This is a genomic window from Acinetobacter dispersus, from assembly GCF_009884975.1.
GTDB classification, from domain to species: domain Bacteria; phylum Pseudomonadota; class Gammaproteobacteria; order Pseudomonadales; family Moraxellaceae; genus Acinetobacter; species Acinetobacter dispersus.
Genome location: NZ_CP041970.1, coordinates 807,399 through 865,069, shown reverse-complemented (window position 1 = coordinate 865,069; position 57,671 = coordinate 807,399). Strand labels below are relative to the sequence as shown.

Annotated in this window: 57 protein-coding genes (3 of these 57 running past the window's edge); 31 read left to right on the top strand and 26 right to left on the bottom strand. The window is 41.0% G+C overall.

The annotated features are described in order from the left end of the window. Positions 1–28 carry the 3' end of a hypothetical protein gene (locus FPL17_RS03655; RefSeq protein ID WP_159883324.1) on the top strand. Its footprint begins 263 nt before the window's first position, so 28 of the gene's 291 nt are visible here — the last part of the coding sequence; the start codon falls outside the window, past its left edge; it ends in the stop codon at positions 26–28. Then, positions 1–750: the 3' portion of a hypothetical protein gene (locus FPL17_RS03650; protein ID WP_159883323.1), read on the top strand. Its footprint begins 3 nt before the window's first position; only the last 750 of its 753 coding nucleotides appear in the window; its start codon lies off the left edge, out of view; the stop codon is at positions 748–750. The genes FPL17_RS03655 and FPL17_RS03650 overlap by 31 nt, the downstream gene beginning before the upstream one ends. A gap of 18 nt (positions 751–768) precedes the next feature. Next, positions 769–1,578, top strand: coding sequence for a phage tail protein (locus FPL17_RS03645; RefSeq protein WP_159883322.1), 810 nt, complete (start codon positions 769–771; stop codon positions 1,576–1,578). A 123-nt stretch (positions 1,579–1,701) separates the two neighbouring features. Further along, positions 1,702–2,079: a hypothetical protein gene (locus tag FPL17_RS03640; RefSeq protein ID WP_032874696.1), complete on the top strand. Its 378-nt coding sequence runs from the start codon at positions 1,702–1,704 to the stop codon at positions 2,077–2,079. Between the two features lie 11 nt (positions 2,080–2,090). After that, positions 2,091–2,417 carry a hypothetical protein gene (locus FPL17_RS03635; protein WP_159883321.1) on the top strand — a complete coding sequence of 109 codons (327 nt, stop codon included), beginning with the start codon at positions 2,091–2,093 and terminating at the stop codon, positions 2,415–2,417. A 220-nt stretch (positions 2,418–2,637) separates the two neighbouring features. Further along, complete coding sequence (locus FPL17_RS03630) at positions 2,638–4,815, top strand: phage tail tape measure protein (RefSeq protein WP_159883320.1); 2,178 nt, start codon at positions 2,638–2,640, stop codon at positions 4,813–4,815. A 74-nt stretch (positions 4,816–4,889) separates the two neighbouring features. After that, positions 4,890–6,074 (top strand): DNA circularization N-terminal domain-containing protein, encoded by a 1,185-nt coding sequence (locus FPL17_RS03625; protein ID WP_159883319.1) that lies wholly within the window; start codon positions 4,890–4,892, stop codon positions 6,072–6,074. Continuing rightward, a complete protein-coding gene (locus FPL17_RS03620; RefSeq protein WP_032874576.1) occupies positions 6,064–7,158 on the top strand; it encodes a phage baseplate assembly protein in 1,095 nt (364 codons plus the stop codon). Before FPL17_RS03625 ends, FPL17_RS03620 begins: the two co-directional genes overlap by 11 nt. Next, complete coding sequence (locus tag FPL17_RS03615; RefSeq protein ID WP_159883317.1) at positions 7,155–7,637, top strand: phage baseplate assembly protein domain-containing protein; 483 nt, start codon at positions 7,155–7,157, stop codon at positions 7,635–7,637. The genes FPL17_RS03620 and FPL17_RS03615 overlap by 4 nt, the downstream gene beginning before the upstream one ends. A 3-nt stretch (positions 7,638–7,640) precedes the next feature. Continuing rightward, a complete protein-coding gene (locus FPL17_RS03610; RefSeq protein ID WP_159883315.1) occupies positions 7,641–8,003 on the top strand; it encodes a phage GP46 family protein in 363 nt (120 codons plus the stop codon). Position 8,004: 1 nt separating this feature from the next. After that, positions 8,005–9,051: a baseplate J/gp47 family protein gene (locus tag FPL17_RS03605; protein WP_159883313.1), complete on the top strand. Its 1,047-nt coding sequence runs from the start codon at positions 8,005–8,007 to the stop codon at positions 9,049–9,051. Next, the gene (locus FPL17_RS03600) at positions 9,048–9,581 is read left to right on the top strand and encodes a hypothetical protein (protein WP_159883311.1); all 534 of its coding nucleotides are present in this window, start codon (positions 9,048–9,050) and stop codon (positions 9,579–9,581) included. Before FPL17_RS03605 ends, FPL17_RS03600 begins: the two co-directional genes overlap by 4 nt. Beyond that, a complete protein-coding gene (locus FPL17_RS03595) occupies positions 9,581–10,285 on the top strand; it encodes a phage baseplate protein (protein ID WP_159883309.1) in 705 nt (234 codons plus the stop codon). The genes FPL17_RS03600 and FPL17_RS03595 overlap by 1 nt, the downstream gene beginning before the upstream one ends. After that, on the top strand, positions 10,282–10,605 hold the full coding sequence (locus FPL17_RS03590; protein ID WP_032874565.1) for a hypothetical protein: 324 nt from the start codon (positions 10,282–10,284) through the stop codon (positions 10,603–10,605). The genes FPL17_RS03595 and FPL17_RS03590 overlap by 4 nt, the downstream gene beginning before the upstream one ends. Beyond that, on the top strand, positions 10,605–11,774 hold the full coding sequence (locus FPL17_RS03585; protein ID WP_159883307.1) for a hypothetical protein: 1,170 nt from the start codon (positions 10,605–10,607) through the stop codon (positions 11,772–11,774). Before FPL17_RS03590 ends, FPL17_RS03585 begins: the two co-directional genes overlap by 1 nt. Before the next feature lie 301 nt (positions 11,775–12,075). Next, positions 12,076–13,296 (top strand): MFS transporter, encoded by a 1,221-nt coding sequence (locus FPL17_RS03580; RefSeq protein WP_159883305.1) that lies wholly within the window; start codon positions 12,076–12,078, stop codon positions 13,294–13,296. Between the two features lie 23 nt (positions 13,297–13,319). Here the strand turns inward: FPL17_RS03580 and FPL17_RS03575 are convergent, their stop codons facing one another. The 6 genes from FPL17_RS03575 to FPL17_RS03550 form a co-directional block, all read right to left on the bottom strand. Continuing rightward, the gene (locus tag FPL17_RS03575; protein WP_159883303.1) at positions 13,320–13,928 is read right to left on the bottom strand and encodes a DUF2238 domain-containing protein; all 609 of its coding nucleotides are present in this window, start codon (positions 13,926–13,928) and stop codon (positions 13,320–13,322) included. Positions 13,929–14,021: 93 nt separating this feature from the next. Then, positions 14,022–14,975 (bottom strand): siderophore ABC transporter substrate-binding protein, encoded by a 954-nt coding sequence (locus tag FPL17_RS03570; RefSeq protein ID WP_159883301.1) that lies wholly within the window; start codon positions 14,973–14,975, stop codon positions 14,022–14,024. A 9-nt stretch (positions 14,976–14,984) separates the two neighbouring features. Further along, positions 14,985–15,749: an iron ABC transporter ATP-binding protein gene (locus tag FPL17_RS03565; RefSeq protein ID WP_159883299.1), complete on the bottom strand. Its 765-nt coding sequence runs from the start codon at positions 15,747–15,749 to the stop codon at positions 14,985–14,987. Next, positions 15,740–16,696: an iron chelate uptake ABC transporter family permease subunit gene (locus tag FPL17_RS03560; RefSeq protein ID WP_159883297.1), complete on the bottom strand. Its 957-nt coding sequence runs from the start codon at positions 16,694–16,696 to the stop codon at positions 15,740–15,742. The genes FPL17_RS03565 and FPL17_RS03560 overlap by 10 nt, the downstream gene beginning before the upstream one ends. Then, the gene (locus FPL17_RS03555; protein WP_159883295.1) at positions 16,686–17,642 is read right to left on the bottom strand and encodes an ABC transporter permease; all 957 of its coding nucleotides are present in this window, start codon (positions 17,640–17,642) and stop codon (positions 16,686–16,688) included. The genes FPL17_RS03560 and FPL17_RS03555 overlap by 11 nt, the downstream gene beginning before the upstream one ends. Positions 17,643–17,934: 292 nt before the next feature. Then, positions 17,935–18,918 carry an ion transporter gene (locus FPL17_RS03550; protein ID WP_159883293.1) on the bottom strand — a complete coding sequence of 328 codons (984 nt, stop codon included), beginning with the start codon at positions 18,916–18,918 and terminating at the stop codon, positions 17,935–17,937. A 270-nt stretch (positions 18,919–19,188) separates the two neighbouring features. On the opposite strand from FPL17_RS03550, the gene FPL17_RS03545 reads away from it, so the two are divergent. Next, a complete protein-coding gene (locus FPL17_RS03545; protein ID WP_159883291.1) occupies positions 19,189–20,646 on the top strand; it encodes a DASS family sodium-coupled anion symporter in 1,458 nt (485 codons plus the stop codon). A gap of 84 nt (positions 20,647–20,730) precedes the next feature. Here the strand turns inward: FPL17_RS03545 and FPL17_RS03540 are convergent, their stop codons facing one another. The 8 genes from FPL17_RS03540 to FPL17_RS03505 form a co-directional block, all read right to left on the bottom strand. Continuing rightward, positions 20,731–20,952 (bottom strand): hypothetical protein, encoded by a 222-nt coding sequence (locus FPL17_RS03540; protein WP_159883289.1) that lies wholly within the window; start codon positions 20,950–20,952, stop codon positions 20,731–20,733. A 68-nt stretch (positions 20,953–21,020) separates the two neighbouring features. Continuing rightward, complete coding sequence (locus tag FPL17_RS03535; protein WP_159883287.1) at positions 21,021–22,145, bottom strand: putative phage abortive infection protein; 1,125 nt, start codon at positions 22,143–22,145, stop codon at positions 21,021–21,023. A 110-nt stretch (positions 22,146–22,255) separates the two neighbouring features. Next, positions 22,256–23,680, bottom strand: a complete 1,425-nt coding sequence (locus FPL17_RS03530; protein WP_159886779.1) for a formylglycine-generating enzyme family protein — start codon at positions 23,678–23,680, stop codon at positions 22,256–22,258. Between the two features lie 324 nt (positions 23,681–24,004). Beyond that, positions 24,005–26,644 carry a bifunctional aconitate hydratase 2/2-methylisocitrate dehydratase gene (locus FPL17_RS03525; protein WP_159883285.1) on the bottom strand — a complete coding sequence of 880 codons (2,640 nt, stop codon included), beginning with the start codon at positions 26,642–26,644 and terminating at the stop codon, positions 24,005–24,007. 259 nt (positions 26,645–26,903) lie between these two features. Continuing rightward, on the bottom strand, positions 26,904–27,263 hold the full coding sequence (locus tag FPL17_RS03520) for a hypothetical protein (RefSeq protein ID WP_005204329.1): 360 nt from the start codon (positions 27,261–27,263) through the stop codon (positions 26,904–26,906). A gap of 102 nt (positions 27,264–27,365) precedes the next feature. Continuing rightward, entirely contained in the window at positions 27,366–27,848 is a 483-nt protein-coding gene (locus tag FPL17_RS03515) for a DUF4124 domain-containing protein (protein WP_159883283.1), read from the bottom strand. 260 nt (positions 27,849–28,108) lie between these two features. Further along, positions 28,109–32,614 (bottom strand): translocation/assembly module TamB domain-containing protein, encoded by a 4,506-nt coding sequence (locus FPL17_RS03510; RefSeq protein WP_159883281.1) that lies wholly within the window; start codon positions 32,612–32,614, stop codon positions 28,109–28,111. Between the two features lie 51 nt (positions 32,615–32,665). Then, a complete protein-coding gene (locus tag FPL17_RS03505; protein WP_159883279.1) occupies positions 32,666–35,380 on the bottom strand; it encodes an autotransporter assembly complex protein TamA in 2,715 nt (904 codons plus the stop codon). Positions 35,381–35,542: 162 nt separating this feature from the next. Between FPL17_RS03505 and FPL17_RS03500 the strand changes: the two genes are divergently transcribed. Next, complete coding sequence (locus tag FPL17_RS03500; protein ID WP_159883277.1) at positions 35,543–36,862, top strand: MFS transporter; 1,320 nt, start codon at positions 35,543–35,545, stop codon at positions 36,860–36,862. Between the two features lie 3 nt (positions 36,863–36,865). Continuing rightward, a complete protein-coding gene (gene coq7 / locus FPL17_RS03495; RefSeq protein ID WP_159883275.1) occupies positions 36,866–37,501 on the top strand; it encodes a 2-polyprenyl-3-methyl-6-methoxy-1,4-benzoquinone monooxygenase in 636 nt (211 codons plus the stop codon). A 59-nt stretch (positions 37,502–37,560) separates the two neighbouring features. Here the strand turns inward: coq7 and FPL17_RS03490 are convergent, their stop codons facing one another. From FPL17_RS03490 to FPL17_RS03455, 8 genes are all read right to left on the bottom strand, one after another. Further along, on the bottom strand, positions 37,561–38,025 hold the full coding sequence (locus FPL17_RS03490; protein WP_159883273.1) for a hypothetical protein: 465 nt from the start codon (positions 38,023–38,025) through the stop codon (positions 37,561–37,563). A gap of 142 nt (positions 38,026–38,167) precedes the next feature. Then, positions 38,168–38,719 carry a DUF2799 domain-containing protein gene (locus FPL17_RS03485; protein ID WP_004806464.1) on the bottom strand — a complete coding sequence of 184 codons (552 nt, stop codon included), beginning with the start codon at positions 38,717–38,719 and terminating at the stop codon, positions 38,168–38,170. Positions 38,720–38,759: 40 nt separating this feature from the next. After that, on the bottom strand, positions 38,760–39,194 hold the full coding sequence (locus FPL17_RS03480) for a 2-amino-4-hydroxy-6-hydroxymethyldihydropteridine diphosphokinase (RefSeq protein WP_005187755.1): 435 nt from the start codon (positions 39,192–39,194) through the stop codon (positions 38,760–38,762). Continuing rightward, entirely contained in the window at positions 39,151–39,531 is a 381-nt protein-coding gene (gene folB / locus FPL17_RS03475) for a dihydroneopterin aldolase (protein ID WP_005212807.1), read from the bottom strand. The genes FPL17_RS03480 and folB overlap by 44 nt, the downstream gene beginning before the upstream one ends. A 26-nt stretch (positions 39,532–39,557) precedes the next feature. Beyond that, the gene (locus FPL17_RS03470; protein ID WP_004806458.1) at positions 39,558–40,856 is read right to left on the bottom strand and encodes an ABC1 kinase family protein; all 1,299 of its coding nucleotides are present in this window, start codon (positions 40,854–40,856) and stop codon (positions 39,558–39,560) included. Between the two features lie 56 nt (positions 40,857–40,912). After that, positions 40,913–41,641 (bottom strand): HesA/MoeB/ThiF family protein, encoded by a 729-nt coding sequence (locus tag FPL17_RS03465; RefSeq protein ID WP_420867267.1) that lies wholly within the window; start codon positions 41,639–41,641, stop codon positions 40,913–40,915. A gap of 243 nt (positions 41,642–41,884) precedes the next feature. Further along, positions 41,885–42,916: a lipase secretion chaperone gene (locus FPL17_RS03460; protein ID WP_159886769.1), complete on the bottom strand. Its 1,032-nt coding sequence runs from the start codon at positions 42,914–42,916 to the stop codon at positions 41,885–41,887. An 83-nt stretch (positions 42,917–42,999) separates the two neighbouring features. Further along, positions 43,000–44,016 carry a lipase family alpha/beta hydrolase gene (locus FPL17_RS03455; protein WP_151715279.1) on the bottom strand — a complete coding sequence of 339 codons (1,017 nt, stop codon included), beginning with the start codon at positions 44,014–44,016 and terminating at the stop codon, positions 43,000–43,002. Positions 44,017–44,295: 279 nt separating this feature from the next. Here FPL17_RS03455 and FPL17_RS03450 point away from each other — a divergent pair, with 279 nt between their 5' ends. Continuing rightward, positions 44,296–45,315, top strand: coding sequence for a helix-turn-helix domain-containing protein (locus FPL17_RS03450; RefSeq protein ID WP_159883269.1), 1,020 nt, complete (start codon positions 44,296–44,298; stop codon positions 45,313–45,315). Positions 45,316–45,371: 56 nt separating this feature from the next. Further along, a complete protein-coding gene (locus FPL17_RS03445) occupies positions 45,372–45,947 on the top strand; it encodes a flavin reductase family protein (protein WP_159883267.1) in 576 nt (191 codons plus the stop codon). Between the two features lie 39 nt (positions 45,948–45,986). On the opposite strand, the gene FPL17_RS03440 is transcribed toward FPL17_RS03445, so the two are convergent. After that, positions 45,987–46,556 (bottom strand): hypothetical protein, encoded by a 570-nt coding sequence (locus tag FPL17_RS03440; protein ID WP_159883265.1) that lies wholly within the window; start codon positions 46,554–46,556, stop codon positions 45,987–45,989. 150 nt (positions 46,557–46,706) lie between these two features. Continuing rightward, positions 46,707–47,477: a 3-hydroxyacyl-CoA dehydrogenase gene (locus FPL17_RS03435; protein WP_004806439.1), complete on the bottom strand. Its 771-nt coding sequence runs from the start codon at positions 47,475–47,477 to the stop codon at positions 46,707–46,709. A 143-nt stretch (positions 47,478–47,620) separates the two neighbouring features. On the opposite strand from FPL17_RS03435, the gene FPL17_RS03430 reads away from it, so the two are divergent. The 4 genes from FPL17_RS03430 (at position 47,621) to FPL17_RS03415 (ending at position 51,345) form a co-directional block, all read left to right on the top strand. Next, a complete protein-coding gene (locus FPL17_RS03430; protein WP_159883263.1) occupies positions 47,621–48,679 on the top strand; it encodes an AraC family transcriptional regulator in 1,059 nt (352 codons plus the stop codon). A 15-nt stretch (positions 48,680–48,694) separates the two neighbouring features. After that, positions 48,695–49,327, top strand: a complete 633-nt coding sequence (locus FPL17_RS03425; RefSeq protein ID WP_159883261.1) for an FMN-binding negative transcriptional regulator — start codon at positions 48,695–48,697, stop codon at positions 49,325–49,327. Positions 49,328–49,521: 194 nt separating this feature from the next. Beyond that, positions 49,522–50,496, top strand: a complete 975-nt coding sequence (locus FPL17_RS03420) for an aliphatic sulfonate ABC transporter substrate-binding protein (protein ID WP_159883259.1) — start codon at positions 49,522–49,524, stop codon at positions 50,494–50,496. 3 nt (positions 50,497–50,499) lie between these two features. After that, a complete protein-coding gene (locus tag FPL17_RS03415) occupies positions 50,500–51,345 on the top strand; it encodes an ABC transporter permease (protein WP_159883257.1) in 846 nt (281 codons plus the stop codon). Here FPL17_RS03415 and prmC read toward each other — a convergent pair. Both prmC and prfA read right to left on the bottom strand, forming a co-directional pair. Then, complete coding sequence (prmC, locus tag FPL17_RS03410) at positions 51,342–52,157, bottom strand: peptide chain release factor N(5)-glutamine methyltransferase (RefSeq protein ID WP_159883255.1); 816 nt, start codon at positions 52,155–52,157, stop codon at positions 51,342–51,344. The genes FPL17_RS03415 and prmC overlap by 4 nt on opposite strands. Further along, a complete protein-coding gene (prfA, locus tag FPL17_RS03405; protein WP_005204369.1) occupies positions 52,157–53,245 on the bottom strand; it encodes a peptide chain release factor 1 in 1,089 nt (362 codons plus the stop codon). Before prfA ends, prmC begins: the two co-directional genes overlap by 1 nt. 238 nt (positions 53,246–53,483) lie before the next feature. On the opposite strand from prfA, the gene yiaA reads away from it, so the two are divergent. The 6 genes from yiaA to FPL17_RS03375 form a co-directional block, all read left to right on the top strand. Beyond that, positions 53,484–53,951, top strand: a complete 468-nt coding sequence (gene yiaA / locus FPL17_RS03400; protein ID WP_005187715.1) for an inner membrane protein YiaA — start codon at positions 53,484–53,486, stop codon at positions 53,949–53,951. Between the two features lie 237 nt (positions 53,952–54,188). Beyond that, complete coding sequence (locus FPL17_RS03395) at positions 54,189–54,617, top strand: hypothetical protein (RefSeq protein WP_004806422.1); 429 nt, start codon at positions 54,189–54,191, stop codon at positions 54,615–54,617. A 145-nt stretch (positions 54,618–54,762) separates the two neighbouring features. Further along, complete coding sequence (gene trhP, locus FPL17_RS03390) at positions 54,763–56,133, top strand: prephenate-dependent tRNA uridine(34) hydroxylase TrhP (RefSeq protein ID WP_159883253.1); 1,371 nt, start codon at positions 54,763–54,765, stop codon at positions 56,131–56,133. A 1-nt stretch (position 56,134) separates the two neighbouring features. After that, positions 56,135–56,389, top strand: a complete 255-nt coding sequence (locus FPL17_RS03385) for a YfhL family 4Fe-4S dicluster ferredoxin (RefSeq protein WP_159883251.1) — start codon at positions 56,135–56,137, stop codon at positions 56,387–56,389. A 170-nt stretch (positions 56,390–56,559) separates the two neighbouring features. Continuing rightward, the gene (locus FPL17_RS03380; protein WP_159883249.1) at positions 56,560–57,495 is read left to right on the top strand and encodes an ABC transporter permease; all 936 of its coding nucleotides are present in this window, start codon (positions 56,560–56,562) and stop codon (positions 57,493–57,495) included. A gap of 2 nt (positions 57,496–57,497) precedes the next feature. After that, on the top strand, positions 57,498–57,671 hold the start of the coding sequence (locus tag FPL17_RS03375) for an ABC transporter ATP-binding protein (RefSeq protein WP_159883247.1). It continues 705 nt past the right edge of the window; the window shows 174 of its 879 coding nt (coding positions 1–174); the start codon lies at positions 57,498–57,500; its stop codon lies beyond the right edge, outside the window.

Genomic DNA, 57,671 nt, shown 5'->3' with positions numbered 1-57,671 from the left:
TTTGGGAAAGCCTCAATCGGAAGCGTAATTAGTTGTGCTGGGGCAACCTCAAGTCTTAAGTGGGCTTATGCTGTAAAAGACGAGACATCACAAGCAATTGCACTAATAACTTTAGTCGATGGAATCCAAGTCGATATTATTAACAATGCTCCAGTTTGGCTTTCTAAAGAGTTATTGAATGAGATGCCAACTGGCGAAGTTCCTGATGGCTTCTCAATAAGCAATGGTGTTTATAAGTTTACAAATAATGATTCCATGCCTCATCGAATAGAGTTTGTAATTCTTAACCCTGAATTCTTTAGATCAGTTGTAAGTGATAACCCAACAGAGCTTCAGATGACATCTATAGTTGGTGAGCGCATTGGTGCTTGTCTTTCACCACAGCAAAACCAATTTATTTGTACACCTGAAACCGCATCAACATCCGTTCAGTTGTTCAAAGCTCGAGACACGCTACCATTTTTGACGTTCGCCAATGTAGCTTTCAATATTTATGAAAATGGTACAAAGGTCGCGCATGAACAGAGCCTATTGAATGTTGCAGCAATGAGCAGTATTGGGCTTGAGGTGCTTTTTTTGGATGAAACAAACCGTCTTATTAATATCTCTAGTAAGGATGGATTTAATAGCCGTGCAATTGTCCTGCAACCAACAATGGCAATTATTAATGACATTGATATTTCACAAGGCGATGCCGCTGTAAAGAATGCGGACTCAATCTTTATGTGTCTTGCTAAGAAACCTACATAATTTAAGGATTAATCGTTTATGACTACCCAACAAATAATCGCCCCACTCGGGCACACCATTATCGCTTTATCTTCAGCTCCAGAAGATGAAGTAGGTGAAAATACAGTTCAAGCATGGATTGAACACTTAAACTCTGTAAGTGATGCAATCAACCAAAAACCAGCAATTTTAATTGTTCCATTTTCAGATATTGATCAGGCTGAACTTTTTGCTGCCAATTCGCAGATCGAAACGTCATATCGAGTTGTATGTGTTTGTTATCATGGTGCTCATGGTTTCGAGCCTGAGCTAGCTGGGGCTATGGCAGCTGCATTGGCAGATTCGAATGATCCAGCATTACCGTTTGACGGTGTCAATCTTGGTGGTATTCCTGCTGTTGGCGATGAATATAAACTCACATTTGAACGGATTGAAGCAGCACTCAATAAAGGTGTTTGTATGATCGATACTGGAGCGGATGGGCTACCTGAAATTGTTCGTGCCGTTTCTACTTATCGAGTCAATCCAGACTCTGGTGCAGATGATGACTTGATGCTCGATATTAATGGTGCATTGATTGTTGATTACACACGTAAAGTCATTCGTTCTGATTTGGCAAAGGAACGTCGTCGCAAGAACACTGCTGCCCAGCGTCGTAATGTACGTTCAATTATTCTGAGACGTTTAATTCAATTGGATGATGCGGAAATATTGCAAAACGTTCGTGCAAGAGCTGACCAGCTTATAGTTATTGAAGATGCGAATGATCGATATCGAGCAAATGCTAGAATCCCTGCGGATTGGGTGCGTGGCATGCATATTATTGATGGGACACTTGATATCTACTAGACCATTAAATTCCACTTTTGAAGGCTGCTTATGCAGCCTTTAATATTTATGGAAGTCTTTCCGCCTAATAAATAAAAATAGTTATATGCACAATAGCCTCATGATTTTATGAGGTCTATGAAAATGGCTGAAGAAGCAGTAAGTCTTATCATCATGAGTGTTGATGGTCAGGACTATGATTGTATTAAGTTTAATGTGTCAAAGACAAATGGTAGAAAGCGAATCCCTACAATGAATCGCAAACTACGAGCGAAATATAAGTCAGATGGGATCAAGCTCTATGACATCACATGTTCGGTAGTAATCCCTGATAGTAAAGATAAAGTTGATTGGGAAAATATTGAAGATGCACGTATCTCTATTGAGTCACCAAGCGGAGGTTTTCGCGAAACCTACATCGATTGTAGTGTGACATCATCAAGTGATTCTTATGATGTTAATGGTGAGACAATGCGTGATTTGACTATATTCGCAATGGATTGTTTAACAGAAACATTTTAAGTGAGTGAATCATGGAATTAAGTATTGTAGACACTCTGCCTGTTGCATTAACGGTAATGGTGAAAGGTAAGCCACTCAGTTCAAAACAGATTGAATTCGCTGATATTAACTCTTCTGATTTGTTAAAGGCTCGTACCAAAGCGGTGGCTGGTGATTTTTTACAGATTCATGAATATTGCGCCAAGATCAAACTCATTGATGGCAAAGGCAATAAACATGCTGTGCCTTATGATGTATTAGCATTTACCACAAGTGCTAACCTGAAAAAACTTGAAGAGCTTGATTTTGATTTATTGGTAAAGCTTCAAGCCGAGAGTTCAGAGACCCCATCAATTTAATAACTGCGCTTCATAATGTGGGCGTTGAATTATCAACTGCTGAACAAATGCCAGCGCACTATGCGTTGGCATTTTTGTCTGAAAAGTTGGAATCTCTAAAAAAACTCAGGCATGAGCGGCAAAACAGTACTCATGCAGCCACCACAGCAGAATCATCAAATATAAAATCTTATGTAGCGACTGAACGTAAACACTCAAAACCTAAGACTGGAGATAATGAATGAGCAATAATAACTCTACCGTTTCTTTGACGCTTCAGATCAAAGGTCAACAAGCTGGTCAGGAGATGAAGAAGTTCTCAGACCAGCAGATAGCTGCAACTAAACAAATCAATCAGCAATGGACACAGATCGGCAATGCTCAGGCGACTTCAGTAAGCAATTCTAAAAAGATTGCGGATGAGCTAACCAAGCAAGGTCAGGCTTTAGGCGGTCAAAAAAAAGAAGTTACCGCAATTGATCTAGCGCGTAAGTTAGGTATTAGAACAGAACAACAAATAAAAAATGAGATTAAGCAAACTCAGAGTACATATGCTCAGCTTGGTATTTTACAACGTCAAGGTTTGGCAACAACAAAAGATATGGAGCGTGCCTATGCTTCCATGAATAGCAAGGTTGCTCAATTAAACCGTGAACTTGGGAAAACGGTTGCAACCGAAAAGCAAATCCAGCAAATTCAAAAAAGTAATGGTGGTGGATACAGTGTTTTGCAAAGAGGCTCAGCTGCCGCAATGGGAGCTGTTGCTGGTGGTGCGATATTCTCCAATGCTTTGCAAAAACCCCGTGATTATGATCAGCAACTAACCTACATTGCTGCCACAGCTACAGGTGGTCAGAATATGGCTGTTGCGGATCGCTTGGCTGCACGTTCTCAATTGAATGATTACATTAAGTCTGCTGTTCGAGCTGGTGGCGGTACGCGAGAAGATGCAGCTGCTGCCGCAAACACGCTGATTGCTTCAGGTAAGTATGAACTGAGCAATGTTGCCCCTGCATTAAATGCAGCGGTAAAAACAGCATTTTCAACTGATGCTGCTGTAACAGATGCCGCAGCTCTGACCGTGCGAATGCAAGATTTTGGTGTAAATAATTTACAGCGTGGTCATGATATTGCTGTACGTGGTGGTCAGCTTGGTAGCTTTGAATATAAAGATCAAGCGAAATGGCTAGCGCAGCAAATGGCTGCTGCACGTGCGTCAGGTTATAGCGGTGAAAAAGGACTCATGGAGCTAGTCGCAATGAATCAAGTTGCGATGTCTACAGCTGGAACTGCGGATGAAGCTGGTAATAACTTGGTCAACTTATTGACCAAGCTCTCCAGTCGCGAATTTAGCAAGGCGATTGGTGATTCTGTTGTGCCTGTTGCTGGCGATCCAACAAAATCGGACGGCAAGAAAAAACCTAAGCAAGTTTTTGATTGGAGTACTTACTCAATCCAACAGCGCAACCAAGGCGTATATGGAGTTGAGGCATTTGTACAATTGCTTGACCGTCAGCTCGCTGGAGATAAGCAATATCAACGATTACAGGCTATGGCAAAAAAAGGCACTTCAGCAGAGCGTAAAGCTGCAATTGAGGATATGAGCAGCATTGCAATGGGTAGCCAGCTTGGTGAAATTATTGCAGATCGCCAAGCATTAATGGCTGCATTAAGTGTGGTTTATAAAAAGGATCAGTTAAATAGCATTCGCCAAGGTCTTACCACTGCTGGTGGTACAGTTGACGCTGACTCTGCAATGGTACGCCAAACGGAATGGGCAAAAGATATGGCAATGGAGCAAGAGAAACTTTTTGCTCAATCCAAAGCCTATGATGCAGTGTCTGATTCATTAAGTACTGCCAAGGATAAGATTGTTGAATGGTCGCAAGGTAATGAACAATTGGCTGCCACAACCTATGGTGCAACAGTTGCAATTGCTGGACTAGGTGCAGCAGCTGGCATTGCAGCATTGGCTGTTGGCGGTAAAGGTGTTCTAGGCGGTGCTGTTGGCGGTGCAGGTACTGTAGCTGGTGGAGCTGCGGCTGGTGGTGTAGCAAAAACTGCTGGAGTTGCAGCAGCTGGATACTTGGGATATGAGCTGTTTAAGCCATTAGATGACTTTTTCTATGGAAAAATTGCAGGCTTGTTTGGTGCTTCAGAGGATCGCCCTGATTTTATGCAAATGGCAATTGAAAAAAGCCAAGAGCAAAAAGCAGTACTTGAACAACAAAATCAGCTCATTGAGAAACAAACTCAAATGAGTGGTGATGTAGTCAATAAACTAAATACTTTGATTTCAGTTACTCAACAAAACAAGCCAATGATGATGGGTGGCGGTTTGATGGATCAAATCACACAACATGCCCAAGCAGAGCAAAAACGACATGGTCTTGATTTGTTGTCTTATGGGCAAAAATAAAAGGAAGCCTTTCCGCCTAATATAAAAGCCTTACTTTTCGCACAATAAACCTCACTAAAGTGAGGTTTATTGTTATGGGCTGGAAAGACGAATTACAGGATGCGAGTTTTCGTGGAGTGCATTTTGAATGTACGACAACCAATGAGTCTGGCTCAAAATCTTTAGCTATCAAGCAAGGACCTTATTCAAATAAAGCATCAATTGAGGATATGGGGAACAATCCTCTAAAAATCAGCATTGATGCTGTCTTTACTGGTGAAAACTACAAAGTTGAAATGGACGCTCTTTGGGCGGCTTTGGTAGCAACAGGCTCAGGCGAGCTAATTCATCCAATTCATGGTGTGATGCAGGTCAATGCAGAAAATTACAACATTGTTCATAAAGCTGAAGACGTAAATGCCTGCACAATAGCCATTGAATTTATTCAAGCTGAAGACAAAGAACGTCCTTTATTTATTCCAGTTGTAGCACCTACAGCCATTGATACCAAGGCAATCACCGATACACCAGCTCGTTCGCTTCAGGCTGCATTAAATAAGCTTGAAAATACTGATCCGAATAAGTTTTTTACTATCGTCAACAACATCCGTAATGGCGTGAATACTGCGTATCAATACCTTGGTATTGTTAAAAATGCAGTTGAGTCAGCACTTTCTCCTGCTGATGCCATTGTTGGTTTGGTCGATGATGTGACCAAGATTGCGGCATTCAATACCAATATTTCAGCGATTTCAAAATGGCGTGATTTATTCAAACGTGTACAGCGTTTTGAAAGGCTTTTTCAAGATGATGATTTGCCTGAAGTAAAGCAAACATGGCGAGCAACAAAAATTGCAAGCACCGTTGCAATTTCTCAAAACGTAGTCGTAGCTGTACGTAAAGAAATGGCTGAGAAAAAGCAACCAAGCTTTACGCCTGTTGATCTCGCGATCATTCGACAACAGACCAGAACTCAACTACAGCAAGCAATTAAAGCTGAACGCGAACAAGCAACCACTGCTTTAGACTTTGAAACTGTAAACCAAGTACAAGTCTTTAAAGAGGTTGCAGATCAGGTTCATTTGCAAATTCAAGAATTAATTGAAGTACGTCCCCCAATTACTAAAACTCAAATTGTTGTGCCATGTACGCTTCATTCGCTTGCTCACATGCTGTACGGGGACATGGATCGTGCTGAAGAAATTCGTCATTTAAATCCTGATTTATTTAATCCAGCAGTACTTCAAATCGGCATGGAGTTGACCGTCTATGCAAGATAATTCAGGTAAAGATATTCGGCTCATCATTGGTGATATAGAAATCAATGGTTGGGACAATGTGAGCTGTGACAGTCAAATTGATACTCCAGCAGATAGCTGGAATTTAACCTTGTTTCGTCATGATGGTCAGGCTCTGCCAGCAAGTGTGCAAGGTGCAGCAAAAATACAATTGCTTTACGGTGATGAAATTATCCTGACTGCAATTACTGACCGTATCTCTGAAGGCGTTAAACGTGAAGGTTATGGGCTTCAGATTTCAGGTCGTGATTTAGCAGGTCAACTGATCGATTGCTCTGTGCCTATTTTTAATGGTCGCCAAGTCACTTTGGGCGAGTTGATGGAACGCTTTGTTCTCGCTGGTGACTTTGCCTCAATCATCCATGATGTGCGTATTCAAAATGATAGCTGGCTGAAGAACAAAGTGTCGGTAGAGCCTAGTGAGGCACTTTGGGACTCAATTATTAAAGCAGCTCAGGTCACTGGCCAGCACGTGTGGTTTGATCCAGATGGCAGCTTAAATATTGGTGATCCGTTTGCTAATCCATATCAAGTGCAGCAGCCTTTACGGTTAATTAAGCCGCTGAATAATGAAAATAATGTGCTTAGCCTTCAGTACGACAATGATGTGTCCAGTGTTTTTACACAGCTTCAAATATTGAGCCAAAACTCTGATGCAAACAGCTTGCTTGCTCAAACCTTCGCTCAAACTCAATACAGTTTTAATCGTCTAAAAATAATCACTTTAAGCGATGTTGAAAGCCAAGCTGAAGCTGAAGCTGCATTGTTGAAAATCAAAAAAGACAATGATTTAGAGGCTTATAGCCTGACTGCAACAGTGGATGATTGGGTGATCGATGGCAAGGTGTGGCGAGCTGGTTGGTATGTCAATGTTGAAACCAATGCATTGAGCCATGCAACTGGCAAATGGGCTGTTATGGGACGCACTTTAATGCTGTCGCGTGCTGAAGGGAAAACCACACGTTTAAACCTCAAACGCCAAGGTGATTGGGCGCAACCCCTTATTTATAAAGAGCCGCAATCTACCAAGAAAAAAAGAAAAACCACCAAGGGAGCTAAAGCATGATCAGCATGGCTCAAGTAAAAAAAGCTATCGGAAAATTGCGATTTCCACTGTTTGGAATGGTCGCTCGTGGTGGCTCAAAAGCACTTCAAGTTACAGGCTTATCAAATGAAACATTGACTGATGTTGAGCTACTTCAGCAAATCGGCTTCAGCTCACATATTCCAGAAAATGCAAAAGTTGTACTTATTCCCCTTCAGGGAACTACAGCTAAATCAGTCGTTATTGCCACTAAGGGTGGCGCGATCTTAATCAATGTCGATGAAGGCGAAACCTGCGTTTATGACCAATTCGGGCATTCAGTCTGGCTTCAGGAAGACGGCACGCATGTTAAAGGCGGTGATCTGATTATTGATGACGGCAATGTACGCGTACTCAATGGCGATGTCTTTGATCAAACAAGCTCAATGCAAGCCATGCGTGATGTTTACAACGACCATAAGCATGGCAACAGTCCACCAGCTGCACCACCAATGGAGTAACTCATGGGAATTATTAATTTAGAAACAAAAGACTATGTTCTCACTAGTCTTGATGCTGCCTTTAATGACGATGTTGTTCAATCAGTTTGCTTACGATTGAACATTCAACGTGGAAAGTATTGGGCTGATCCTAATTTAGGTAGTCGTTTTTATCTATTACGTCGGTCAAAAGATGTACCACGTATGATCCAGACAGTTAAGCAATATGCTGAAGAAGCATTGGCAGACTTAATACCTTCACGTCTGGAGTCACTGGTTGTTTCAGCGACTCAAACAGTTAAAAGCCGTATAGACCTAAACATAGAGATCACTCGTTTAACTGGTGAAAAGCAGTCTATTCCTTACTTTGTCGCGGTAGGTGGTTGATATGGCTTATCAAATTAAAACCTTTGCACAAATCCGCAATCAAATTGCACAGGAAATCCGTAACTCAACTGGTTTATCCATTTCAGATGATAGCGACGCTGGTATTCGTGCTGATGGAACTGCGGCAACTGTAGAAGGTCTATATCACCATCAAATCTATATACAGAAGCAGCTTTTTGTTGCGACTGCTGATGAGCCTTTTCTTTATATTCATGCTGATGAGTTAGGTCGACCACGTCTTGGTGGTACTCAAGCCTCTGGTACAGTTTTGGCAAAATCCAATGTGAATTTGACCATACTTGCTGGTAGCAAATTAACAGATGGTAAAGGACATTACTGGACAGTAAGCAGTGATACAACTCTGGTTGCCAATATAGCCAAAGCTGTTGATGTGGTTGCTGATCGTGTAGGTGCTAGCTGGAATTTTACAGGTACTTTGCTTTGGGTGAGTCCATTGGCTGGTCTCAGTGGCACTGCAACGGATGTATCGATTGGTGGTGGTACTGATGAGGAAGAACTAGAAGATTGGCGTGCACGTCTATTAGAACAAAAACAGTTGGGGCAATCCCGATATCGGGCTGAAGATTTAGAAGCCTTGGTTCGGTCAGTTCCTAATGTGAAAGATGCTTATATTTACCCTAAACGTCGAGGTCTTGGTTCACTTGATGTAGCGATCACTGCGGTTGGTAATCCTCCAACATTACCAAGTGAGGCATTGATAGCAACAGTTCAAGCTGTGCTTGATGATTATGCTGGCTTCTGGGCGGATTGTAGAGCCTATTCACCGACTGAGCAGCTTGTGCCCGTCACAGCATTGATTTCAGGTACAGCAAATTTAAATGTTGTACGACAAGTTATCCGTGATTACTTTTCTGAAATTGCACCTGTTAAGCCTTATCAGGCAGCAATTTTAACTGCTCGCATTGTCGCTATTGCTGGAGTTACTGACTTAGTTTTAAGTCCTTCAGTGAATATTGTCCCGACAGTTAATCCATTCCATACCTATTGGCTACGCCTTGGCACATTAACAGTGAGTGCTGCGCCATGACTTTAGAAGAAACAACAAAATTGTATGAAATATTGCTGCGATCATTACTACCAGTTGGTGGTTATGATCAAGCACCAAACACCAATATTGCTGATGACATCTATGGTCATGCTAAAGCTTTGGCTCAAGCCGATCTTGACGCTAAACGACTGCTGAACGTACTCGATTCAATTCCACCTGAACTATTAGAAGAATATGAGCGTGAGTACGGTTTACCACTGAAATGTCAGACCAATGTGGGTCAAACCTTTGAAGAACGTTTGGCTGTAGTGAATTGGATCAGAAGTACACGCAATGTTTTAAATACTGCTTATCTGGAGCAGCTTCTCACGATTTTTAATGTGAATTTGATTGATTTGGTGACTTATAAGCCAATGCAATGTACAGCTCCATGCAACGCTCCAGTGAATACCGATTTGTTGAGATTCAAAGTCAAATTGAAACTACAAAGTCCCGTTAATGCAGATATGCAATGCATTATTCAAAACTATTTACCAGCTTTTCTGCGCTATGACATAGAGGTGATCTAATGGAACGTATCAATACTATAAATGCTCGACTTGATGTCAATGGAGTTGGAAAAGCAGGCTTTCATGATAATGCTGATATTTCAGGACAAGACGCAACTTATATCAGTCCTGAATGGTGTAATCATGTTCAGGAAGAAATTGCCAATGTAATTGAAGGATTTGGCGAGGCTTTAAATCCTGCACAAAAGAATCAAGTTTATATGGTTGTTAAAGGTATTAATGACCGTACTACAGCAATTGAGAACTTCATTGAAAATATTGTCGATTACTTTTATCCAGTTGGAGTAATTATTGATTTTGGTATCCCTGACTTTAATCCAAACGTCAAATACGTTGGGACAACGTGGGTTCGACATGGTGAAGGTAGAGCATCTGTAGGTTTGGCTACATACCCTGACGCTCCACCTTGGAAAGCGGTAGTTGGTAGTCTTTTTGGTAGTGATTTCCATACATTATCACTTGCTGAAATACCATCACATGCCCATAGTGAGCATCCATTTAATAAGTTTGTTGCGAAGGCTGCTGATATCGGTGGTGGAGATTGTACGCCTACAGACTATGATTACACGCCATCTGAGGTTGTAGTCGCCAATATTACGCCAGAACAATGGATTTCTGCTACTGAGAAGAGCGTTGGTGGCGGAGAACCCCATAACAACATGCAAGAATCTATCATTGATGCACGTTGGAGACGCACAGCATGAATCAAATAATTAAAACAAGTAACAGCTTTGAAATGGTCTTTATTGCTCGGAATGGCAAAACTCGTGAAGCATTATTCATCACTGAAAACATGCATTTCATTGCAAAAATCGTCGATTCAGCATCAAAAGTGATTGCTGAGTGCCAAGTGACTGTTTTAGATCAATCTCTATCTAAAGGCGGTGTGCTAATTGAGGTTGATAAGTCTATTACAGCGAATTGGAAAGCTGGTACAGCTCGAACCGATATCAAGCTTGAAATAGATGGGAAGGTAAAAAGTTCAAACACCTATTCCTTCACAATTGAAAAGAGTATTAGCTAATGATCGATATTGTTTTGGAAGTGCATTGGTCTAACAATCCAATGCCAATCAATGATTTGATTGAAAACCCTGAATTTGTTTTTGATTTGCCTTTAGGCTTCTTTACTGGCTTAGATGCACCAGTTACTTCAGTACAAGGTAAAACAGGTTCAGTTGAATTAGATGCTGAAGACGTAGGTGCAGAGCCTGCTGGATCGGTTGCACAGGCTATAGATGAATTACAGCCTCAGTTTGCCGATATCAATGATGATTTAAGCTCGATTCATCTTCAGATTGATAGCCTTAGTGATAACAAGCTTGATAAGGTTGATTATATCCAGCACTGGCGTGGTGTTCATGGAAGCTATGCTGAACTTGTTGCAGCTATACCCATTGGTAATGATGGTGATTACGCTCATATTGAAGCATCGCAAAACTTTGGGCGATTATCAGCAATATGGAGCGGTATTGCTGGTGTCTGGAATATTTCAGGAATCAATGTCGGCTCAAATACGGATGAAATGCCTGAAGGCAATTTGAATCTGTATTTTAAGACTGACCGTGTCTTGTCAACGTTGCTTGCAGGCTTTAGTCCTGTTAATAGCGTTATTAGTGCAGCTGATACGATTGCTCAAGGGTTTAGCAAAGCTCAAGGTCAGATCAGCAATATCATCAATACCTTTGCTGAGAATGTCAGAAATACATTGCTGTCAGGGATTGTTTTCACTGACAAAACTAAAGTTAAAGCAACGGATTCAGTTGAGAAAGCTGTTGGGAAGTTACAAGCGCAACTGGATGATTCTCCAGCAGCAGTCACTTGGTATAATGCAAAAACGATTGGTACTATCCATAGAGATATTGATAATGCTTGGACTAATATCGAGTTCGCCAAGATCAATGGCATGCTGTGGATACGTGGTCGTGTCTATGGTGCTATTTCGCCTTCTATCCCTTGGGTTACTATTGCAAATTCAAGTTGGTACTTGAATGCACCATTAACACCAACTTCTGGTAATTCGATACCCGTTTCATTTTTGGGCGTACAGCAAGCAACTGGTGGTCCATTGATACATCATCAATTCTATGGAGCGCAATCAACATTCTATGGTTTGTCTTTTACGATCACTTCGTCATTTACAGACAAATATGTTTTTATCAATGCAACTTGCTTGGGTCAGTTAGCAGTCTAGGACTAAGCATGCAGAACAATTTGTTTTGGATAATGTTTTAAAAGATAAAAAATTGAAATTTGTTTTCAACACATGAAACTGTTTAAATCGCCAATTATCTCAAAATTATGCCGAAATTATCTCGGCGCGCATCACTAAAAAATCTCTGCTTTGCATTATACATAAATGAAAACAATTATCATTCAATTAATCAATTTTTATGCTGCATCTCCAAATCAATTGATATAAAAATCGTGTTCTATTTCACCTTTTCCAAAGCGAGTCGAATATAATACGGCGGTACTTTTAGACCCGAGATATTATGTCCTCGCCAAGCTCTCCCTTGCACTCATCTCCCCCACACAACTATTCTTTATTTCTGGTTATTTTCTCCCTTGCGGTTGGTAGTTTTTGTATTGGTACTACTGAATTTGTGGCAATAGGATTGATTCAGGAAATCGCCACCGATTTAAATGTCAGTGTGCCGCATGCAGGCTATTTCATCAGTGCCTATGCACTCGGTGTTATGGTAGGTGCACCGATTATTGCGATCTTGGGGGCAAAAGTACCACGAAAGACGCTATTGCTCAGCTTGATGCTTTTTTATGGCTTGGCCAATGCAGCAACCGCGTTTGCAACTACACCTGAAGCCATGTTGCTGTCTCGCTTTATTGCTGGTTTTCCGCACGGTGCTTACTTTGGTGTAGCGGCATTGGTTGCGGCTGAACTGGCAGGCAAACAACGCCGTGCCACAGCGATTGCACAAGTGATGATGGGTTTAACAATTGCCAATGTCATTGGTGTGCCTATTGCCACATGGCTGGGTCAACAATTTGGCTGGAAAGCAGGCTTTGAGTTTTCTGCGGTAATTGCGTTTATTACCCTAATCGGTGTCAGCCTATTTGTTCCAAATATCCCATTGCAGAAAACCGCCAGTATCAAAGCGGAATTGGCAGGTTTAAAAAATATCAATATGTGGCTAACCCTTGCCGTTGGTGCAATTGGCTTTGGTGGTATGTTCTCGGTTTATAGCTATGTCTCACCAATTCTAACCGAATATACCCATGCCGATATTCGAGTGGTGCCTGTGGCCCTCGCAATTTGGGAGGTGGGTATGGTGATTGGTGGCTTGGTTGCTGGCTGGTTGGCAGATAAAAATCTATTTAAAACCATTATTGGCATTCTGATCAGTTCTGCACTCGCCTTTGTTGCAGCCAGTTTTATGATGTCCAACCTTTATACAGCAATTGCAGCCCTATTCTTGATTGGTTTTACCGTGATCGGTCTGGGCGGTGCTTTACAGACACATCTGATGGATATTGCAGGTGATGCGCAAACTTTGGCGGCCTCACTGAATCATTCAGCTTTCAACTTGGCCAATGCACTTGGTGCTTTCTTGGGTGGTTGGGTCCTCAGTCATAATATGGGCTGGTTAGCACCGATTTGGGTGGGTTTTGTATTAAGTTTAGGCGGTCTAGCGATTCTATTGATTGCTCTGGCTTATGCCAAATATTCACAAAAAAATGAATCTGCCGCGCCTTAACGGTAGATTCGTTGCTTTAAAAATTACGCCATTAACTTTGCAATTTGTCGATCATGCCATCGAGAGAATAACAATAAGGCTGTGATCGACCCAATCAAGGCAAAAAACATATCTGACTGTGTATCCCACTCATCCCCTTGTGTCCCCAAAAATTCTTCTGCCCCTTGCCCCAAAGACAATGCTGCCGCCCATTCAATCAATTCATAGCTGGCACTGATTGCCAATACAATACAGATCACAATGAAACTGAGCATTTTGCCTTTGCTTAAAATATGGTTGCGGATCAGGATTTCACGCGCAGCTATGGCAGGCACAAAGCCCTGCATAAAATGTCCAATTTTGTCATAAGGATTACGTTCTAAACCAAACCATTGTGCTATTTCAAAACCCAACGGCACACGTGCATAGCTATACGCCCCGCCCACAATCAGCACAATGGCATGTAAGAAAATAAGTCCATATAACAGAGGGCTGAGCGGAAAAGCTTTATAAGTGGCAAATAATAATGGGACCACGATCAATACAGGTATTACTTCAAGCCACCACGTGGTCCGATCGAAAGGTTGAATCCCAGAAATTAGCAGCAAAATGGCTAGAATCGCTGTGCCCAAATACAGTAAAGAAATACGCATGCTGTTATAAAGTCGTGTTTATTTTCCTTTATCATATAAAAAACCCAAAGGGAGTCCTTCGGGTTTTTGTTATAAAATTAGTAGATTAAGTTTTTATTTCACAGCATCTGTCACTTCTTTCAGCATCGCCTTCATGCCATCCAGTCCATTGTTCATTAAATACCAGTTACTTGAATCTAGATAAACAATATTGCCATTTTGCGCTGCTTTGGTCTGATTGATAATCTTATTATTCAAGACCTGTTTTGCTCCTTGCTGATTTTCAGTAATCGCTGCGCCACGGTCGATCACAAACAGATAGTCTGGATTTTTCTGAGCGATAAATTCATGCGAGATAGCCATGCCGTGCAAGCCCACTTTGATTGAAGGATCTGCAGGGGTAAAACCATATAAGTCATGAATATTACCGAAACGTGAGCCTGGGCCGTACGCTGCAATTTTGCTGTTATTCACCAAAATTACTAATGCTGTTTTACCTTTGGTTTTGGCTTTTAATGCGTTAATGTCTTTTTCTAGAGTTTGCAACTGCTGCTCAGCATCCTGTTTTTTTCCAACCATCTCTGCAATATTCAGGGTTTGCTGTTTAAAGGAATTAAACTGATCGTTATAGTCCACATCGACAAAATAAGTTGGCGCAATCTGTTTGATTGGATCAAGTAAATTTTCCATGCGTCCACTCATCAAGATCAGCTCAGGCTGACTAGCCGCAATTTTTTCCAGATTCGGCTCTTTAACTGTACCTACATCTAGATATTTACCCTCATTAAAATCTTGCAACACTTTCGGTAATGGTGTGCCTTTTGGCAAAGCAACCACTTTATCACTCGCACCCAAAGCATGAATGGTATTCAGGGCATTGGTATCCAGTACTGCAATACGAGACAAGTTTGCAGGAACCGTGATCTGACCAGCCTTGCTGTTAAAGCTCAAACTATCCTGTGTCGCAGCAGCATTTGCATCCTGTTTTGCCGAAGGTGCTTCGGAATTACTACATGCAGCCAAGACCACACTCAGCATCATGACTGGCAATGTTTTTTTGAAAAGCATAACGAACTCCTAACTAATAAAATACAAACCTAATTTGTGCTGTTGAACCTGTTGAATCGGGATATGAAAATCAAAAATATCGTTGAGAATGCGTTCATCCATCATCTGTTGTGGATGTCCTTGATAGACCAGTTGCCCCTCTTTCATGGCAATGATGTGGTCGGCATAAACTGAGGCAAAATTGATGTCATGAATCACCACAATGATCGACTTACCGTGATTCTCAGCTAAGTCTTTTAACACCTTCATAATCTGCGAAGAGTGTTTCATGTCTAGATTATTTAAGGGCTCATCCAGCAAGATATAATCAGTGTCTTGTGCCAGAATCATGGCGATATAAGCACGTTGACGCTGGCCACCCGATAATTCACTAATTTGACGATGGCGTAATGCCTCTAAATCCATATAGGCAATGGAACGGTCAATCACCTCACGATCTTCTGCGGTCAAGCGTCCTTGTGAATATGGGAAGCGACCAAATGCCACTAAATCCTCAATACTCAGTCGTAACTCGGTATGGTTGGACTGTTTTAAGATGGCCAGTTTTTTTGCAATCTCGGCACTTTTCATTTGGCGTAGATCCTGTCCATCCAGCAACACTTGACCTTGATCAGCCTCAATTAAACGACTCATGATCGAAAGCACGGTACTTTTACCCGCACCATTCGGGCCAATAAAAGCCGTAAACTGACCCTTGGCAATACTGAGTGAAAGCTCTTGTACCACCTGCTGTTGCTGATAGCTTTTGCTTAAATTCTTTAGCTCTATTGCCATTTTTTATTTTCCTTCAGTAATATCCAGAAGAAATAAATTCCACCGACAAAATTAATGATCACACTGAGCGTGGTTTTAAGATTCAATAGATGTAATACGATGAATTGCCCAATCATCAGACACAGGATGCTGACCAAAATAATGCCGAGTAATAAGATGTGATGTTGATGGGTCTTGAACAGCTCAAGGGTAATGTTGAGAACCAGTAAACCAAGGAACATCATCGGGCCTGCCAAGGCTGTCGCAGAAGCGAGTGCCAATACCACCAGAATCAATAGCAAGCGGCTAGTCTTGTCATAATCCAGACCCAAATTCAGAGCATGATCGCGTCCCAACGCCATCACATCCAACTTGTGATAGTGCTTTAAGCTGTAAAACAGAATCGGCACAATAGTCAGTAAAGACAGTCCCACCGTTTCCATTTTCACCACATTAAAACTGGCAAAACCTGCATAGGCTGCGATTTGAAATTCATCAGGATCAAGTAAGACCTGAAAGAAGGTGGTCATGTTGTCAAATAAGGTTGAGCAGATCAGCCCCACTAACAGCAGGAAGTAAATATTTTGCTGCGCAACTTTTTGGAAAATAAACCGATACAGCAGTAAGGCAAAAGTCACCATGAGCAGCAGACTAATCAGATAGTCTGTCACAAAGTTAAGTGACAATAAGGTCGTGGCACCAAAGAAGTAAATAATTGCCGTCTTAGACAATTCATATAATTTATCTAGCCCTAAAGCTTGTGGTGTCACGACCCGATTATTGACAATGGTATGGAAGACCAAGGTCGACACACCTACAGCAACGCCTGCGACGATGATCGCAGCAACAGTTTTCAAGCGTAGACCGAGTGCATATTGCCAAGCTACACCCAAATTCCAGCCCAAATACAAAGCAATGCTGAGGATGACTAAAAAGGTTAAAACAATGAGCTTGGTTTTATGTGGCATAACGATATCTCCTGAGTAATAACCACAGGAAAATTACACTTCCCACCACACCCATAATTAGACTCACCGACACCTCATAGGGATAAATCACCACTCGGCCAAATACATCACAGAGTAGAACCAACAAAGCGCCAAGTAATGCAGTATGTGATAAGGTTCGACGGATATTGTCACCTAGATATAAGCTAACCAAATTCGGTACGATCAGGCCAAGAAAAGGAATCGCGCCAACGGTCACAATCACCACACCAGTAATCACCGAGACCAATAACAAGCCAAGAAATAAGGTCTGTTTATAATTCAGTCCAAGATTGGTGGCAAAATCCTGTCCCAAGCCTGCCAAGACAAAACGATTGGCAAAGATATAGATCAGAATCAAGACAGGAACACTGAGATAGATCAGCTCATATTGGCCATTTAAAATGGTCGAAAAGTCTCCTTGCAACCACCCTGCCAAGTTCTGCAATAGATCCATTTGCAAGGCAATAAAAGTGGTAAAGGCTGAAATAATACTGCCGAAAATCATCCCCACCAGCGGAACAAAGACGGTATCTCGATGCTTGAGGGTCGCCAAAATGCTCATAAAGGCCATTGCCCCGATCAGTGTCACAGTTATGGCAAAACCAGTTTTCACAAAGATTGAAGCACTCGGCAGCAAGATAATCGAAACCAGTACGCCTAAACGTGCACAGTCATACAAACCTGCTGTGGTTGGGGAAACAAAACGATTGCGGCTAAGTGATTGCATAATCAAGCCACAGACACTCAGGCCCGCACCTGCCACAATAATTGCCATGAGACGTGGTAAACGGCTGGTCCAGAACAATTGCCAGTCCTGTGGATTGCCTGCCCACAAACCATCAAGACTCATGTCTCCTACACCGACAAATAAAGAAATAAATGCCAGTGGAAGCAATAATAAAATTAGATAACGCCGCTTAATCATGTTGGGAGAACTTCATCAGTTGCGTAAACTTAAAATAAGCTTAAAAATTACAAAACATTAAACAAGAAACTATCACAAATGATAAAGATTATTGTTAACTTTTTTAAATGAAAGACTGCTTATGTGAAGCACAACTTAATGAAGTGGACTTTTAATTTTTAATAGAAAAGCTCTAAGTCTCAGTGTTACCGAGCTTTAGAGCCAAATTGAGTGTCGTCTAATGAGGATAAATAACTAAGCAAGGCGAAATTATGCTTAAGCCTTAGGCTACATTTTTATAATAAATTTCAAATTATTCTGAAAGCTTTTCACCGCAATGCGGACAAAAACGGTACTGCTTCTTTTCCTGCTCCTGATCTTCAAGCAGCTTTTCCCTGACCAGTTGCATAATAATTTCATGGGTCTGCTCTTTGGGTAAACCGACCTTTTTACGAATTCGTTCAATTTCCACTTGATCATGCAGTAGGTCCAAACCTTTGGCCTGTAATACTTCTCTAAACTCCTGTTCCAATCGCTGATTACGCATATTTAGTTCATTGGCAAGACCAGAAGCTAAAATACCCGCTGGTAAAGCGGCAATACCGACACCAAGAATGGTAATAAATGCACCAAGTATCCGCCCCAAGTTTGTTACAGGGGTCACATCGCCATAACCAACCGTGGTTAAGGTGACCACTGCCCACCACATCGATTGTGGTATTGAACTAAACGCTTCAGGCTGAGCTTTATTCTCAACCACATAAATCGCTGATGCGGTCATCACGATCATAATGACCAAGATAAAAATGACCGCTTGGAATGAGCCTTTCTCGCGTTGAATGACACGCAATAAAATTTGCAGGGAAACAAAATAACGGGTTAACTTGAGTAAGCGAACCAAACGTAAGACCCGCAAGAAACGTAAATCGATCGGAACAATGAAATTGAGATAAGCTGGCAAAATCGCCAATAAGTCGATAATTGCCCCACCACTTTTCATCCAGTGAATCCGCTGTTTCCACGCAGCCTCTTGTGGTTCTTCCTCAACAATACTCCAGAGCCTGAGCAGATATTCCCCACTAAAAATCATGATCGAGAGATTTTCAAAGATATCGAAATAAGGCTGATACAGTTGATAAAATTCGTTGACAGACTCCAACAGAACCGCAGCAACGTTGCCAATAATCAAGGCAATCAATAGATAGTTTACGCAGGTGCTGACCGTACTTTTATAGTCATCATTGTGCAGATTGTCATAAACAAAGCGTCTTAATTGCTGCCATGAAAATTGAGTCATACCATACTTATTGTTTGATCAAGCAAGCTGAAAATGTAGCATGATGCTTTCATATTTAATAAGAGATTTTAAGTGAATACCCTATTTTTCTCGAATTAAACAAAATCATTCGCCAACTCATTGCCCTATATAACGCTGTTTCAACAAAACTTTCTTTGCAGTTTGACGCTCGCTTCAACGATAATAAAAGCTTAGTGGTTATTTTCTTTAACGATTCATTCATAAAGAACTATAAATTTTATTAAACCCGTGACAACAAGGGGAATTTACATGGGATTCAAAGCTCTCCCGACGCTGATCTCTTTATTTATTGCATTGATTATCTGGTTCGTGATTCCTGTACCTGCTGGCGTTGATCCTGATGCATGGCATTTACTTGCGATGTTTGTCGGTGTGATTGCTGCCATTATTGGTAAAGCCATGCCGATTGGTGCAATTGCGATTATTGCGATTACTTTGGTCGCCGTAACAGGTGTTACCAATGACAGTCCAAGTGGTGCCATTCAAGATGCGCTCAGCAGTTTTGCCAACCCGCTGATCTGGTTGATTGGTATTTCGATTATGATTTCTAAAGGTTTACAAAAAACTGGACTCGGTGCACGCTTAGGCTATTTATTTATCGCGGTTTGGGGCAAGAAAACCATTGGTATCGGTTATAGCATGGTGCTGTCTGAACTGATTCTTGCACCTGTTACCCCAAGTAATACCGCACGTGGTGGTGGGATTATTCACCCGATTGTACGTGCAATTTCCACCAGTTATGACTCTGACCCTGCCAAAGGCACCGAAGGTCGTATGGGGAAATACTTAGCTTTGGTGAACTACCAAGCCAACCCGATTACTTCTGCCATGTTTATTACTGCAACCGCCCCTAACCCTTTGGTGGTTGATCTGGTAGCAAAAGCAACCAATAGTGAAATTTCATTGAGTTGGAGTACTTGGGCACTAGCAATGTTATTACCTGGTTTAATTGCCTTGATCATCATGCCGCTGATTGTGTACTGGATGTATCCACCTGAAGTCAAGGAAACCCCAAATGCAGCTCAGTTTGCCAAAACCAAGTTAAAAGAAATGGGGCCTGTCAGCAAAAATGAAATCATTATGCTTGGCGTATTTGGTATTTTACTGCTGTTATGGGCAGGTATCCCTGCCATGATCTTCGGTTCAGCTTGGGCGGTTGACCCCACCACGACAGCCTTTATTGGTTTGGGCTTACTGTTAATTACTGGTGTATTGACTTGGGAAGATATCCTGACACAAAAAAGCGCATGGGATACCATCACTTGGTTTGCTGCTTTGGTGATGATGGCGACTTATTTAAATAAACTCGGTTTAATCACGTGGTTCTCAGGTGTGCTAGAAACAGGGATTGGTCATTTAGGTCTCAGCTGGATGCCTGCCTGTTTACTATTAATGCTTGCTTATCTGTATGCACACTATATGTTCGCCAGTACCACCGCACATATCACTGCCATGTTTGCAGCCTTTTATACAGCTGGACTAGCGTTGGGTGCGCCACCGATGTTGTTTGCCTTAATGATGGCGGCGGCTTCTAGCATCATGATGACCTTAACCCATTATGCAACAGGTACATCGCCTGTGGTGTTCGGTTCAGGTTACACCTCACTGGGTGAATGGTGGAAAGCTGGCTTTGTCATGAGTGTCGTTAATATCATTATCTTTGTGGTGATTGGCGGGCTTTGGTGGAAAGTGTTAGGTTATTGGTAGGATTGGTTAGTTAAAAAAAGCCCCTTTCAAAGGGGCTTTTTTCATATACATATTTGAAATAAATACTAAAATGATATTATTTTACTAATCAGGCTTAATGTCATAAACCCAATTTCGTGCTTGTTGCTCTGTTGTCGTTTCGCAGACGTAGTAATCTTGATGCCACGAGTCTTGGTGGAAAATTTCCTTTTTGTGGTAGCTGACTTGTTTGCCATTTTCAATACAGATAAAACTGTCACCTTGATCTTTCACAGCTGAACCGTTAAGAAATCCACCGATACATAAGAAGCGGGATTGTTTTGCCATTGAATTGAATCAACTTTTTAAATAGTTACTATATAGATTTATACATTAATTAATTTAAGTGTAGTACATCACCCCCTTAACTTATGCGTACTAAACTCAAAATAATCACTCACAAAATTAACGACCGTTAATTTATATTCATTTCTTATTAATTTTTCATTAGCTTCAGCCATTTTTTTAATTTCACACTCCATATCAAACCAAAGATCTTTTCTAAAAAAGTCTTTTGGGATGTTTTTCACCAATTTATATTTAACAATATACTTCTGCCAGTCTTCACCAAAAATACTAACAGCATTCACAAGCAATAATACTTGTTCAAATGTATTTAATTGCACTCTAAAGTTTTTAACATAGGAGTTTTTCTGCTCAAAAGATAGCCCCTCATCTGAATCTATAAATTTCACAATATGAAACATATTTCTAAAATAATGTCCCAATCTAGACTGATGTCCGCCAAATAACTTATATTTAAAATTATAACTTTTTTGAACTTTATTTCTAAAATCATTATTTGAAAACAATTTAATTATTTCATTCACATTAAAATAATCTTCAAACTGCAATAAGTAATTTCTTACTATCTTGCTTGACCTTTCCCCACAACCTAAAAACATTATTAAAAAAGCTACTTTTACATTTATTAATTTTTTATCAAAATTTTCACCATTTTTTTCATTATATACCACCCCTCCCATTTCTTTAATTGTATTAAACAATTCCTCATCACGTGCAGAGACACCTTGTATCTTAAAATTTGCTACTGATTTATATTTTTCACATATTTCTTTAATATTTAAAATTTTAATAATTACCTCCAATTCTCTAAAAATATTTAAAATAACTTTAGAGCTTTCCAACCTTCCAACTTTTAAATCGATAATCATTCCTTCTACATTATCTCTATGCATTGTTAGCAAGTGGTAAAATCTATCCTCTAATCTCTGTTGTTTGACTCTCCTTACCTCCTCCTTATATGCATTATATGAGTATTTAACAGCTAAAATTGTAAGTACAACTATGACCAGAGATGTAACACCTGATAAGTAACTACCAATATAGCCTATATTTACAATATAATTATCCTGAGAATAGACATTGAGGCGACTTATAGCAGTAATAAGTCCATCAAAAATAAATCCACCTATTATTATGGATAAAAGTATTAAAACTCTTTTTGTATATTCATTCATCTAAAGTTAAGGTAAGGACTAATAATTTAGCCCTTATTCTCATCTAAATCAATAAATTAAGTCAATCAATAAATCGATTAAATTTTCAGAGCCGTAAATTTATCTATAATTCAAACTTCCCTTACTACACGGAAACCCCACATGGTTGAACGTGCCTGAGACGAATAATAAGCATTGCGATAAGCAGTACGGACATTATGTACGTTATAAATCCATGCACCGCCACGCAATACAGGAAAATTACACAGACCATTATTTTCTGCGCCCCAACGTACTGCTGTTGCAGGCGCACCTTGATAATTGGCATGCCAACAATCATCTACCCATTCACGCGCATTGGCGAGTACGTCATACAGTCCAAAGGCATTCGGTAAAAATGAGCCTACAGGTGCAGTATATGCATAACCATCGTTACAGTTAAATGCTCGCCATGTCGCTGTATTGGTTTCTGTGGTTGTCGTACTTACATCCAAAACATTGGCGTACTTGCAGGCTTGATCACGATCTGGATCATTACCCCAATAGAATGCCGTTGATGTCCCTGCCCGCGCTGCATATTCCCATTCAGCCTCAGTCGGCAAACGATAGGTTTTTCCTGTCTTTTCAGACAGCCATGCTGCAAAAGCCTGACCATCTTCACGGCGTACACAAACGACGGGATCTTGAGCAGTTTGAGTAAATCCAGGATTGCTCGGGTTTAAGTCATTTCGGTACCACATATTGTATTCACCATCACGGACCTCCCAGCTTCGGCATCCTTGCACTTCCCAGCCTGTTTCTTTCTGAAATTGCTGAAATTGACCAACAGTGGTTTCATACGATGCCATAGCAAATGGTTTCGTGATATTGACTTGATGCTGAGGCAATTCATAAGGTCTTGCCTGTGCAGGTACGCCTTCTCTTTCATGCTCTTCCAATGTGCCACCCATTTGATAGCTTCCTGCTGGAATCACTGTCATCTCTGGGCAAAAGCCATCCGAACAGTCTTTAAATTTGAATGCCGCAACGGTGTCTGTATTAACCTCTACATTGGTTAAACGTGCAGGCTTAATTGATACATTCATTTGTGGCGGCTTATTGAGCTGTTTCGTTAATAAATCAATGGTTCCTTGCCATTCATTCAGCATTTCACGCAGCATTGCTGGACGCTCCATACTCACACCCGTGCCATCATAATCAGGTGTATTGCAACGTTCACGGATAAAAGTGGCTTCTGAATCAAACTGAGTGAGTTTAGGTAACATGCGCTGATCAATAAAAGCAGCTAAATTGTTTTGTGAGGTAGTTAATGTAGCTCTCAAATCTTGCATAGCCGCTAATGCTTTATTATTTTGTTCTATCGCATCTCGATATACCGCATCACATTGGTTATTTTTCCAAACAAGACTCCGACTTAAAGCGGTTAAGGCCATTGTTGTGGTTTGCAATTTTATTTCAGAATTCATATTTTTCTTATCATCATTACAAGCGACTAATAGGCATCCTGTAAGAACAAGAGTTACTGCTTTAACATATGCTTTGGGTAAAGTCCCCATCATCTAGCTCCTTTTTATATGATTGAATAAAACCCTTTATATTTAAGTTATAGAACAGCAGACACTGCCCTTGTGCATAAACACAAAAGTTTATTGTTCATGGAATAATTAAAATTTATGGATGTTTTAATTAGCATAAAAAAGAAGCAAACTTGAGATTACCCAAGAAAAAATACAGATTAAAGTTATTCTGAAAAGTAAATCTTCATTTTTAATACATTGATTTTGCCTAAATTGTTAAGTCACATCTGGCATAACAATCAGATACAGCATCAAAAAAATAAGGGCTGATTACTCAGCCCTTATTTTTAGCTCACTAACAGATTAGGTCAATTGAGCAGCTTGGATTTTCTTGGTATCAACTTGATCAGCTTCTTTTGTATATTCGCTCATCTTGTCGAAGTTCAAGTATTTGTAGATGTCAGCAGAAGCGCTGTCGATTTGCGACGCGTACTGTTGATATTCTTCTGGGCTTGGTAATTTACCAAGAACCGCAGCTACAGATGCAAGCTCAGCAGATGCCAAGTAAACGTTTGCACCTTGACCTAAACGGTTCGGGAAGTTACGTGTAGAAGTCGATACACATGTTGTATTCGGTGCTACACGTGCTTGGTTACCCATACACAATGAACAGCCTGGCATCTCTGTACGTGCACCAGCACGGCCATAGATGTTATACAAGCCCTCTTCCATCAATTGATGCTCGTCCATACGAGTTGGTGGAGCCAACCATAAACGAGTAGACAATGAACCACCAGGTACTTTGTCTAGTAACTGACCCGCTGCACGGAAGTGACCGATGTTGGTCATACAAGAACCGATGAATACTTCATCAATCTTGTCACCTTGAACGTCAGAAAGAAGCTTCGCGTCATCTGGATCGTTCGGGCAGCAAAGAATTGGTTCTTTGATGTCAGCAAGATCGATTTCGTAAACTTTTAAGTATTCTGCATCAGCATCAGCTTTCAACAAGCTTGGGTTATCTAACCACTTCTGCATGTTTTCAGCACGACGCGCCATTGTACGTGCATCGCCATAACCTTCTGCAATCATCCACTTCAACATGGTGATGTTAGAACGTAAGTATTCAGCAACTTTCTCTTCAGAAAGTGTGATTGAACAACCAGCAGCAGAACGCTCAGCAGATGCGTCAGAAAGTTCAAATGCTTGCTCAACAGTCAAGTCATTTTCCATTTCTGATAAATCGATCTCAAGGATACGACCAGAGAAGATGTTTTTCTTACCTTTCTTCTCTACAGTTAAGTCACCCGCTTGAATCGCGTAGTAAGGAATTGCATGTACAAGGTCACGTAAAGTGATACCAGGCTGCATTTTACCTTTGAACTTAACAAGTACAGATTCAGGCATATCAAGTGGCATAACGCCAGTTGCAGCTGCGAACGCAACAAGACCAGAACCTGCTGGGAATGAGATACCAATTGGGAAACGTGTATGTGAGTCACCACCAGTACCAACTGTATCTGGAAGTAACATACGGTTTAACCAAGAGTGGATAATACCGTCACCTGGACGTAAAGATACACCACCACGGTTCATGATGAAGTCTGGTAATGTATGGTGAGTTGTTACGTCAACTGGTTTTGGATACGCAGCAGTGTGACAGAAAGACTGCATTACCAAGTCAGCTGAGAAGCCCAAACACGCCAAGTCTTTTAACTCGTCACGAGTCATTGGACCAGTTGTATCTTGAGAACCAACAGTTGTCATCTTAGGTTCACAGTAAGTACCCGGACGGATACCTTGACCTTCTGCTAAACCACATGCACGACCAACCATTTTCTGAGCTTGTGTAAAGCCTTTGCCAGTGTCAGCAGGTTGTACTGGAGTACGGAACAATGTAGAAGGTGCAAGACCTAATTCTTCACGTGCTTTCGCAGTTAAACCACGACCAATGATCAGGTTAATACGACCACCCGCACGTACTTCGTCTAAAAGTACAGGCGTTTTAAGGTCAGCTTCTGAAATTTGAGCGCCGTCTTTAAATGCAGTTACTTTTGCAGCAGCGTGATCAATTTTCAATACAACTTCGTCGCCCATGTTCATGTTAGCAACGTCGATTTCTACAGGTAATGCACCTGCATCTTCCATTGTATTGAAGAAAATTGGCGCGATTTTAGAACCTAAGCACACACCACCATCTTTTTTGTTTGGAATGTGTGGAAGTTCGTCACCGAAGAACCAAAGAACCGAGTTAGTTGCAGACTTACGAGAAGAACCTGTACCAACAACGTCACCTACGTAAGCAACTTGGTTACCTTTCGCGATGAGTTCTTTAATTTGGCTTAATGGACCAACTTCACCTGGTTTTTCAGGATTGATGCCATCACGCTCGTTTTTCAACATTGCATTCGCGTGTAATGGGATATCTGGACGGCTCCAAGCGTCTTGAGCTGGAGACAAGTCATCCGTATTGGTCTCACCTGTTACTTTGAACACAGTGATTTTGATTTCTTCTGGAACGTCAGCACGGCTTGTAAACCATTCTGCATCAGCCCAAGATTGTAATACTGCTTTAGCAGCAGCATTGCCTGCTTTTGCTTTGTCAGCTACGTCATGGAACGCATCAAATACAAGAAGTGTTTTCTTTAACGCTTCAGCCGCTAATTCAGCAAGCTCAGCGTTGTCTAGAAGTTCAACAAGTGGTGCTACGTTATAACCACCAAGCATTGTACCTAGTAAATAAACTGCACGTTCTTTAGATACGAGTGGAGAGGTTGCTTCGCCTTTTGCAACGGCAGCTAAGAAAGCAGCTTTTACATATGCAGCTTGGTCAACACCTGCTGGAACACGATTTTCTAGTAAATCTACTAAATAAGCTTCTTCACCTGCTGGTGGATTTTTTAATAAGGCTACGAGTTCAGCAGTTTGAGCATCATCAAGCGGCTTCGGTGGGACTCCGAGTGCGGCACGTTCTTCAACGTGTTGGCGGTAAGCTTCTAGCACAGTGTTATTCCTCTTTTTTAAAAAATTACTTGTAAGTTCCAGCTTGCTACAAGCTTTACAAGTAATGTGGACAGCAAAATTTTACTAGACTTCGCGTTAAATGTTAATGCAACTACCGTATTTCTACGTGATGCCCATTATTTTATAGCGAAATGTTCATCCCTTGGAAATACCGCTTTGGTCTTAGGTTAAAGTCTAATAAAACAATAAATTACATCCATAAAAAAAGACAAACGGTGTTGTCTTTTTTATATACACATTAAAAAAGTTTATAGTTAGGCAGCTTGTCATGTGGGGTAACCAAGCATTCTTCCATAAACTGTTTCTTTAAATTTTCACGTAATGCTTCTGGATCTTTTTTCAGTTGATCGGCAGGAAGTGCATAAACCGTGTCCAAAATTTTAAAGATAAACTTACGCGTAGTCTCATCTTCAATCTTTGCCGCATACTCCGTTGCTTGTTTTTGCTCAATTCCATTTTGACGATCCAATGTGATCGAACGTGCAGCGTTACCCACACTGACACAATAGCCATGCCATTGTTCTTCAGGGGTTAACGGCTTTTTCTCAGCACAACCAGCCAAAACTAAACCTATTGCAATAAACAAAACTTTTTTCATCATCATACTGCGGCTAATTTGATGCACACATCATACTGAAACTTGTTGATTTTGCAAAAGGAAGCCTTTAAAACAGTGCTTCCCGTAATAAAAACATACAAATCATTTGCTACAGCGCATGTTATTGCCTAACTTTTGACATTTTCCTCCATTGGCAGAGAGATATGTCGTTCCTGCAACGAGATTATATGACTTGTCTTTCATATCCCAGCATCTAACCCCATTACAGTTTTTCACAGGGATAAGCACTTCACTTACGACTGTGAGATTGCTTGTGGCTGCTGTGGACGCCGTTACAGGCTTAACTGTTGTTGCGGTAGTTGCCGTCACTGTTGTGATTTTCGCTTCTTTTGGTGCAGTTACAGTTTGTACATTTGCCTGTTGAACGACTGCGGTATTGCTATTCTTTTTGACGGGATCGAGTTGAGGTTCTTGTCTTTGTACAGGTTGTGGCGTTGCTGAATAGGTGGTAACGCCTTTGGCATCGACCCATTTATAGTATTCCTTGGCATTGACTTGGAGTATCGAACTGAGTAGCACTAAGCCAAGCACTGCCCAAAGCTGACCAAAAGTGACAGGTTTCATTTATTTTCTCCAAAAAATGTCATAAATTCATTAATTTTCAATAACTTATATTAATTCTATCACAATTCTTATTCTCTAAAACCATCAGTTATGACATCTGTTTAAAAATTAGCTCAGACCATTAACACATCAGCCCTCATTAATTTTTATGTGAATGGTTTTTTTTGGAGCTTCAGGCAGTGTTACATCCCTAAAAAAAAGAGGAACTATTTCATCGAAATAATTCCTCTTTCTGATTCTAAACCCAATTTAAAACAGGGTTAGAAACGCCAGTTGTAGAATACGTCAATCGCACGTTCTAAAGACTGACTTGCTTCCAGATATAAACGACGGTTCATCTGATAACGCAAGGTCAATTTATTCACTGGGGTAAATACACCAATACCATAACGAATAAACAGATCTGGCGTGATATAGCCTGTCAGACTCACCTGCGTATCATCACCTGTACCCTGTGCGTCCAATGCCAAACCACTCAAACCAAAAGTACGACCGATCTGATTGGTTAAGGCACGAGTTCCACCCAAGCCCATACTAATACCTGCAGCAGCAATGGTGTTATTGACGTCAGATTTAAAGCCCTCTGTATTACTTAAACCCGTGTTACCCTCATTGATACGTCCAGTAAGTAATGCATTCAGCGCTTCTTGTTCAGACAAGCCTGCATCGTTATAAATTTGGATATTCGGCACGGTGGCTGTACCTGTTACTCGCACCCCAACCATACTGCCTTGAACTGGTTTATTAGCATCAATATCAAGTGTCGGGTTCGCCAACGGTCCATTAAAACGTGCAATCGCACGATTCAAATCAAGACTTTGACCATAAGCCTCGATCTTCACTTTTTGACTGACACCAATCGCACCATTGGCACGCATTGCTGTTTCTAAACCACGTTGAGATAGATGTAAGCGGCCAACCAATGGAATGGTACTTTCAAAGCCTTGGAAGATCACTTGATTACCTAAGGTTACCGTCATATCTGCACGGATATCCCAAGGTTTAGCTGCTTTTAATGTTGCAAGCAGGTCTTGTCCTTGTTGAACCACACGTACATCTGGTGACAGATTCACAACCGTAGCAGAGCTTTCCGGCATTGAAATACGCGCACGCGGAACATCAATCTTACCTTTTAAGCTTAGACGCTGATTAAATGGATAAACATCCAACGTCAGGTCAGGTTCCACAATTGCCGTGATCATTGGTGCTTGACGAACCAATAAGTTATCGCCTTTCAAAGTCAGATTTAAATGTGGATCATTCTGCCAGTCAAAATTACCTTTTAAGCGCCCTACACCTTGTCCACTATTGAAAGCACCATCAATACTTGCAGACTGTTGTCGTATAGACGAATACAGCTGAATATTGCTTAAATTGACAGGCAACGAGATCATTGAAATTGCACCGTTTTTCAAGCGCATTTCACCAGCGAACTGAGGCTGAGTCAAAGTACCATTCATTTTACCAGCCAGCGCTAGCGTACCCGACATTGAGCGTACATCTTTAATAAATGGCTTAAAGACTTTTAGCTGTACATCATCAAATGCCACTTCACCACGCATTGGCATATTAGCTTGGAATGGATTGATAATGACATTGGCATAACCTGTCCCAATATCTGGTGTTTTCACATCCACACGTAATAATAAACCTTCGCTGATGCTTTTCGCGATAAGGCTTAGCTCGTCATAGGTGACCGTCGTTGCAGGGTCTTGTGGATCATCTGCAGCCAATCCAATCTCACCTTTACGTGTCACCAAACGCGCATCTATTTTTGGATGACTGCCTTTTGCCCATGACGCTTTAGCATAACCATTCAGTTGACCTGTCACAGCCAAACCTTCAGGCATAAATGCAGTAAAATCTTTTAAATCCAGATTTTTGGTAATAAAGGAGAAACTACCTTTTTCTTTGCTGATACGTGCAGGTTGATCCAAACATAATTGGCTATTTGCACTCTGCCAACAATGTTGGCCTACATATAGCTCAGTCTGTGCAGTTGAATAAATAATTGGCGCATTTTGATTTTGTACCAAATTAATATTACGAGACTTAAAATTGCCTTTTTGAACTTGTCCTAACCAATCATTTTTTGGGTTAAAACCACCCGCAAGTTGTACATAAAAGTTAGATTGACGGTTTTTACTTTCTACTTTTAACACATGTGCTTTACGTGTTCCCGCCAAATTCACAGTTGCATGTTCAATTTCACGATTGCCATTACGCAGTTGATCTAATGTTGCGGTAAGTTGTGTTGGTGTCGTTTCAGAGGTCGGTAACTCACCTTGTACCCGCAATGAGCGGATACTGACGAGATCATTAAATGCGAAATTATCGACCATCATATTCGCCGTCGCTTTTAAGCGCGGTTTCGACTGTACATTTAGGCTTCCGTAAGCACGACCACGTAAACCTGGATAAAGTTCATATAGTGCAGGAGCATTCAATTTAATCTGTAAATTTTGCGCATTACCTGTTGCTTGTAACTGGTTTTGTGCATAAGCAAAGAATAGATTATTGGCTTCAAATTGTTGTGGTAAGAAACCTTCTTGATTTGAATCAAGCAACAAGCTTAAATTTCCACGGCCACGAATTGGCTTATTATTGATAAAACCTGCTGCATTAAGCTCACGAATATCAATACGTTTCAGCTTATCTGACCATACACCTTGCGATTTAACTCGTCCTGAGACTTCACCTTTGACACTGGAAACAAAATACTGTGGCTTAAAACGTACCAAAGAAGCATCAATATCCCAACCAAGTTTATCTTTGAGATTAACAGCACCGGTTGCATAGATTTTTCCAGCAACACCATCATGATTTAACTCATTAATCTTAATGTAATCAGGTGTCCCTGCAACCTTGATTTTTAATACGCCGTTACCCTGATTCAAAGCATTTAAAGAACCATCATAATTGACTGCAAAACTCTTAAATCCACCACCTGCTTTTTCATCATTAAACATCAATGCAGCAGTACTTTTACCCTTTAGGGCAATCGTTTCAGTTTTATTTTCTTGTGGCAATTGTCCTGTTAAATCAATCTGCTCAAGCTGAATAATTTGTTGATTTGGTTTGGCAAAGCCTGTGGCCTTAATTTCCCCATTCAATAAATTTACAGGCGCTGCCGCAGCTACGGTTTGCGGATTGAAATCCTGTGCTTTAAGCTGTGCTTGCCACGACAGTTGTTGCTTTTCGGTCGGTAGCTTAACTTTAGCCTGTCCAGACAAACTGCCTTTTTCCGCCTCATAACGGAAGCTTTCCACATCTAATAGATCGCCTTTTACATCTAAACGCGCATCATATTTTCCAGTTGGTAATAACGCTTGTTCATGAGGACGAATCGTTGTTGTGAGATAGATGTCTTGCTGACCTTCTTTTAAGGTCAGATTGGTATGACCTTCTTCACTACTGAGCCAACCAATATACGGCATGGCACGATCAATCCCTTTCCAAGAGACATCTAATAGCATGGGTTGTGCTTTATTGTCTTTCTCTTCTGCTTGATTTAGCCTAACCGCCCAAGTTTCAAATTTATCAAACGCAAGTTGTGCATTCAGCACCAAGCCTTTTTCCATTGAACCTGTTGAGCTCAAGCTCGCATCCAAATTCGGTGGTAAGAAATCTTGTGCAATTTGCGGTACAGTCTTATCTTTTGGATCAAGGCGATCTAAACGACCTTTTACATCCCAAGAAACATGGTCATGCCAATTGACAAAACCCAGCAAACTCACTGCACCACCCATCAATTGACCATTAAATTCGCGAATATTTAATTGATGGGTTAGATCAGTATCCATCTGTGCTGTGTATTGACCCTCTGGCACTTGCTCGCCTTTTAGGTCTGTATCCAAAGTTAAAATCAGTTTTTGGATATCGCCATTAAATTTCGCAATACCGTCCTTAGCAAATAGCTTTTGATCTTTCAATAAAGGTAAATGATAGTTTTTAAAGAACAGCTCACCATTCATCGGCACATGTTCACGTACAGGATGCACAATTGCCCAACCTGTCAGTAAGTCTGGGGTACGTGTTGCAACTCCTAGTTTTAAGGTATCTAAAGAGCCTCGTGCCGCAACTTTAATAATATCAATATCTAGGCTTTTTAGTGATGGAATGATCAGATCGGCAGTCGCATTGAGTGGATATTTACCACTAAAATCCATTTCTCCTGTTGCCTTATTTACTGCCAAAAACTCCATCTTCATGCGTGAATCTTTGAACTTTAATTTGGTTTCTGACCACAAAGCATCTTTTAGATAAATATCGCTGAAATCAACTTTAGATGTGGTGGTTTGCAGTTGCAAATGGTCTAGACTGGCTTCATCGACTCGCAATACAAAAGGAAGTTTGATTGGATCAAACCCGAACGGCTTACCTGATGGCGGTTTCTTATCAAGAATTTTTAGATTACGTACATCAGCATGACTGAGATGCACTTCTTTTTTAAGGATGGCTCTCCAGCCTAAAGACACGTCGGCACGGTCTAAGGAAACATCAATTCCTTCCAATCTTACCAACACATTTTTTAAAATAATGCCTGAGATTAGATTACCACTTTCATATTCGTATTTAATGGTTTTCTGGCTTTGAAGTACACGGTCTAGTAGAAAACGACTACCTTTGTCGGTTGACATCATCACAGCAAGAGAACTGACCAACAATAAAAGAATGATCAGTACAATCAGCAGAATATTTCGTAAAATACGCCGCTGCTGTCTTGGTTCAGTTGGAGGGGTAAGTTGCTGTTCTACTTCCGTCATAATCAACCCGAGATTGTTTTGCCCTTATAAAGTAAAGGGCTCAATAAAGTTTTAAAGCTGTGGACCAATAAAGAAATGCAAACGAATTGGATTGTTATCATTCGAAATACCAGATGCGATATCTAATCGAATTGGTCCAATTGGTGATCTCCAGCGGATACCTACACCCACGCTATATTCTGTTGGGTTGCTAAATTGTTTGTCATAGGCATTACCAAAGTCCGAAAACACTGCAGCACGCCAGCCATCTTTAAACTGATAATTATATTCCAATGAGCCAACCCCTAAGGCTTGACCACCTAATTTATAGCCATTTTCTTCAGGTGATAAACTCTTATAGTCGAAACCACGTAAAGACTGATCTCCACCAGTAAAGAAACGCAAGTTATAAGGGACTTTATTAAAGTCATCGGTAAAAATATAGCTTGCATCACCACGACCAACAAATTGATGATTGTCGTTTTCGCCCAATGAATAGATAAAGCGCCAACCTGCACTGACAATTGCCATATTGGCATCTGAGAGTAAAGATTCTGTACCCAATTCAACTTTATAAGTTTGTTTAAAACCTCGGGTTGGGTTTAAGCGGGTATTGGCATTGGTTTTAGATGCTTCATAACCTAACAGCAATGATTCCTGCTCAGAATCAATCCCAGAGACTTTAAAGGCATCTGGAAGCTCATTGATATCCACATCACCTTTTTTGGTTAAACGATCTAGACGATAACGCAAGCCAAAGGTATGTTGCCAATCCCCCAATGGGTTTTTAATAACGCGTTCACCCCCCAAAACCGCTGATTCAACCAATAGATTGATATCTGGACCAATATCATCACGGGTTTCACGTTCATAACCACCCACAAGGTTAAAGTAGTCATTCAATGGGTGTTTATAAGGAATACTATAACGGCCATCAATCGATTGACGGATTTCTGAAACCTCAACGTTGGCATCGAAAGAATGCCCATATTTATTCACAATGGCACGACGATACTGAGTACGAATACGTGCCCCTGTATCGGTTCCATAACCAATACCTGTCTCTAAACTATTAAGACGATCAGCATTGAGTGTCACCACCACAGGAATTTTACGTTCTACGCGTGTTTGTTCTTCAAGCTTTTGACGTTCTTCGTCGTCATCGTCATGTACAGGCGGCATCGGCATTGAACGAGCCAAAGCAGGTTGTGCAGGTTCAGCACCCGAGAACTGTGATTCATCAACCACATCCTGCGTCACCTCTTGTGCCGAAGTAATTTTGGCACGCGCAAGATCCGCTTTCTGTTGGCTACTCATCAATTGTGATTCTTGCACACGCTGCTGATCAACTAAGGCTTGTAAGTCGGGCGGTAAATCAAGGGGTGGCTGAATGGCATCCGGCTTGATCGTATCCACTAAGGTATAGTTAAAATAACGCGAGTTGGTTAAATTATTCGCCAATGCATTGACACGCCAGAAGGCATAATCATCACCTTCTTTCCATGGTGCCAAACTATCTAAAACCTTCTGAGTGAGTGGCAACGGCTTGCTCGGATCACTCATCCGATACTCAACTTGCTTTAATTTATAACGCTCGCCGGTTTCATAATTTAAATTAATTTCAGCGGTTTTTTCAGGCTGACTAATTTTGACATCATGCAATCGCCAAAATGCATCAAAATAACCATTGTCTGAAGCCACCGTGGTGATTTTAGTTTTGGTTGCTTCATATGAACCATGATTAAAAATATCGCCTACATCTTGTTCTGGAATTAAGCGAATGACTTGGAACTGTGGTGTATTTGCACCTGCACCAGTGAATTCAATATTTTGTTCTTTAATTTTAACGGGTTCATTTGGAACCACAATCACCTTAACTTTGCTGTCGCTCTCTTTTACAAAAGTATAAGTTGCATTGTAATAACCGACCGCTTGTGCTGCCTGATTGGTCAACGCACGGAGTTGTGGTAAAGCGACATTAAATTCCTCAAATGATTCTTGAGTAAAACTTGAGAGCTTTGCCTTAATATTGAGCGCAAGAATAGGCGGTGCACCGCTCACATCAGCTGTAATACGTGGAATTTTATCGGTATTTAATAGGTTTTCTGGTCGGAAGCGATTTACAATTCGCTTAAAGAATCCAACTTTTTCCTGTGGTTGATCAGACTTAGGCTGCAAATCAGCTAATGTTTTACCTGTTTCATTGGCCTCAACCACAATTTTACTGTCTGCTTGAATCTCACCCATCAATTGGTCAATATTCAGCGGCGCTTGCTTGATTTCAGTCAGTTCCGTCTGTGATGCATCAGTGATGATTGGTTCTGGGTTTCTTGCCGTATTTTCGCGATATGCTTGTGCTTCATTTTTCGCATCTTCAGCAACACGGAAGATTTCATTTGCCATACCTTGATCCACAGGAATTACAGGCAAATTTTCTAAATTGTCATCCAACTGAATCGGTTTTAATTCGTTAATTTGGTTAGTGGATTGTTCTTGTTCTTTTAATGCTGCCAAACTGTCCTGTCCAGGCAATACCCCTTGATCGGCAAGATTAATTGCTGGAACCGTCGGCGCTGCCGCTGTAACTGGCAATTCGACCGGTTGTTCCGTCTGTTCAACTGCCTGATTTTCAGGCACAGTTGAATTTTGTTCTTGAGCATAAGCAACTGATATACAAGAACTAATTAAAAAACCACTACAAATAAGTTTAGGAAAACCCTGCATTTTAAAAATTAAATGCATAGAATGAACCAGTGTCGACTGTTTAAACTTCGTTTTAGATGGCATGTAAAACTCTAAATTTGTTTTTTAATTTATCGTTTTTGATGGGTGAAATAACTTCAAATCTTTGATTTTTCATCCAATCAGACATAGGTATCATACATGCATTTCATCACATTTTTACAGTTCGTCACATTTTTTTATAAATCACAATGAAGTGAACACACGATGAAACAAGACGAGCACTTAATGACTTCGCGTCGGTTCGCCCCGATGTTTTTCACTCAGTTCTTTGGCGCACTTAATGATAATGTTTATAAGCAAGCGTTGCTGTTAGTTATTACCTATGGCTGGATTCAACAACAAAGTGCCCCTGTCAGTACTCTCAATAATTTAGCTGCCTTATTATTTATTTTGCCCTACTTTTTCTTTTCAGCGACTGCTGGTCAAATTGCCGATAAATACGAACGCTCGCAACTAATTCGCTTCATTAAAATATTAGAAATCGTGATCATGTTGATTGGTACTGCTGGCTTCCTGCTCGGGAATTTGTGGTTACTGCTGTTCGCCTTATTTTTAATGGGTACTCACTCAACCTGTTTTGGGCCAATCAAATATGCCATTTTACCTGAGATTTTAAAGCCGCAAGAGTTGATGTCAGGCAACGCCTTGTTTCAGTCAGGTACATCGATTGCGATTTTACTGGGGATGATTTTAGGTGGTGCCGTGATTGCCACTTCTGAAGGTAACTTACTTTGGATTAGTATTACAGTTGTGGCAATTGCTTGCTTAGGCTATTTATGTAGTCGTTTTATTCTGCCTCAAAAAGTTGCTGCACCCGATTTAAAAATTGACTGGAACTTTATTCGTACTAGTTTTCAAACCATTAAATACGCCAAAAGCATCCCGGTCGTATTTGTGATTTTGCTAGGCAACTCATGGTATTGGTTCTATGGTGCAACCTACCTAACCCAGATTCCGCAACTGACGCAGCAAAACCTACATGCTTCGGAAAATGTGGTGAGCCTATTACTCACCTTTTTCTCGGTCGGTATTGGCGTCGGTTCCTTACTCTGTCGAAGAATTGGCGGTTCGGATATTAATATCAAGATGGTGCCTTATGGTGCAATTGGCTTAACTGTTTTTGCGCTATATCTGGCAGCAAGTCTAGCCTTTGTACCTGAGCGTACAGGTGACTTACTCAGCTTAAAAGATATGTTTACACTCGGTGCAGTCTATTATCATGTGATGTTGGCAGTGACTTTGCTCGGAATTAGCGGTGGATTCTATATCGTTCCACTCTATGCCATGATGCAGGCCTATTCACCACGCTCACACCGAGCGCGTGTTGTGGCAGCAAATAACATTTTAAATGCTGTATTTATGGTCTCTTCCGCAGTTTTCTCGATTTTAATCTTAAGCATTTTAAAAATTGATATTAAAATCTTATTTACCATTACCGCTGTTTTAAGTGCAATTTTTTCATTTTGGTTATTAAAACGCCTAAAACCTTTATTGGAAAATGCTCCCAATACTTTAGAGGATTAATCTATGCGTCATTACACAGGTCTCGATAAAATGATTCATTCGTTTGATCAAGCCTTACGTAGTTTGGTACCAGGTGCAACCAGTGCACAACGGACGAATCCTGCCAGTGATGAACCATCACAACTTTGTGTCAGTGATGCCCGTCATGTTGCAGGCTTGATGCGAGTTAATCATAGTGGTGAAGTCTGTGCTCAAGCGCTTTATCATGGTCAGGCACTCACTGCAAAATTACCGCATGTCCGTGAAGAAATGCAGCAAGCCGCGATTGAAGAACAAGACCATTTAGCTTGGTGTGAAGATCGCTTAAAAGAATTAGATAGCCACACCAGTGTATTAAATCCAATTTGGTATGGCTTGTCGTATGGTATGGGTGCGATTGCAGGGATTGCAGGCGACAAATATAGTTTGGGGTTTGTGGCAGAAACGGAACGTCAAGTTAGTCAGCACCTACAGGAACATATCCAACAACTTCCTGCACATGATGAACGTTCACGTAAAATTTTAGTCCAGATGAATGAAGATGAATTGCATCACCGCGATACCGCCTTAGAAGCAGGTGGTGTGGACTTACCAGCACCTGTACGAATTACCATGACTGCCATTTCAAAACTCATGACTAAAACCAGTTATTATCTTTAAGTTATCTAAGGGAATTATTGCAAGGTAATTCCCTTTTACTTTGCAGCACTCAATTAAGCTTAGCGAAATACAATTTTGCCTTTATCGGTTGAATAACGGTCACTCCAAAAGCTCTGTGACTGCTTGTCCAAATCGGTAAAAATCGTGTAGTCGATTTTACCTTGTCTAAAACTTAGCTGATCATTCTTCTTTACTGCAATAACACGTGTGTCATTGACCCAAACCCGCTGCTGTTGATCAATTTTAATCAGAGCCAATGTTGAACCATCCGATCTCTCAGCAATCCACTGTGGTTGCTGTGTTGTTGCTGATGCACTCGGGCTTGATACCTCTACCGTCTGCTCGACAAAACCCGCCTTGCTATTTTCCTCTTTGCTTTTGCTAATATCACAACCCTGTGCTTCACTAACTTGGGTACAACCCGATTGTTCTAATTGTTGTCGATACTTGGCATCAATTGCATAGGCTGAGTTCATGCTGCCATAGAGAATAATCCCCAAGGCAATAAGTAACTTGGCTTGCATAAATAATTCCTTCATTATTCGCTTGTTATCTATTTAAACATCCCTGTATACATGCGTATGTAACTCAAGTGTGTTTCGTCACAAACAAAAATCCATGGACGCAACCATGGATTTTTTTTAATCATCACTTAAGCATCACGGCTTAATACAAACCATGTTCGGCCTTAAAGCGTTCTAGATTTCGAACAGCTTGATGGTAACGTGACTGTACCCAGCTGCTATTGATGCGCAAATCATATAAACGTTTTTGATAATCATCCCGTACTTTGCTTGAAAGATCCTTACGTTCCAGCTCTTTCAAATAACGGTTCATATCATTTTGAGAACGATCAAACTCTGAATCTGCTTGATAGTATTCATTGGCAACTTGATAGTAGCTGCGCAAGGATTCACGTTTTTCGATTGGACAAACACGAATATCGCCACGACCTTCGAGCGCTTCACTAAAGATAATTTCTGGTCGGCAATAATAGCCTAGACCTTTTTGATAACCTTGTTCATAGAGCTTTTGATTGGGCACAATATTGGCTTTTTGACAGGAAGAATAGTATTTATCTAAACGTGATTCATGCCCATCGGAGCCATCTCTTTCGCCCACATTAAACCAATTTGCAGTTTTACATTGTTCGACACTCATGGCCGCACAACCCGAAAGTAAAACCGTTAAAGTCGATAAAATCAAAATAAGTTTCATAAAAAACTTCCTATTATTATAGTGTTACTTGATTAAAGTATTACATTGTAATGACAGGATACTGCATGCTTTGAAGATGAGCTAAATCCGCATGCTGCCATAAATCATATAAAGGAATTTTTACATCCAAAGCCAATGGTAACTTTTTTGGATTAAATTGCATATGATCTAAGGTTTCACCCCATGCGATGACATCAATATCCAAACTAATATGATGTGACGGGCGAACTCGACCTGATTGTGCTTCTAATTGTTTAAGGATTTCTGTCACTTCATCAACACAAAGCCGACTTGTTAATAGGCAGGCAGAATTCCAATAATCAGCCCCGATCCCATCTCGACACGGAATTTCATAAATTGGAGAAAATTCCACTGCGCCCAAACGTGAGAGCTGCTCATAGGCAAAAGTGAAATTTTGTTGTTGTTGGACATTACTCGCCAGTGCGAGCGCAAAAATTGTTTCTGTTGCGTTCAAGGCGAATTCCTACTGCATTGGCTTGTGCAATGATGGCGGGTTTGCGAATGGTGATACTGATCGATTCGATCGAGGGGAAAGTGGTAAATAGACATTCAAGTACCAATTGTGCGGCGTGCTCAATCAGTTTCGGTTTCGCCTCTTGTATAACTTGGGCTGCAAGCTCACAAAGCTGCGCGTAGTTGAGCGTATCTTCTAGCTCATCCGAATGGGCAGCTTGTGATAGATCATTATGAATGGTGAGATCTAGCATTAAAGGTTGAATAATCTGGCGTTCCCAATTGAAACAGCCAACCACAGTATCAACCTTCAACCCTTCAATTATAATGGCATCCATAATGACCTAATGAACCGATAAATAAATTAATGCTTTAAAAACGAAGCAGGTTCAATATTGTGAACCATTTTTAAACGTTGGTCAGCATAAATATCGGTATATGGTGCGAGAACACGCATGAAACGATCAAAATATAGCATTTGCTTGAATAACAAAGCGAAGTCGCGTGGGAATTTGATGCCGTGACGCTCACCTACAGCTACCATATCCATCATGATGTCATTCAAATCTGCAGGATTGGAACTGAGAATTTCTTGTGGATCTGCCAATAACACACCACTAAATAAGCGCTCTAAATCATCAGCCAATACTTGGGTATCAATTTTCTGATGAGTCATGCCCATTTTCAGCATATTTTCAGCCATTGCGTTGTAATTGGTGTGCTGTAAAGCATCCATAAACGCCATACATGCTGTCCATACTTCAGGGTTTAGCTGCCCAACAATACCGAAATCAATAAAACCAATACGCCCATCTTCCAGCAGCATCAGATTGCCTGCATGTAAATCCGCATGGAAACTCTTACATAGCATTAAGCTACCAAACCAAGTATTCATCGCAGTAATCAATACTTGTGTTGGGTCTTTGGCGTACTGTTTCACCACATCAAAGTCAGTCAATGACACACCATATAAACGCTGCATAGTCAGCACACGGCGAGTCGAAAACTGGTGATAAACTTTTGGCGCAGTTGCCGCTTGGTTACCAGACACATTCAAGTACTGAATGAAGTCATCTAGGTTCTGAGCCTCTTCAATAAAATCAACTTCACGTACCATACGTGTTTTGATCTCATCGACGATTTCAGAAAGCGATGCAAACTTGATTTTTGGCACAGCTTTTTCTAAAAGTTTTGTCGCCCAATGCACTACATTTAAGTCGGTATATAAAATGGTTTCGACACCAGGTTTTTGAACCTTTAATACCACATCTTCGCCCGTGACTAATCGAGCAGCATGGACTTGTGCAATTGAGGCTGAAGCCAAAGGTTTTTCATCAATAAAACTGAAAATCTCATTGAGATTGCGACCTTCAAACTCTTCTGCCAATACTTTTTGAATATAGCTAAATGGTAAGGTCGGGGTTTGATCTAAACAGCCTTGGAATTCCTGAACATATTCGCGGGGGAATAAAGACGGCGTACTGGCAATAAATTGCCCCAGTTTGATATAAGTCGAACCAAGCGACTCAAAGGTCTCACGCATAAGTTTGGCGTTGCTTGGTTTTTCAGTTGCATATTTCACACCTGCTTGTGCTGCAACCACCACTGTTTCACCAATACGTGCAACAGATCGTAATCCATCGAATAAAATATTTCTTTTCATAATCTTTCTTGCCTCACAGATGGCATTAGTTTAGCAAATTTTGCTCAATTTACCGATCAAGTTGCCTGACAAACTGGACAATTTACATCTTTTTCAAATTTAAGAATGCGTTGCGATAGATTTAAGCCATTCCAAAGCAATAATTTTTGCTTCAATGGCGTCAGACCAAGCCCTAAAAACAACAAAGTGTGATGTGCTTGTAATGACGCTATCATTACAGGCGTGGTTGCCAATACGCCAGACTCTGCACAACGCAGCCCTTCATTGGCATGCTCTTCTTTTGGAAAGAGGCATTCATAACAGGCTGAATCTGCTTCCACCATAAACATCTGCCCTTCAAAACCAATCGCTGAAGCACTAATGAGTGGTACTTGATGCTTTTTACACACCGCATTGACCAGATAACGGGTGGTAAAATTATCACAGCCATCTAAGACTACATCTTGATGCTGTACGAGTTCATCAGCATTCGTTTCATCGAATCGTATATTTTGATAACTGGCCTGTATATGCGGATTAATTTCTTTTAGATGCTTTGCCAATATTTCGGCTTTGTATCGACCTAAATCATTTGCTGTAAATGCGATTTGTCTTTGTAGATTACTTATTTCAATGGTATCAGCATCGACAATGGTAATCTTGCCCACACCTGCACGTGCCAACAGCTCCGCACTGGTACAGCCAATTCCGCCAGCTCCGATAATCAGCACATTGGCGAGTTTTAATTTTTCTTGTGCTTCGATATCCCAACCATCTAATAAAATCTGACGACTATAGAGATGCATTTCCTCATTACTTAGCTCAAATTCGTTTTCTAAATGGTCTGACACGTGACTAACTTCTTTATCATCAAGGGTAATGCTGATTTTAAGTCGATGTAGGATTTGAGGAAAGAGAAATTCAACTACAAATCCTTTTGTTTTAACAACAATCTACTACCAGCCCTTTAGCTTATCACATCGGTTCTTGCTCATGATCCACCCTAAATCCTCTACGACAGATCTGAATTATCACATCACCCTATTGATTTACTTTCGATCATGCATCATTTCATAAGACTGAGCTCTTAATAAATCTTCTTTAGTTCCAAAGGATTGATTACGTAATTGATTAATCGACTGTTGTTTACTTGCATCACTTGCATCACTTTTTAAAATTTGGTCACGTTCAGCCAAATATCCATTTACCTGCGTTTGCCATCCAGCTTCTTCTTGATCAACCTTTTCCAAACGATCCGCTGCTTCAGGCCCTAATAAACTTTCACGCATATTACGAAGCTCTTGTGCAGAACCGCCCTTTTCCCGTACCTCTTGAGTCAGTTGCTGCAATTCAGCAAATTGCATCGAAACCCGAACACCATCAGCCAATGTCGCAGGAAGTTGATCAATCAATTTCGCCAACTCAGCCGCCTTTTGCTGAGCGGTCAGGGTTTTATTGGCATGAATACGCATTTGATCGATATTAAACTGGTTCAAATTACGTTCATTGCCAAATAAAGCATTGATCTCAGCCGCATTAAAAAACTGCTGTTGTACTTTGTACATTTGCTCAATCACTTTTTGATAACCGTCAATATCACCGGTTTTAAAATTACCGGTCGGTTTTATATTTTTTAAGGCGTGTGTATAAGCAACATATTGATCTAGCAGATAACTGGCATAACTTGAAGCTGTGTCAGGTAATGTCGCAGTGAGATACTGTCGAATATCAGCAATCAATTCCGTTTCAGTTTTTTCACCTAAACTGGAAAAGAAATAATCAAAACAGCTGCGAATACCGACCGTTAAAACTAATTTACCATTGGCATCGACCTGAATTGGACAATCAATTTCAGTGCCTCGTAATGAAGAGGCTAGGACTGGCATTTTGCCTTGTTGATTATTTTGCGGACCTGCCTCTAAGCCATTTTCGGAGACCTGTGATTGAGCCTGCTGATTTGGTGCTTGCTGAGTATTTTGAGGATCTGGTTTAAATATCCAATAGATTAAAGCCAACAAGAGCAATAAACATGCGATTAAAACTATACTAATGGTTTTATTATTCAAAAATTTACCGTTCATCATCCCTTGCTCTATTTATCATTCTTTCTTTGTTTGAACCGTTAAAGCCAAAGGAGCAACGGATTACTCCTTTGGTAAATGGATTATAAACCTTGATTTTTTAAACGATTTGCTTGAGTACGATAAGGTGTTACTGGGTTCTGTAAGAATCCAACTAAACCAAGGATCTGATTCACCTCATCCAAATGGTTAAATGCATAATTGTCACGAATCACGGTGCCCAAATGACTCGAACAACGCGGCACTAAGCCATCATTTTCACCAGAAATCAGTAAAGAAGTTGCTGTTAATGCATAATCCATTGGATCTAAAGCATTGGTAAACGGACTGGTTCCACTCCATGAATAATAACGTACACCATTGACCAGTTCTGTTCCTGAACCACAAGCTGTGGTTGGTACACCTGCTGGAAAACGTTGGTTAAAGTTTGCTGAACCGCTAGTGGTTAATGAATTTAAGCCCGCCAGTGCATCTTGATCATAATAATGACCTGAACCAATCCCCACCAAAGAGAAGAAGGCATTCACCCCTGCTGCGATCACGGGTGCCAATGCTGGACCCACAGGTGACTTAACCACTGAGTCAACCACATCTGCAACATCTGAACCTTTGGTTGGACCACCTACTGCTGTGACTGACGCAATTTTATTCGGCAACAAACTTGCGACATAACGAACTGATTGAGAGCCATGACTATGGCCAATTAAGTTAATTTTCTCCGCACCTGTAATCGCCAATACTTGCTTCGCCTGTAGCAATAATTGCTCACCGCGTACTTCTGATGAATTAAAAGAAGCTTGCTGTGCAACAAAGACATTCGCTCCATTGCCCACCAAATCTTCGGTGATGCCATTCCAATATTGCAAAGGGCCAACCGCAGAAAACCCAGCCATCCCGTGTGCGAGTAGAATTGGATACTTGGTTTTTGCATAGCTTGATGTAACACTGGTGCTACCGCCGACTGAACAAGAGTTCACATTACAGTTTTGCCATGATGCCTTTGGTGCAAAAAAATCAAACAAACCTGCATGTACCACAGATCCACTACTCACCAACATGCCCGCCATTAGCGCCATGACATTTAAATATTTTTTCTTCACGTTCTGCTCCTAGCATTTTTCATTTTTATTACAACGATTTAGTCTTTTTTCTTCGTATCTGGAATCATTCCGAGCATACAAACGACTGGCAGAAATTATACTCCTTCGAAATATTGTGTGATTTTTAGACTAAAACAAACTGTGCCAAAATCATAACAATTCGTGCCAAAATTACGCTGGATTGATAAAATTCCGATGAATGCACATTTTCAAATCCATCACTCTGCTTTAATTTCAGAATGAATTGGATCAGCTTTAAAATGGAATTTACTTCGCACTATGAGTATTCCCCGTCTCCATAATCAGCATTTTATTAGCAGTTCTTATGCTCACCTACTGAGTGAAGTGGTTTCACAATGGAATATATCTGTTGAAACATTATTTTGGGGCACTGGCGTTGAGATCGATAAACTACATGATCTGAATTATAAAATCAGTCTGAACGCCTTTAAAAAAGTGATTGCTCGAACTATTGAACTGACACAGGAACAAGGCATTGGTTTCTATGCAGGCACACAGTTAAAAATCAGTTCGCATGGCTTACTCGGTTTTACCGTTGCCATTTCAAAAAATGCCTTAGAAGCGATTGAAACCATTAATCAATTTGTCAGCTTGCAATGTTCATTTGTCGAGTTAAATTTTAAAGTTGAAAATAAGCTCGCCTATTACAGCATTGCCTATGATCGTTCCTTGCTGAATTTTAATGATGAATCAGATACACAAGCCTACGAATTTAGCTGTATTTTCTTTCTGACTGGTTTTGTGCATTTGGTCCGTTTCTTTATCCCATACTTCAAACCTAGCATCGACCTACAATGTAAATACCCTGACTATTTTTCTCGTTTTGCAGAGATATTGACATCGACTTTTGCAGAGATACGTTATGAACAGCCCTATACCCGCTTAATTGCTGCTGCAACTTTTCTAGACGCGCCACTTAGTATGGCCGACCCACTCACCGCAGAAAAATTTAAATTACTGTGCCAAAAAGAATTGGATGAACTACTTGCAACCCAAGATATTTTACAACGAGTCAAATATCTGATTGATGATAAAACAGAAGGCTTACAGAGTATTGATCAAGTTGCTCAAAAGCTAAACCTGACCAAAAGAACCTTACAACGGATGTTGCAAGAAAAAATGATCAGCTTTCAAACTTTATATGATGAAGTAAGAAAGGAAAAAGCAAAAAAACTGATGTTGAATCCTTTTATCACCAAAGATGAACTTGCTAAAAAATTGGGGTATTCATCTCTCTCAAGTTTTAATCGTGCCTATAAACGTTGGAAAATTGAATAAAGTTTTACAGAATTTTATGTAACAATGGAGCGATGTCTCAACCTTGTGGATGTTATATGAGTCAGCCAGAAATTACCGCAGTTGAACTTTCCAAAGCTTATCGCCTGCTCAATCATGGCCCGACAGTCTTGGTTTCTGCTCAATATGGGCAAGAGCGCAATGTCATGGCAGCAGCTTGGGCTTGCGCACTGGAACTTACACCTGCCAAAGTCACAGTGGTTTTAGATAAAACGACCAAGACTCGCCAATTGGTAGAGCAAAGCGGTTATTTTGCCTTACAAGTGCCCTGTTATGCGCAAATTGATATGGTGCATCAACTTGGAACCATCAGCCAGTTTGATCATCCAAGCAAGTTAGAAGAATGCAAAACTGAATTGTTTTACCAAGATGATTTTCCTGTCCCACTGGTAGCAGGTAGTCTGGCTTGGCTGGTCTGTAAAGTGATTCCAGAACCACATAATCAACAAGCACATGATCTATTTATCGGCTCAGTGGTGGGTGCTTGGGCTGATTCACGGGTATTCTGCGATGGACATTGGCACTTTCAAGAGGCCAGTAAAGCGTTGCGCAGCCTGCATTACATTGCAGGCGGTACATTTTATTTGATTGGGGATGAAGTTAAGGCCAAATAGTCTTTAATATAAGGCAAGGCAAAACCAGCTTTGCCTCTTTTATTGATCATTGATTTTCATCAACTCATGATACATAAGATCTAAAAACTGCTGCTGTTCTTGGTCATTTTTAAAGTAGCGTTGATAGTTGGTACTACAGCTTTGCACATCGGCAATATTGACTTTATTAAATGACCAATCCTTTCGATCTTTGATACTGATGCCTAGATCATCATCACAACTCTGCCATAACTGAGAAAATCTGGTTCGCTTAGCTGCATCTAATTTTTTAAAGTCAGGATACAAAGAATAGCCGCGCATAGCTGAATTAAAAAACTGTGAAATCATGGTGACTGGTACACCACCCCAATCGATGCTTTGACCAATGGGCAATCGAATATCGGTCAGTTTATTTTCTGACATAATCTGGTCTTGTTTGCCTTTTTTAAAGTACTGTTCTTTATAGACCAAGGTGGTTCCTGCGGGAACATGAATTTTTTTAACCAACATCGGTTGCTGTGTCACATAGTAGGGATAATTCGGTCTTGAGTTGCCACCTGTCGGGTTCATATTCCCCACACAACCTGCTAAAGACACAGTCATAGCAGATAAAAAGATCTTGGTTTTCATCGTTGTTATTATCATCCATATCAATATTCTGATTCGACCTTAAAACGAAATCGATTCGGACACAATATCAAATACCAAAGTAAAAACCGCTGTGACATCCACAACGGTTTTAAACAAAATCAGAGCATAATCTCCGAATTAAAGTAAAACTTACTTGGCTGCCATACGGATTGCACCATCCAAACGGATCACTTCACCATTCAAATAAGAGTTTTCAGCAATATGCGCCACTAAACGCGCGAACTCTTCTGGACGACCTAAACGTGATGGATAAGGCACCATTTGTCCCAAGGCATCTTGCACATTTTGAGGCAAACCTTTCAACATTGGCGTTTCCATAATTCCTGGGGCAATGGTCATGACCCGAATACCATGCCGCGCTAACTCACGTGCAATCGGTAAAGTCATCGCCACCACAGCCCCTTTTGAAGCTGAATAAGCCGCTTGTCCAATCTGACCATCAAAGGCAGCCACTGACGCAGTATTTACAATTACGCCACGATCTTCATCACCTTCTGCTACGGTATTTTTACTCATGGCATCTGCTGCAAAACGCAGCATATTGAATGTACCCGTCACGTTGATATGCAAGGTTTTAGAGAACATTGCCAAATCATGTACGCCTTCTTTACCGACGACTTTTGCAGATGGGCCAATGCCGGCACAGTTGATCAAACCATAAACGCTGCCATGTTTTGCCAATACATCTTTAAAGAACTGTTCTGCTGCCGCTTCATCGGTCACATCCAGTTTTACAAATTCTGCTGCTGCACCCAATGTTTGTGCTTGTTGCTCCCCAGCTTCGATATTCATATCAACCAAAGTGACAGAAGCCCCCTTTTCAACTAAATATTCTGCTGTTGCTGCACCTAGACCTGAACCGCCACCTGTAATAACAAAATGTTTTCCCTGAATTTTCATTTACGTTTCCTATCAAATTAAAGATATAAATTTTTATAACTAAGCCTAAAGGCAAGTATTTTCCGATACAATTTCAAAAAGTAGCAAATTTGCTGCGGCTTTTGAGCATTCGATTTCATTTTTCTCCTGTATTTTATTGATATATGAACAAAAACCTCAACCTCGATCTTAATTCGGCTAAGGACACCATTTCAAATGCTTTAATCCGTGAGGCGTTGAGTGTTGCTGCAAGTCGTGGGTTGAATATTGTCAGTATCGCCAATCGAGCAGGTATTTCAGCTGAACTATTGACCTCCTCCAAGGCACGAGTTCCCGTGGCACAATGTGCGCAGTTATGGGTCGAAGTTGCTGAAAGTATGAATGATGAGTTTCTTGGTATGGATACTCATCCCATGCGCCGAGGCAGTTATAGCCTATTAGCAAAATTAGCTTTTAATGCTGAAACCCTTGAGCAAGCCATTCAAGAAATCTTAAAATTTTTAAGTTTGGTACTGGATGATATTCGGGGTGAACTGATTCAAAAAGGCAGTAAAGCCTATTTGATCTTGCATGATCGTGAGCACCCGAAACGGATGTTTACCTATTCAACCTATTTAATGTTGGTACACAGTTTGATGTGTTGGTTGAGTGATCAACGCATCGGATTCCACAAAATGAGTTTCAGATGCCACCCACCTGTGGAAATACAAGATTATCGGGTACGGTTTTGCGAGAACATTCAATTTAATGCCGAGCAAAATCAAATCGAGTTTGACGCGCATTATCTCAAGCATAAAATCAAAAAAGATAAACAAGCGCTCAAAGATTTTCTTAAACACACACCTTATAACCTGATTGTACGCTTTAAAAATGAGAACTCGTTAAGCTTGCAAATCCGCCGTCAACTGCTGCTACAGCCACCATCGCAATGGGATGAACTGAAAGAGATTGCCCAGCAACTGAATATGTCGACTGCTACCATTCAACGTCGTTTAAAGCAAGAAGGTGTCAGTTATCAACAGCTTAAAAATGACATTCGCTGTGATATAGCCATTGAACGACTGAGTAAAAGCAATGATTCAATCCAGAACATCAGTGATGATTTGCATTTCCATGACCCAAGTGCTTTCCACCGTGCCTTTAAAAAATGGACGGGAGTCAGTCCCGGCAGCTATAGGAAGTCTTCACCCAATAAAAAGAAACGGTTGGGTCATTTAGAATAACCGAAGGAGTAGACAATGTATTTGCCTGAAATATTTGAAGAAACAGATCTTGAAAAATTATACCAACTGATTCAGGACTACCCTTTTGCCACACTGATAAGTCACAGTACTGAAGGTTTAGAAGCCAATCATTTACCCTTTCATTTATTGCGTGATGAGCACAGCCAAACAGCGACACTGATTGCGCATATTGCCAAGAATAATCCGCTACACACTCAAATTGAAAATGGCGCAGCGGTTTTAATTATTTTTCAGGGTGAACACGGTTATATCTCACCGAATTGGTATCCGAGCAAGCAACAACACCATCGACATGTGCCCACCTGGAACTATCAAGTGGTTCATGTCAAAGGAAGCATCAATTTCTTACATGATGAAAAAGCACTACGCGGCATCTTGGCCAGACTGACACGTACCCATGAAGCCAAACAAGCAACGCCTTGGAAAATGTCGGATGCACCAGATGACTATATTGCTCAAGAACTGCAAGGCATTGTCGGGATCGAAATTCCGATCTCACAGATCACGGGAAAGTTTAAACTCAGCCAAAATCGGGAAAAGCCAGATGCTCTGGGCGTGGTGGATGGACTACAACAACAAGATGAAAGCCGTTTAGCCAATGCAGTACAGCAATATATCGAAGATTAAGCTGAGGATATCACTATATTTTCAATAGCAGCCCAACGTAATAATCAACATTGTTCATGAATAAAAACAGTGTCTTGAGACCAATTTGATTTTTATCTATTATCATGATTTCTAAATCAAAATAACTCAGTTGGGATGCTCTGTGATCCATGTAAAGATCGCTGATATTTCATTATACGGCGCTGATTTAGCTCATGTCTTTCCTTTCTAAATTACCTCTCTCTAAGAATTTATTCGCTTTAGGCTTCTCTACGGTATTTATATCCTCCAGTTTTGCTGCCATTCCCACCACACTTAAACTTGACTATGCCTACTATGCGCCAACCAGCTTGGTGGTGAAAGATCAAAAACTGTTAGAAAAAGCCCTTCCCAATACCGAAATTAAATGGGTATTTAGCCAAGGTAGTAACCGTTCTCTAGAATATTTAAATAGCAATAGTATTGATTTCGCTTCAACCGCGGGTTTGGCTGCAGTACTCAGTCGCGCCAACGGCAGCCCAATCAAGACGGTCTATATTCAAAGCCAACCTGAATGGACAGCATTGGTTGTTCCTGCAAATTCTCCAATCAAAAACCTCAAAGACCTCAAAGGCAAAAAAATTGCTGCAACCAAAGGTACAGATCCTTTCCTGTTTACGCTACAGGCATTGGATACAGTCGGATTGAATAAACGTGATGTTCAATTGGTTCATTTACAACACCCAGACGGCAAAACTGCATTAGAACGCGGTCAAGTAGATGCATGGGCGGGACTTGATCCCTTAATGGCATCTGCACAAATCCAATCTGGGGCTAAATTGCTTTATCGTAATGTTGCGTTTAATAGTTATAGCGTCTTGAACGTCAAAGAAGAGTTTAGTAAACAAAGCCCAGAAGCGATTGAGGCGGTAATTAAAGCCTACGAACAAGCACGAAAATGGGCCAAAGCCAATCCAGATAAAGTTGCAGCGTTGTTAGCAAGTGAAGCGAAACTGCCTTTACCTGTTGCAAAATTGCAGTTGAGCCGTACCAATTTTGAACAAAACATTCCATCTGCTACACAAGCACAGGCACTGAAACGATCAGGAAAAATCCTGACGGAAGAAGATTTGGTCAGAAAAGGAACTGATGTCAATCAAGTGGTTGATCAACTACTTGACCCACGCTTTGCTCAAAAAGTTGTGAAATAATCCATGCGCAATTCAAGTCACAAAGCAGAGCTAACGGATTTTCTAGCTCAGCAAAGCGCACAAACAAATAAAAAGCGTTTTAGCCCAAACCTCATTCGTTGGCTAAAAGCATTGCTACTTCCTACTCTGCTGTTAATACTCTGTGAATTTTTAGTCAGAAATGGCGATATCGATGCATATTTACTTCCTGCACCCAGTAGTTTGTGGCAATCTTTTTGGGATTTGGCTCAAACTGATTTACTGCAGCACATTTACATCAGTACACGGCGGGTACTCATCGGTTTTGCAATCGGTAGTGGTTTCGCTTTAATTTTTGCGATTTGGGTCGGCTTAAGCAAAGAAGTAGAAGCCTATTTAGAACCCACTTTTTCCGCACTCAAATCCATTCCAAGCCTTGCATGGATTCCATTATTATTACTTTGGTTAGGGATTGATGAATCTTCTAAAATCACGCTGATTGCGATAGGTGCATTTTTCCCGACCTATACCAATACGGTCGCAGCCATCCATAATGTAGATCGAAAACTGATTGAGGTTGGAAAGGTCTATCGCCTCAATGCATTGCAACGGGTTATCTCCATTGTGTTGCCTGCTGCTTCTTCTGGAATCCTGACCGGTTTACGCAATAGCTTGAGCTTATCGTGGATGTTTATGATTGCAGCGGAACTGATTGCCGCAACTCAAGGAATTGGTTATCTACTCAGTGATGGACGAGAAACTTCACGCCCAGATATTGTAATTATTGCGATTATTTTATTGGCTTTGCTTGGAAAAATATCCGACAGTTTGATGAAACTACTGGAAAATAGATTATTAGGTTGGCGTGATAGCATCCACAAACAAGCTTAGATCCAACAGGCCAAGGTCACGCGGTCATTTTGTCCGTAGTCCTGAATTGTTTTAATCTGGCTAAAATGATGCTGCTCAAAAATATCACGTACTGCTTGGCCTTGGTCATAACCATGTTCAAGCACAATCCAGCCATTCGGTTTAAGCCAGTCTTTACCTTGGGTGATGATAATCTCAATATCTGCCATACCCTGCTTATCTGCAATCAATGCACGCTCAGGTTCAGACTTGAGCTTTTGCATATGCACATCGTCAGGATCAATATATGGCGGATTCGAGACAATCAGATCAAACTGTTGCTGTTCTAAAGCCTCAAACCAAGCGCCACAAGCAAACTTGACCTGCATGAGACCATGTCGAACGGCATTGTCCTGCGCCACCGCCAAAGTCGGTGCATAGATATCAGTTGCAATTACTTGCCACTGTGGACGCTCACACGCGAGTGACAAAGCAATCGCACCTGTGCCTGTACCTAGGTCAACAATATTGGCTTGTGAACTTAAAGGCAGTTTTAATACCGTTTCCACAAGGATTTCGGTATCGGGACGCGGCACCAAAGTGTCATGGGTGACTTTTAAATCGAGCGTCCAAAACGGTTGTGAACCTGTGACATAGGCCAACGGTTCACCTTGTTCGATACGAGCCAGCCCATCTAAATAAGCTTGCTCCTGCATTTCAGTCAGTTCTTGCTCAAGTCTTAATTTAAGTTCTAAGGCATTGATCCCCAAAATATGTTCGAGTAGCCACGCCGCCTCTTGACGTTCATAGCTATCAATTTCACCTTTGATCTCTAATGCTTGAGCAATATTCATTAGCCGCCATTTTCCTGTGCAAGCATCGCCAACTGATCCGCTTGATATTCACGGTGTAAGCTATCCAGCAATTCAGTTAAATCACCTTCCATAATTGCATCTAACTTATATAAAGTCAGGTTGATACGGTGATCGGTCATACGACCTTGCGGATAGTTATAGGTACGAATACGCTCTGAACGGTCACCCGAACCAACCAAGTCACGGCGCATTTCTGAGGTTGCTGCATCTGCTGCCGCACGTTTGGCATTTTCTAAACGTGAAACTAATAAAGCCATCGCTTTGGCTTTGTTCTTATGCTGAGAACGCTCTTCCTGACATTCCACCACCACACCCGATGGAATATGGGTAATACGCACTGCTGAATCAGTTTTGTTAATGTGCTGACCACCCGCACCTGATGCACGGTAAGTATCAATACGCAAATCGGCAGGATTGATTTCAACAGTGGTATCTACATCGACTTCTGGCAGAATCGCAACCGTACAAGCCGAAGTATGTACACGGCCTTGTGATTCAGTCGCAGGGACACGTTGTACGCGGTGTGCACCACTTTCAAATTTCAAGCGACCATAGACGCCTTCGCCATCAATACGGCAAATGATTTCTTTATAGCCGCCATGCTCACCTTCATTTTCAGAAAGCACTTCGATACGCCAGCCTTGTGTTTCAGCGTATTTGCTATACATACGGAATAAATCACCCGAGAAGATCGCAGCTTCATCACCACCTGTACCCGCACGCACCTCAAGATAGGCTGCGTTGGCATCATTTGGATCTTTCGGAATCATCAACACGTTTAACTGCTCTTCAAGCGCAAGCAAAAGTGCTTTATTTTCTTTGATTTCTTCCTCGGCCATGTCTTTGAAATCAGGATCTGATTTCATCATTTCAGCCGTTTCGATATCTTCTTCCGCTTGACGATATTTGCTCCAAACCTCGGTGATTTCAGTTAAATCATTGTGTTCACGGGACAGTTTACGAAAACGTTTATTGTCCGAAATTACTTCTACATCAGCGAGTAATGCAGTCAGCTCTTCGTGACGATCACAAAGTTGATCGAGTCTTAAACGGAGTGATGCTTTCATGGGCGGAATATCTCAAAATCTAAAGACTCAGTGCCAATGAAGCACGAGCAAAATCAAAAAATTGCGCATAGTTTACAGACTCTACTGCTTAAAAGACATAGAGAATCAGGGGAACTTACTATTCCTCACCCATTTCATCACAAATTGTTCAGTTTTAGTTTTCATTGCTTGTTCTCTGATCAAGGCTTATATATAAATAATGAAAGACAAATAGAAAGATAAAACAATAGGATAATCTATGAATAATTTTATAAACCGCCCCACCTCAGCCTTTATTGCTGCGAGCTGGGTGGCCTTACTTGCAGGTGGCGTTGGCTTTATGATTGGTCTATGGAATGCCAATATGCCCTTGCATGAAAAAGGCTATTATCTGGTGATCTTGCTTTATGGACTTTTTTCTGCGGCTTCTTTACAGAAAACCGTGCGTGACCAACTCGAAGAAATTCCCGTTACGGCGATTTACTATGGGCTATGTTGGGCTTCGATGGCACTTTGTATCGGTCTTTTATTGGTGAGCTTATGGAATGCGGATCTGAGCATGAGTGAAAAAGGCTTTTACATCATGTCTTTCTTATTAAGTCTGTTTGGCGTAGTCGCAACCCAAAAGAATATCCGTGACTTAAATTATCTACGTTTGCAAACTGAACTGAATCCTCGTCAGCTCAAACTTGAAGAACAAGCTGTAAAAGATGATCAATTAGATTAATTAAAAAATGAATGAAACCTTAAAACAAGGTTTCATTATTTTTGTGCAGTGATTAACTATCTTATTGTTTAATCGAACTTAACCCTCATTCTTCGATATTCTTAGCAACAAAACACTACAATCCAGACACTAAAGAGTAATAATTCAGGAAAGCTTCTCCACACTTTCATATGCAAATTTTGTTACATTTGCAGCCATGAAAAAGAGGTCCGCCATGTTTCGGACACGGAGTCAAAAATGAAATTAAATGCTTGGTTATGTGCTGCTGTTTTTGCGAGCTCATCATTGGTTACTGCTGCTCATGCTGATAATGCAACCCGTGTTGCTGCGACGTCTGCGCTTGGTAGTGTTGTAGGTACTGCAATTGGTAAAGAAATGGGTGGAAACAGCGGTGCAATGATTGGCTCTGCACTCGGTGGTGCTGGTGGTGCAGCGGCTGCAAGTAGCAAACGTACCCGTACTGAAGCTGCCATTGGTGGTGGTTTAGGTGGCGTGGGTGGTTATACTGTCGGTAAAAACCTCGGTGGTACGACTGGCGGTTATATCGGTGCTGCTGCTGGTGCGGCAGGTGGTTCTGCTCTAGGCCGTAAAGTAGGTCAAGACCGTGACTATGACAATTACCAGTCTAAAAAATACAAGAAGAAAAGAAAGCACCGTCATCACTAATTCTAAAAAGCACCTTCGGGTGCTTTTTTATGGCCTAGATTTTTCCTAAACATCTATAAAATCCTGAGCAAAATGCTAGGTTGAATCCTTGTACTGAACTTTCTAGAATAATTCCTTATTTTTTATATGCCTTTTATGCTGCATCATGAATACTGAATTACTCTCTCCTGCTGGTTCACTTAAAAATATGCGTTATGCCTTTGCTTATGGTGCCGATGCGGTCTATGCAGGCCAACCACGTTATAGCTTACGCGTGCGTAACAATGAATTTGACCATGACAATTTAAAAATCGGGATTGATGAAGCCCACACCCTAGGCAAAAAATTTTATGTGGTGGTCAATATCCAGCCACATAACAGCAAGCTCAAAAACTTTATCCGAGACATTGAACCGATTATTGCCATGCAGCCAGACGCATTGATTATGTCTGATCCTGGTTTGATTATGTTAGTACGTGAATATTTCCCCGAGATGCAGATTCATCTGTCAGTACAAGCCAATGCCATTAACTGGGCCACAGTAAAATTCTGGAAAGACTATGGTCTAAGTCGCGTGATCTTGTCACGAGAACTTTCGCTCGAAGAAATAGAAGAAATCCAGAAACATGTCCCTGAAATTGAACTGGAAGTGTTTGTACATGGTGCACTATGTATGGCCTATTCAGGACGTTGCTTGTTATCGGGCTATATGAATAAACGTGATGCCAATCAAGGGGCCTGCACCAATGCATGTCGTTGGGACTATAAAATCCACTCAGCGCAAGAAGATGCCAATGGTGATGTCATTCCTGTTCAGCAAGTCGATACCCAACAGCAATGTTGCTCACAGACATCAAACAACAGCACAATTACGGCGCAAACTGTTTTAGTGCAGCGTAATGATGAAGACATGTTTGCCGCCGAAGAAGATGAGCATGGCACCTATTTCATGAACTCCAAAGACCTACGTGCAGTACAGCATGTCGATCGTCTGACTCAAATGGGTGTTGCTTCTTTAAAGATCGAGGGTCGTACCAAATCTTATTTTTATTGTGCTCGTACTGCGCAGATTTACCGCAAAGCCATTGATGATGCACTGGCAGGCAAAGTCTTTGACCCAAGCCTGATGACTCAACTGGAAGGATTGGCCAATCGTGGTTATACCGAAGGCTTCTTGCGTCGTCATGTGCATAGCGATTATCAAAATTATGCAGACGGATCATCACATTTTGACTATCAACAATTTTGCGGCGAAGTGATGGGTCGCAATGGCGGCTATATTCGCATTGAGGTTAAAAACCGCTTTGTGATTGGTGATTCGCTTGAATTGATGACACCCAAAGGCAATATCAACTTCAAATTAGAACAGATGCGTGATCTTAAGGGCAATGCCATTGAAAATGCCAAAGGTTCAAGTCATATCGTAGAAATCCCACTCTCCGCTGAGATCGATATTGAATATGCCCTATTGATTCGTAATTTGCCGCACGCCACAACCGAGTTGCAATCTGCAGCACTTGCCTATTCGGCAGATTGATATGGCACTCATCATTACCAATGCATGTATCAATTGTGATATGTGCTTGCCTGAATGCCCCAATCAAGCGATTAATGAAGGTGCAAAAGTCTATGAAATCGACCCACAACGTTGCACTGAATGCGTCGGTTTCTACACAGCACCCACCTGCCTCGCTGTCTGTCCCATCGATTGTATTCAGTCTGACCCAGCGTGGGTAGAATCTCCTGATCAACTGCTTATAAAATTCAACAACCTGAATCTATTCAAGCATTAAGGACTCACTTACAGATAGGCACAAACACATTAAAAGCATTACAAAGTGCCTATCTCGCTTTTCATTGAATGCACTTCATCCTGATTTTGCGATTCAGCATCTGCACTGGCATCAAAATTGCTAATTAGTATTACGTTTTATTCAATTAGTATTACTACGGGTGTGCACCTATGCATCATTCAGTATTGTCAAAAAGGAAAAAGCTCTACTTGAGTTTGGGATCTTTTCTGATTCCCATCTTAATCTGGAGCTGTGTCAGTTACTTACCTTTTATCTGGCATCCACAAGTTCAAATTACCAATGCAGGCTCAGCCACTTATCTACAGGCAGGCACCCGAATAGATAAGCAGGCTTATTATGCAGAGGCTCAAGATGCCGTCAATCAAGGCAAAACACCGCCTACAGGTATTCTGGTCAATCCAATTTATTTGCCTGCACCGCATCAAGTGGCGAAAGCACTTTTCACCTCGTTTACCACGCCCCCACAACAGGCCGATGCACCTTGGTTACATCAAAGCCTGTGGCACAGTATCAAGATTGTATTTACGGCGTTTTTTATCTCTTCATTGATCGGTGTGCCACTTGGTATTCTGTGTGGCTTTTCCAATACCATTTCCAAGCTAACTGAACCCTTTGTCGAGTTTTTTCGCTACCTGCCTGCACCTGCCTTTGGGGCATTGGCGGTGGCGATTTTAGGCATTAATGATGCTCCGAAAATTGCCATTATCGTAATTGGAACCTTATTTCAGCAAATTCTGATCATTGCCAATACCACTCGAATGGTTGATCGCGGCTTGGTTGAAGCAGGCTATACACTAGGCACCAATAACCTTAAAAGCCTGTTCCATGTGGTAATCCCAGCGGCACTGCCTGATATTTATCGAGATCAACGAGTGTTGCTGGGTTGGGCATGGACCTATTTAATTGTGTCGGAACTGATTGGTGCTACCTCAGGAATTACTTGGTTTATTACTCAACAAGCGCGTTATCAAAATTTCGATAATGTTTATGCAGCTATCCTGATTATTGGGGTGATTGGACTGTTATGTGATTTGATTCTAATGAAACTCGGCAGTTCCCTGTTTAAATGGAAAAAAGGAGTATAAATATGACGGATAATTTTGATGCCAAATCCTATTTTGAGCATATTTATACGCGTCCCGTGATGCTGGAAACCAAGCAACTGACGCAAATTTTTCAACATGGTGATTCAGAACGCACCGTGCTGAACCAAATTGATTTACGCATTCATAAACGTGAGTTTGTCTGTGTGATTGGTCCT

Coding starts and splice junctions, on each gene's coding strand:
- FPL17_RS03645 (WP_159883322.1), top strand. CDS start 769: ATGACTACCCAACAAATAATCGCCCCACTCGGGCACACCATTATCGCT.
- FPL17_RS03640 (WP_032874696.1), top strand. CDS start 1,702: ATGGCTGAAGAAGCAGTAAGTCTTATCATCATGAGTGTTGATGGTCAG.
- FPL17_RS03635 (WP_159883321.1), top strand. CDS start 2,091: ATGGAATTAAGTATTGTAGACACTCTGCCTGTTGCATTAACGGTAATG.
- FPL17_RS03630 (WP_159883320.1), top strand. CDS start 2,638: ATGAGCAATAATAACTCTACCGTTTCTTTGACGCTTCAGATCAAAGGT.
- FPL17_RS03625 (WP_159883319.1), top strand. CDS start 4,890: ATGGGCTGGAAAGACGAATTACAGGATGCGAGTTTTCGTGGAGTGCAT.
- FPL17_RS03620 (WP_032874576.1), top strand. CDS start 6,064: ATGCAAGATAATTCAGGTAAAGATATTCGGCTCATCATTGGTGATATA.
- FPL17_RS03615 (WP_159883317.1), top strand. CDS start 7,155: ATGATCAGCATGGCTCAAGTAAAAAAAGCTATCGGAAAATTGCGATTT.
- FPL17_RS03610 (WP_159883315.1), top strand. CDS start 7,641: ATGGGAATTATTAATTTAGAAACAAAAGACTATGTTCTCACTAGTCTT.
- FPL17_RS03605 (WP_159883313.1), top strand. CDS start 8,005: ATGGCTTATCAAATTAAAACCTTTGCACAAATCCGCAATCAAATTGCA.
- FPL17_RS03600 (WP_159883311.1), top strand. CDS start 9,048: ATGACTTTAGAAGAAACAACAAAATTGTATGAAATATTGCTGCGATCA.
- FPL17_RS03595 (WP_159883309.1), top strand. CDS start 9,581: ATGGAACGTATCAATACTATAAATGCTCGACTTGATGTCAATGGAGTT.
- FPL17_RS03590 (WP_032874565.1), top strand. CDS start 10,282: ATGAATCAAATAATTAAAACAAGTAACAGCTTTGAAATGGTCTTTATT.
- FPL17_RS03585 (WP_159883307.1), top strand. CDS start 10,605: ATGATCGATATTGTTTTGGAAGTGCATTGGTCTAACAATCCAATGCCA.
- FPL17_RS03580 (WP_159883305.1), top strand. CDS start 12,076: ATGTCCTCGCCAAGCTCTCCCTTGCACTCATCTCCCCCACACAACTAT.
- FPL17_RS03575 (WP_159883303.1), bottom strand. CDS start 13,928: ATGCGTATTTCTTTACTGTATTTGGGCACAGCGATTCTAGCCATTTTG.
- FPL17_RS03570 (WP_159883301.1), bottom strand. CDS start 14,975: ATGCTTTTCAAAAAAACATTGCCAGTCATGATGCTGAGTGTGGTCTTG.
- FPL17_RS03565 (WP_159883299.1), bottom strand. CDS start 15,749: ATGGCAATAGAGCTAAAGAATTTAAGCAAAAGCTATCAGCAACAGCAG.
- FPL17_RS03560 (WP_159883297.1), bottom strand. CDS start 16,696: ATGCCACATAAAACCAAGCTCATTGTTTTAACCTTTTTAGTCATCCTC.
- FPL17_RS03555 (WP_159883295.1), bottom strand. CDS start 17,642: ATGATTAAGCGGCGTTATCTAATTTTATTATTGCTTCCACTGGCATTT.
- FPL17_RS03550 (WP_159883293.1), bottom strand. CDS start 18,918: ATGACTCAATTTTCATGGCAGCAATTAAGACGCTTTGTTTATGACAAT.
- FPL17_RS03545 (WP_159883291.1), top strand. CDS start 19,189: ATGGGATTCAAAGCTCTCCCGACGCTGATCTCTTTATTTATTGCATTG.
- FPL17_RS03540 (WP_159883289.1), bottom strand. CDS start 20,952: ATGGCAAAACAATCCCGCTTCTTATGTATCGGTGGATTTCTTAACGGT.
- FPL17_RS03535 (WP_159883287.1), bottom strand. CDS start 22,145: ATGAATGAATATACAAAAAGAGTTTTAATACTTTTATCCATAATAATA.
- FPL17_RS03530 (WP_159886779.1), bottom strand. CDS start 23,680: ATGGGGACTTTACCCAAAGCATATGTTAAAGCAGTAACTCTTGTTCTT.
- FPL17_RS03520 (WP_005204329.1), bottom strand. CDS start 27,263: ATGAAAAAAGTTTTGTTTATTGCAATAGGTTTAGTTTTGGCTGGTTGT.
- FPL17_RS03515 (WP_159883283.1), bottom strand. CDS start 27,848: ATGAAACCTGTCACTTTTGGTCAGCTTTGGGCAGTGCTTGGCTTAGTG.
- FPL17_RS03510 (WP_159883281.1), bottom strand. CDS start 32,614: ATGACGGAAGTAGAACAGCAACTTACCCCTCCAACTGAACCAAGACAG.
- FPL17_RS03505 (WP_159883279.1), bottom strand. CDS start 35,380: ATGCCATCTAAAACGAAGTTTAAACAGTCGACACTGGTTCATTCTATG.
- FPL17_RS03500 (WP_159883277.1), top strand. CDS start 35,543: ATGAAACAAGACGAGCACTTAATGACTTCGCGTCGGTTCGCCCCGATG.
- coq7 (WP_159883275.1), top strand. CDS start 36,866: ATGCGTCATTACACAGGTCTCGATAAAATGATTCATTCGTTTGATCAA.
- FPL17_RS03490 (WP_159883273.1), bottom strand. CDS start 38,025: ATGCAAGCCAAGTTACTTATTGCCTTGGGGATTATTCTCTATGGCAGC.
- FPL17_RS03485 (WP_004806464.1), bottom strand. CDS start 38,719: ATGAAACTTATTTTGATTTTATCGACTTTAACGGTTTTACTTTCGGGT.
- folB (WP_005212807.1), bottom strand. CDS start 39,531: ATGGATGCCATTATAATTGAAGGGTTGAAGGTTGATACTGTGGTTGGC.
- FPL17_RS03470 (WP_004806458.1), bottom strand. CDS start 40,856: ATGAAAAGAAATATTTTATTCGATGGATTACGATCTGTTGCACGTATT.
- FPL17_RS03465 (WP_420867267.1), bottom strand. CDS start 41,641: ATGCATCTCTATAGTCGTCAGATTTTATTAGATGGTTGGGATATCGAA.
- FPL17_RS03460 (WP_159886769.1), bottom strand. CDS start 42,916: ATGAACGGTAAATTTTTGAATAATAAAACCATTAGTATAGTTTTAATC.
- FPL17_RS03450 (WP_159883269.1), top strand. CDS start 44,296: ATGAGTATTCCCCGTCTCCATAATCAGCATTTTATTAGCAGTTCTTAT.
- FPL17_RS03445 (WP_159883267.1), top strand. CDS start 45,372: ATGAGTCAGCCAGAAATTACCGCAGTTGAACTTTCCAAAGCTTATCGC.
- FPL17_RS03440 (WP_159883265.1), bottom strand. CDS start 46,556: ATGAAAACCAAGATCTTTTTATCTGCTATGACTGTGTCTTTAGCAGGT.
- FPL17_RS03435 (WP_004806439.1), bottom strand. CDS start 47,477: ATGAAAATTCAGGGAAAACATTTTGTTATTACAGGTGGCGGTTCAGGT.
- FPL17_RS03430 (WP_159883263.1), top strand. CDS start 47,621: ATGAACAAAAACCTCAACCTCGATCTTAATTCGGCTAAGGACACCATT.
- FPL17_RS03425 (WP_159883261.1), top strand. CDS start 48,695: ATGTATTTGCCTGAAATATTTGAAGAAACAGATCTTGAAAAATTATAC.
- FPL17_RS03420 (WP_159883259.1), top strand. CDS start 49,522: ATGTCTTTCCTTTCTAAATTACCTCTCTCTAAGAATTTATTCGCTTTA.
- FPL17_RS03415 (WP_159883257.1), top strand. CDS start 50,500: ATGCGCAATTCAAGTCACAAAGCAGAGCTAACGGATTTTCTAGCTCAG.
- prmC (WP_159883255.1), bottom strand. CDS start 52,157: ATGAATATTGCTCAAGCATTAGAGATCAAAGGTGAAATTGATAGCTAT.
- prfA (WP_005204369.1), bottom strand. CDS start 53,245: ATGAAAGCATCACTCCGTTTAAGACTCGATCAACTTTGTGATCGTCAC.
- yiaA (WP_005187715.1), top strand. CDS start 53,484: ATGAATAATTTTATAAACCGCCCCACCTCAGCCTTTATTGCTGCGAGC.
- FPL17_RS03395 (WP_004806422.1), top strand. CDS start 54,189: ATGAAATTAAATGCTTGGTTATGTGCTGCTGTTTTTGCGAGCTCATCA.
- trhP (WP_159883253.1), top strand. CDS start 54,763: ATGAATACTGAATTACTCTCTCCTGCTGGTTCACTTAAAAATATGCGT.
- FPL17_RS03385 (WP_159883251.1), top strand. CDS start 56,135: ATGGCACTCATCATTACCAATGCATGTATCAATTGTGATATGTGCTTG.
- FPL17_RS03380 (WP_159883249.1), top strand. CDS start 56,560: ATGCATCATTCAGTATTGTCAAAAAGGAAAAAGCTCTACTTGAGTTTG.